The sequence below is a fragment of the Flavobacterium sp. NRK F10 genome (assembly GCF_024054235.1).
Taxonomy (GTDB): domain Bacteria; phylum Bacteroidota; class Bacteroidia; order Flavobacteriales; family Flavobacteriaceae; genus Flavobacterium; species Flavobacterium sediminis.
This window is the reverse complement of the sequence record NZ_JAMXLC010000001.1, coordinates 3,089,982-3,147,652: the sequence shown is the minus strand read 5'-3', so window position 1 is coordinate 3,147,652 and position 57,671 is coordinate 3,089,982. Positions and strand designations below refer to the sequence as shown.

At 35.0% G+C, this 57,671-nt stretch carries 48 protein-coding genes (1 of these 48 only partly in view); 26 read left to right on the top strand and 22 right to left on the bottom strand.

Going from position 1 to position 57,671, the window contains the following annotated elements; all coding sequences use genetic code 11:
• Window positions 1-225: 225 nt before the first annotated feature.
• Together NHF50_RS14335 and NHF50_RS14330 are read left to right on the top strand one after the other, a co-directional pair.
• Window positions 226-411 carry a hypothetical protein gene (locus NHF50_RS14335; protein ID WP_252777082.1) on the top strand — a complete coding sequence of 62 codons (186 nt, stop codon included), beginning with the start codon at window positions 226-228 and terminating at the stop codon, window positions 409-411.
• The gene (locus NHF50_RS14330; protein WP_308219330.1) at window positions 412-678 is read left to right on the top strand and encodes a GNAT family N-acetyltransferase; all 267 of its coding nucleotides are present in this window, start codon (window positions 412-414) and stop codon (window positions 676-678) included.
• Between the two features lie 39 nt (window positions 679-717).
• Here the strand turns inward: NHF50_RS14330 and NHF50_RS14325 are convergent, their stop codons facing one another.
• Window positions 718-1,383, bottom strand: coding sequence for a uracil-DNA glycosylase (locus NHF50_RS14325; protein WP_109570297.1), 666 nt, complete (start codon window positions 1,381-1,383; stop codon window positions 718-720).
• A 76-nt stretch (window positions 1,384-1,459) separates the two neighbouring features.
• Here NHF50_RS14325 and NHF50_RS14320 point away from each other — a divergent pair, with 76 nt between their 5' ends.
• From NHF50_RS14320 to NHF50_RS14310, 3 genes are all read left to right on the top strand, one after another.
• Window positions 1,460-3,628: a DNA mismatch repair protein MutS gene (locus tag NHF50_RS14320; protein WP_252777080.1), complete on the top strand. Its 2,169-nt coding sequence runs from the start codon at window positions 1,460-1,462 to the stop codon at window positions 3,626-3,628.
• A gap of 18 nt (window positions 3,629-3,646) precedes the next feature.
• Window positions 3,647-4,057 (top strand): thiol-disulfide oxidoreductase DCC family protein, encoded by a 411-nt coding sequence (locus NHF50_RS14315; protein ID WP_109570295.1) that lies wholly within the window; start codon window positions 3,647-3,649, stop codon window positions 4,055-4,057.
• 72 nt (window positions 4,058-4,129) lie between these two features.
• A complete protein-coding gene (locus NHF50_RS14310; protein WP_170108220.1) occupies window positions 4,130-4,273 on the top strand; it encodes a hypothetical protein in 144 nt (47 codons plus the stop codon).
• Between the two features lie 193 nt (window positions 4,274-4,466).
• Here the strand turns inward: NHF50_RS14310 and aroC are convergent, their stop codons facing one another.
• Entirely contained in the window at window positions 4,467-5,519 is a 1,053-nt protein-coding gene (gene aroC, locus NHF50_RS14305; protein WP_252777342.1) for a chorismate synthase, read from the bottom strand.
• A 157-nt stretch (window positions 5,520-5,676) separates the two neighbouring features.
• Between aroC and NHF50_RS14300 the strand changes: the two genes are divergently transcribed.
• The 3 genes from NHF50_RS14300 (at window position 5,677) to NHF50_RS14290 (ending at window position 7,928) form a co-directional block, all read left to right on the top strand.
• Window positions 5,677-6,510 carry a UDP-2,3-diacylglucosamine diphosphatase gene (locus tag NHF50_RS14300; protein ID WP_109570294.1) on the top strand — a complete coding sequence of 278 codons (834 nt, stop codon included), beginning with the start codon at window positions 5,677-5,679 and terminating at the stop codon, window positions 6,508-6,510.
• Between the two features lie 27 nt (window positions 6,511-6,537).
• Complete coding sequence (locus tag NHF50_RS14295) at window positions 6,538-7,332, top strand: hypothetical protein (RefSeq protein WP_109570293.1); 795 nt, start codon at window positions 6,538-6,540, stop codon at window positions 7,330-7,332.
• A 101-nt stretch (window positions 7,333-7,433) separates the two neighbouring features.
• Window positions 7,434-7,928: a hypothetical protein gene (locus NHF50_RS14290; protein ID WP_109570292.1), complete on the top strand. Its 495-nt coding sequence runs from the start codon at window positions 7,434-7,436 to the stop codon at window positions 7,926-7,928.
• A gap of 67 nt (window positions 7,929-7,995) precedes the next feature.
• Here NHF50_RS14290 and NHF50_RS14285 read toward each other — a convergent pair whose 3' ends face one another.
• Window positions 7,996-9,102: a lipopolysaccharide assembly protein LapB gene (locus NHF50_RS14285; protein ID WP_109570291.1), complete on the bottom strand. Its 1,107-nt coding sequence runs from the start codon at window positions 9,100-9,102 to the stop codon at window positions 7,996-7,998.
• A 77-nt stretch (window positions 9,103-9,179) separates the two neighbouring features.
• Window positions 9,180-11,717: a DNA gyrase subunit A gene (gene gyrA / locus NHF50_RS14280; protein ID WP_109570290.1), complete on the bottom strand. Its 2,538-nt coding sequence runs from the start codon at window positions 11,715-11,717 to the stop codon at window positions 9,180-9,182.
• A 254-nt stretch (window positions 11,718-11,971) separates the two neighbouring features.
• On the opposite strand from gyrA, the gene NHF50_RS14275 reads away from it, so the two are divergent.
• The 7 genes from NHF50_RS14275 (at window position 11,972) to NHF50_RS14245 (ending at window position 18,205) form a co-directional block, all read left to right on the top strand.
• Window positions 11,972-14,524: an ATP-dependent Clp protease ATP-binding subunit gene (locus tag NHF50_RS14275; RefSeq protein ID WP_109570289.1), complete on the top strand. Its 2,553-nt coding sequence runs from the start codon at window positions 11,972-11,974 to the stop codon at window positions 14,522-14,524.
• Between the two features lie 85 nt (window positions 14,525-14,609).
• On the top strand, window positions 14,610-15,977 hold the full coding sequence (gene rimK, locus NHF50_RS14270; RefSeq protein ID WP_109570288.1) for a 30S ribosomal protein S6--L-glutamate ligase: 1,368 nt from the start codon (window positions 14,610-14,612) through the stop codon (window positions 15,975-15,977).
• Entirely contained in the window at window positions 15,978-16,160 is a 183-nt protein-coding gene (locus tag NHF50_RS14265; RefSeq protein ID WP_252777079.1) for a hypothetical protein, read from the top strand.
• Between the two features lie 3 nt (window positions 16,161-16,163).
• A complete protein-coding gene (locus NHF50_RS14260) occupies window positions 16,164-16,526 on the top strand; it encodes a DUF1304 domain-containing protein (protein ID WP_109570286.1) in 363 nt (120 codons plus the stop codon).
• 16 nt (window positions 16,527-16,542) lie between these two features.
• Window positions 16,543-17,109, top strand: coding sequence for a Crp/Fnr family transcriptional regulator (locus NHF50_RS14255; protein ID WP_252777077.1), 567 nt, complete (start codon window positions 16,543-16,545; stop codon window positions 17,107-17,109).
• Window positions 17,110-17,197: 88 nt separating this feature from the next.
• On the top strand, window positions 17,198-17,599 hold the full coding sequence (locus NHF50_RS14250; RefSeq protein ID WP_109570284.1) for a DoxX family protein: 402 nt from the start codon (window positions 17,198-17,200) through the stop codon (window positions 17,597-17,599).
• Between the two features lie 75 nt (window positions 17,600-17,674).
• Entirely contained in the window at window positions 17,675-18,205 is a 531-nt protein-coding gene (locus NHF50_RS14245; RefSeq protein ID WP_252777075.1) for an ester cyclase, read from the top strand.
• Between the two features lie 70 nt (window positions 18,206-18,275).
• Here the strand turns inward: NHF50_RS14245 and hutH are convergent, their stop codons facing one another.
• Window positions 18,276-19,781, bottom strand: coding sequence for a histidine ammonia-lyase (hutH, locus tag NHF50_RS14240; protein ID WP_252777073.1), 1,506 nt, complete (start codon window positions 19,779-19,781; stop codon window positions 18,276-18,278).
• A gap of 391 nt (window positions 19,782-20,172) precedes the next feature.
• On the opposite strand from hutH, the gene thrA reads away from it, so the two are divergent.
• The 6 genes from thrA (at window position 20,173) to NHF50_RS14210 (ending at window position 29,113) form a co-directional block, all read left to right on the top strand.
• Complete coding sequence (gene thrA, locus NHF50_RS14235; protein WP_252777072.1) at window positions 20,173-22,620, top strand: bifunctional aspartate kinase/homoserine dehydrogenase I; 2,448 nt, start codon at window positions 20,173-20,175, stop codon at window positions 22,618-22,620.
• Between the two features lie 10 nt (window positions 22,621-22,630).
• A complete protein-coding gene (locus NHF50_RS14230) occupies window positions 22,631-23,551 on the top strand; it encodes a homoserine kinase (protein ID WP_252777070.1) in 921 nt (306 codons plus the stop codon).
• A gap of 15 nt (window positions 23,552-23,566) precedes the next feature.
• Window positions 23,567-24,859: a threonine synthase gene (gene thrC, locus NHF50_RS14225; RefSeq protein WP_109570279.1), complete on the top strand. Its 1,293-nt coding sequence runs from the start codon at window positions 23,567-23,569 to the stop codon at window positions 24,857-24,859.
• Between the two features lie 94 nt (window positions 24,860-24,953).
• On the top strand, window positions 24,954-26,036 hold the full coding sequence (gcvT, locus tag NHF50_RS14220; RefSeq protein ID WP_252777069.1) for a glycine cleavage system aminomethyltransferase GcvT: 1,083 nt from the start codon (window positions 24,954-24,956) through the stop codon (window positions 26,034-26,036).
• 93 nt (window positions 26,037-26,129) lie between these two features.
• A complete protein-coding gene (locus NHF50_RS14215) occupies window positions 26,130-28,070 on the top strand; it encodes a S41 family peptidase (RefSeq protein ID WP_170108219.1) in 1,941 nt (646 codons plus the stop codon).
• A gap of 2 nt (window positions 28,071-28,072) precedes the next feature.
• Window positions 28,073-29,113, top strand: a complete 1,041-nt coding sequence (locus NHF50_RS14210) for a hypothetical protein (protein WP_252777067.1) — start codon at window positions 28,073-28,075, stop codon at window positions 29,111-29,113.
• 198 nt (window positions 29,114-29,311) lie between these two features.
• Here the strand turns inward: NHF50_RS14210 and NHF50_RS14205 are convergent, their stop codons facing one another.
• The gene (locus tag NHF50_RS14205) at window positions 29,312-29,776 is read right to left on the bottom strand and encodes an outer membrane beta-barrel protein (protein ID WP_252777066.1); all 465 of its coding nucleotides are present in this window, start codon (window positions 29,774-29,776) and stop codon (window positions 29,312-29,314) included.
• 117 nt (window positions 29,777-29,893) lie between these two features.
• Here NHF50_RS14205 and NHF50_RS14200 point away from each other — a divergent pair, with 117 nt between their 5' ends.
• A complete protein-coding gene (locus tag NHF50_RS14200) occupies window positions 29,894-30,616 on the top strand; it encodes a YebC/PmpR family DNA-binding transcriptional regulator (protein ID WP_109570275.1) in 723 nt (240 codons plus the stop codon).
• Between the two features lie 201 nt (window positions 30,617-30,817).
• Here the strand turns inward: NHF50_RS14200 and NHF50_RS14195 are convergent, their stop codons facing one another.
• From NHF50_RS14195 to NHF50_RS14145, 11 genes are all read right to left on the bottom strand, one after another.
• Window positions 30,818-31,345: a transglycosylase domain-containing protein gene (locus NHF50_RS14195; protein ID WP_252777065.1), complete on the bottom strand. Its 528-nt coding sequence runs from the start codon at window positions 31,343-31,345 to the stop codon at window positions 30,818-30,820.
• 16 nt (window positions 31,346-31,361) lie between these two features.
• Complete coding sequence (locus NHF50_RS14190; protein WP_252777064.1) at window positions 31,362-31,793, bottom strand: protease complex subunit PrcB family protein; 432 nt, start codon at window positions 31,791-31,793, stop codon at window positions 31,362-31,364.
• Window positions 31,794-31,808: 15 nt separating this feature from the next.
• Window positions 31,809-32,948 (bottom strand): N-acetyl-alpha-D-glucosaminyl L-malate synthase BshA, encoded by a 1,140-nt coding sequence (gene bshA, locus NHF50_RS14185; protein ID WP_252777063.1) that lies wholly within the window; start codon window positions 32,946-32,948, stop codon window positions 31,809-31,811.
• A gap of 69 nt (window positions 32,949-33,017) precedes the next feature.
• Entirely contained in the window at window positions 33,018-33,473 is a 456-nt protein-coding gene (locus NHF50_RS14180) for a DUF1801 domain-containing protein (protein WP_252777062.1), read from the bottom strand.
• A gap of 3 nt (window positions 33,474-33,476) precedes the next feature.
• The gene (locus NHF50_RS14175; protein WP_252777061.1) at window positions 33,477-36,389 is read right to left on the bottom strand and encodes a glycoside hydrolase family 3 N-terminal domain-containing protein; all 2,913 of its coding nucleotides are present in this window, start codon (window positions 36,387-36,389) and stop codon (window positions 33,477-33,479) included.
• A gap of 137 nt (window positions 36,390-36,526) precedes the next feature.
• Window positions 36,527-37,750 (bottom strand): phosphoserine phosphatase SerB, encoded by a 1,224-nt coding sequence (gene serB / locus NHF50_RS14170; RefSeq protein WP_109570269.1) that lies wholly within the window; start codon window positions 37,748-37,750, stop codon window positions 36,527-36,529.
• A gap of 72 nt (window positions 37,751-37,822) precedes the next feature.
• Window positions 37,823-38,308 carry an ABC transporter ATPase gene (locus NHF50_RS14165; protein WP_252777060.1) on the bottom strand — a complete coding sequence of 162 codons (486 nt, stop codon included), beginning with the start codon at window positions 38,306-38,308 and terminating at the stop codon, window positions 37,823-37,825.
• 3 nt (window positions 38,309-38,311) lie between these two features.
• Window positions 38,312-39,103: a (Fe-S)-binding protein gene (locus NHF50_RS14160; RefSeq protein ID WP_252777058.1), complete on the bottom strand. Its 792-nt coding sequence runs from the start codon at window positions 39,101-39,103 to the stop codon at window positions 38,312-38,314.
• Between the two features lie 60 nt (window positions 39,104-39,163).
• A complete protein-coding gene (locus NHF50_RS14155; protein WP_109570266.1) occupies window positions 39,164-40,492 on the bottom strand; it encodes a (Fe-S)-binding protein in 1,329 nt (442 codons plus the stop codon).
• A gap of 6 nt (window positions 40,493-40,498) precedes the next feature.
• Complete coding sequence (locus NHF50_RS14150; protein ID WP_109570265.1) at window positions 40,499-41,467, bottom strand: MlaD family protein; 969 nt, start codon at window positions 41,465-41,467, stop codon at window positions 40,499-40,501.
• A 140-nt stretch (window positions 41,468-41,607) separates the two neighbouring features.
• Entirely contained in the window at window positions 41,608-42,705 is a 1,098-nt protein-coding gene (locus tag NHF50_RS14145) for an N-acetylmuramoyl-L-alanine amidase (protein ID WP_109570264.1), read from the bottom strand.
• Window positions 42,706-42,877: 172 nt separating this feature from the next.
• Here NHF50_RS14145 and NHF50_RS14140 point away from each other — a divergent pair, with 172 nt between their 5' ends.
• From NHF50_RS14140 to NHF50_RS14125, 4 genes are all read left to right on the top strand, one after another.
• Complete coding sequence (locus NHF50_RS14140) at window positions 42,878-45,508, top strand: putative LPS assembly protein LptD (RefSeq protein ID WP_245896432.1); 2,631 nt, start codon at window positions 42,878-42,880, stop codon at window positions 45,506-45,508.
• A 17-nt stretch (window positions 45,509-45,525) separates the two neighbouring features.
• Window positions 45,526-45,906 (top strand): RidA family protein, encoded by a 381-nt coding sequence (locus tag NHF50_RS14135; protein WP_109570263.1) that lies wholly within the window; start codon window positions 45,526-45,528, stop codon window positions 45,904-45,906.
• A 90-nt stretch (window positions 45,907-45,996) separates the two neighbouring features.
• On the top strand, window positions 45,997-47,898 hold the full coding sequence (locus tag NHF50_RS14130) for a transglutaminase family protein (protein ID WP_252777056.1): 1,902 nt from the start codon (window positions 45,997-45,999) through the stop codon (window positions 47,896-47,898).
• Between the two features lie 9 nt (window positions 47,899-47,907).
• Entirely contained in the window at window positions 47,908-50,070 is a 2,163-nt protein-coding gene (locus tag NHF50_RS14125) for a DUF3857 domain-containing protein (protein WP_109570261.1), read from the top strand.
• Between the two features lie 42 nt (window positions 50,071-50,112).
• Here the strand turns inward: NHF50_RS14125 and NHF50_RS14120 are convergent, their stop codons facing one another.
• The 5 genes from NHF50_RS14120 to NHF50_RS14100 form a co-directional block, all read right to left on the bottom strand.
• Complete coding sequence (locus tag NHF50_RS14120; RefSeq protein ID WP_109570260.1) at window positions 50,113-50,496, bottom strand: methylglyoxal synthase; 384 nt, start codon at window positions 50,494-50,496, stop codon at window positions 50,113-50,115.
• A 55-nt stretch (window positions 50,497-50,551) separates the two neighbouring features.
• Window positions 50,552-51,403, bottom strand: a complete 852-nt coding sequence (locus tag NHF50_RS14115) for a BadF/BadG/BcrA/BcrD ATPase family protein (RefSeq protein WP_252777055.1) — start codon at window positions 51,401-51,403, stop codon at window positions 50,552-50,554.
• A gap of 75 nt (window positions 51,404-51,478) precedes the next feature.
• Complete coding sequence (gene gap / locus NHF50_RS14110) at window positions 51,479-52,486, bottom strand: type I glyceraldehyde-3-phosphate dehydrogenase (RefSeq protein WP_109570258.1); 1,008 nt, start codon at window positions 52,484-52,486, stop codon at window positions 51,479-51,481.
• Window positions 52,487-52,516: 30 nt separating this feature from the next.
• Complete coding sequence (gene pfkA, locus NHF50_RS14105) at window positions 52,517-53,503, bottom strand: 6-phosphofructokinase (RefSeq protein WP_252777054.1); 987 nt, start codon at window positions 53,501-53,503, stop codon at window positions 52,517-52,519.
• A gap of 126 nt (window positions 53,504-53,629) precedes the next feature.
• A protein-coding gene (locus NHF50_RS14100; RefSeq protein WP_245896430.1) for a translocation/assembly module TamB domain-containing protein crosses the window boundary here: on the bottom strand, window positions 53,630-57,671 show its 3' portion. Its footprint extends 401 nt past the window's final position; 4,042 of the gene's 4,443 nt are visible here — the last part of the coding sequence; its start codon lies beyond the right edge, outside the window — the gene reads right to left on this strand; it ends in the stop codon at window positions 53,630-53,632.

Here is a 57,671-nt window from a genome sequence, read left to right as displayed (position 1 = left end):
TACAGAACTCTCTGTAAAATTACCAAACGGAGAGTTAATTAGTATAAAATAGCCTATACTGATAAGTTAATAGTGGCTCTAAAGACGGCAAAAAATAATTAACAGTAAGTACAGGTATTTTCCGTATTTTTATTTTTCAAACTAAATAAAGAAAATCTCTTAAAGAAATCTATTCTTTAAGAGATTTTTTAATATCCTGAATAATTAGAAAATATAGAATTAAATATGAAAAATATTGAACAAACATTTGGAGAATTTCTTATTACAACAAATAAAGCAAAGTTAGACATAGTTGCCATTCACGAGTTTTTATCCAAACATTCCGGTTGGAGTGCAAACATACCATTTGAAACAGTTCGAAAATCAATCGACAATTCTTTAAATTTCGGACTGTTCCACAACCATAAATAAATCGGGTTTGCACGAGTAATCTCTGATTTTTCTACAATTGCTTATTTAGGTGATATCTATGTTTTAGAAAATTACCGCGGACAAGGACTTTCAAAAAAACTCATGGAATTCGTAATGAAGCATCCTGATTTACAAAACCTGAGACGATGGATCTTACTGACATCAACTGCAGATTGGCTTTATGAAAAATACGGATTTACTAAATTGGCAAAACCGGAATTATATATGGAACTATTTAATCCGGACGTTTATAAAACTGAACAATAATATCAAGTTTTAACTGAAAAAAATACAATCGATATTTTATTACCAAATGATCTTTTCCTTCCCTATTTGTTCCAAATACGCATTCGTTTTACTAAAATGTTTATTTCCAAACCACAAACCTCTGTTGGCACTTAATGGCGACGGGTGTCCGGTTTCTAAAACAAAGTGCTTATTTCTGTCAATTCTAGCACCTTTCTTTTTAGCATAACCGCCCCAAAGTAAAAAGACAACTTTTTCATTATTTTGCGAAATAGCATCAATTACGGCATCTGTGAAGGCTTCCCAACCTTTATTCTGGTGGCTTCCGGCAGAAGCTTCCCGTACGGTCAGAGTAGCATTTAAAAGCAGAACTCCTTGTTTTGCCCAACGCTCTAAATTTCCGGTTTCAGGTATCGGCTTACCTAAATCTTGCTCAATTTCTTTAAAAATATTGATGAGTGACGGAGGAAAAGGAATACTGTCATTAACCGAAAAACACAAGCCGTTTGCCTGTCCGGCTCCGTGATACGGATCCTGCCCTATAATGACAACTTTCACGTCCTGAAAAGAGCAAGCATCAAAGGCTGCAAAAATCTGATTCCCTTTAGGATAACACTTATAGTTTGTATATTCCTCTTTTACAAATGCAACTAACGATTGAAAATACGATTTATTAAATTCATTTTGTAAGTACGGTTGCCAGGAAGAATTGATTTTTACTTGCATCTTTTAAAATTTTTTCAAAAATAGAAATTATTCGTCCAAATGCGTGTAAATTTGCATAAAAAGCTAACGAATTAGAATGATTTCAGTAACTGATAAAACTTTACAGGACTTAGAATTTAAAACCATTTTGCAAACCATTTCAGAATATTGTCACACTGAGATCGGCGAACAAAAAGCACAAGACATATTACCTTTTAAAAACAAAGGAAAACTACTAGATAATCTGAACCAAACTTCAGAATATCTGGCTTCGTTTACGAATAATAATGCCATTCCGAATCACGGCTTTGAAACTGTTTCAAATGAACTGAAATTTTTAGGAATTGAAGACAGTTTTTTAGAAGCGTCCGGTTTTAAAAAGATCATTCATTTAGCAGAAACAACGATAACTCTGGTTCTCTACTTCAAAAAGTTTGAGGAATATTATCCGAAACTACAGCTCAAAGCCTCTGAAATCACAATCGAGAAATTTATTGTAGCAGCTATTGAAAATGTATTTGATAAATACGGAGAGATCAAAGACAATGCCTCACCGGATCTGGTGAACATCAGGAGAAACATCCAATTGGTACGCGGAAAGATCAACCAAAGCTTCGGGGTTGCCCTTTCCCAATACAATTCGGCAGGATATTTAGACGATATCAAAGAAACAGTCGTAGACAACAGACGTGTTCTGGCGGTTTTAGCAATGCATCGTAAAAAAGTAAAAGGTTCGGTCATGGGAAGTTCTAAGACCGGAAGTATTGTTTACATTGAACCCGATGCCACATTGCGTTTTTCAAGAGAGCTGAACAGTTTGCTTCAGGACGAACGTGAAGAAATCATTCGCATTTTAAAAGAACTAACCAATCAGATCAGACCTTATAAAGACCTTTTAGCTGATTATCAGGAGTTCTTAAGTGATATTGATGTTATTGCCGCTAAAGCGAAGTATGCACACCGGATCAATGCTTTGTTGCCAAAGATCACGGATGAAAAACGCTTGTATTTCAGAGAAGCCTACCACCCTATTCTGTGGCTGACGAACAGTACTAAAAAGCAGCCGATTTACCCGCAAACCATCGAACTGCACAATGAAAGCCGAATCATCGTCATCTCAGGACCTAATGCCGGAGGTAAAAGTATTACCCTTAAAACCATTGGTTTATTACAACTGATGCTGCAAAGCGGTATTCTGATCCCGGTTCACGAGCGCAGCGAAACCTTTCTGTTTGACAGAATACTGACAGATATCGGAGATAATCAGTCCATTGAAAACCATTTAAGTACCTATAGCTATCGTTTGAAGAACATGAACTACTTTCTTAAAAAGTGCAATGCAAAGACCTTGTTCTTAATTGATGAGTTCGGTACCGGATCTGATCCTGAATTAGGAGGAGCCCTGGCGGAAACTTTTTTGGAAGAATTCTATGCCAGAGAAGCTTTCGGTATCATTACGACCCATTACACCAATTTAAAGATATTGGCCAATGAATTGCCTTTTGCTATTAATGCAAACATGATGTTCGATGAAAAATCATTAGAACCCATGTATAAATTGCATTTGGGACAACCCGGAAGTTCATTTACGTTTGAAGTGGCACAAAAGAACGGAATACCATACGGTTTGATCAATCGCGCTAAAAAGAAGATCGAACGCAGTAAAGTTCGTTTCGATAAAACCATTGCGACTTTACAAAAAGAGCGTTCTAAACTGGAAAAAACCTCTCAAAACTTAAAAGAGGAAGAATCAAAGGCTCGTGAGGAAAGCCAAAAAATGGAACAGATCAATGCTAAAATTCAGGACAAACTGGAGCGCTATCAGGAATTATATGATGCTAACCAACGCTTGATTTATTTAGGTCAGAAACTGGATGATATTTCTGAGAAATATTTCAATAATAAAGACAAGAAAACGTTGATCGGTGAATTTTTGAAAATGGTGGAAATTGAAAATTCAAAACGTAAAAAAATCACCAAAAAAGAAAAAGTCATCAAACAAAAGATTGAAAAACAAGTTATAGCAGAAGTAAAAGAAAAAGTAGAAGAAATTCGCGAGAAGAAAAAAGAAGAAAAGCAGAAGAAAAAAGAAGTTGAGCAAAACAAACCGAAAGTCGTTCTGAAAGTCGGTGACCGAGTGAGAATGATCGATGGAAAAGCGATCGGTACTATTGATGCCATTGAAAAAAATAAAGCAACTGTAAACTATGGAATTTTCACTTCTAAAGTCAGCGTAGATCAGTTAGAATATATTCAGCCTTTATAACTAATTGTCTCATTAAAAATGAATTTTCCGAAAGATAAAAAAATCATACTGTTTGACGGGGTTTGCAATTTATGCAACACTTCCGTTCAATTCATTATAAAGCATGACCCAAAAGATGTTTTCCGCTTTGTGGCAATTCAATCGGAAACCGGACAAGAACTGATCCGGTATTTAGGTATTGACACTTCTAAAACCGATTCCATTATTTTATACGAACCGGGCATGGCTTATTATTTTAAGGCAGAAGCGGCTCTGCGTATTGCAAAAGAGTTAAAAAGCGGATATTCCCTACTCTATTCCTTTATAGTCGTACCGGATAAGATCAAGAATTTCATCTATGATTACATAGCTAAAAACCGTTATAAATGGTATGGCAAAAAAGAATCCTGCATGATCCCTACACCGGAATTAAAAGCTAAATTTCTCTGATACAACTGATATTTGTCATTTTTTAATTATATTTATAACTCTATTTTTGACTAAATTTCTAACCTTATCATTATGAAAAGTCTTTTAATTTCTCTATTCAATTTTAATAACGGAGCGTTTATTATGGTTGTAGTCTTTGCACTGGTAATCTTAGGATTAGTCGGAGCAGTAATGTTTATGATGAATTCAGATAAAAAGAAAAAAGGGAACGACTAAGTAAAACTTAGTCGTTTTTTTAATGCTTAAACTTTAAACTTGTTAACCTGAATTCGGTTAATACAAATCCTTTTTTTAATATTTATTTTATTATCGGAATGATAATAGAAAAACTTAACAATAAGCAAGTAATCAAACTTTAATTGTAAAATAGCAATAGAAAAGGGACTTAAAAGTCCCTTTGTGTTTTCTTCTATTTGTTATATAAAAAATGATCGGTAATAACTAATGCCGCCATTGCTTCTACAATAGGAACCGCTCTGGGTACCACACACGGATCATGTCTCCCCTTTCCTTGCTGTTCGATGATCTCGCCAGTATTCGTTAACACATCTTGCTTTTGCAACAAAGTGGCTACCGGCTTAAAAGCTACCCTAAAATAAATATCCATACCATTACTGATCCCTCCTTGTATTCCTCCCGAAAGATTAGTTTTAGTAGTTCCGTCCGGATTAAAAGAATCATTGTGCTCACTTCCTTTCATTTTAGCGCCGCAAAATCCGCTACCGTATTCAAAACCTTTAACTGCATTAATAGAAAGCATGGCTTTTCCTAAATCGGCATGTAATTTATCAAAAACAGGTTCTCCCAAGCCTACAGGCACGTTCTGAATCACACAAGTAATTGTTCCCCCTACTGTATCACCTTGCTTTTTAATTTCTTTTATATAGGCTTCCATCCTCTCAGCAGACTTCTCATCCGGACATCTGACAGGATTACTTTCAATTTTAGAAAAATCTAAATCCTGATACGGTTTGTCGATAAAGATCTCGCCAACAGAAGATACAAAAGCTGTAATTTTAACATCAGAAATAACCTGTTTGGCAACAGCCCCTGCTACAACCCTGCTAACCGTTTCTCTGGCAGAACTTCTTCCTCCTCCTCTGTAATCTCTGATTCCGTATTTCTTTTCATACACATAATCAGCATGACTCGGTCTGTAGGTATCTTTTATATGCGAATAATCATGAGACTTTTGATTGGTATTCTGAATGACAAAACCTATAGGTGTTCCGGTTGTTTTTCCTTCAAAAATACCGGATAGAAACTGAACTTCGTCTTCTTCTTTTCTTTGCGTTACTATTGCTGATTGTCCGGGTTTTCTTCTTTGCATTTCAGTTCGAATTGCCTCAAGATCCAATTCAATACCAGCCGGACAGCCGTCAATAATACCTCCTAATGCTTCTCCATGTGACTCTCCGAATGTAGTTACTTTAAATAGCGTTCCAAATGTATTTCCTGCCATAAATACTATTCCATTTAAGTTTTTCACAAATGTAAGCATTATTAGCGGGTTTATAGAAACATTATTTTAACAAAACCAACAAACAACTAATCTACTGATAACTTTAACTTTAACTTTAGTTTAAACAAATATCGTTCTTTTGTTTAAACTCAGTATTTTGAAAAAGAGAAGTGTAGAATTAGTCGTAATTTCAGATGTACATCTTGGTACATTCGGTTGTCATGCCACAGAGTTATTAGAATATCTGAATTCTATTAAACCTAAAACCTTAATTTTAAATGGCGACATTATAGATATTTGGCAATTTAGAAAATCATATTTTCCTAAAAGTCACTTAAAGGTTGTCAAAAAATTAATAAATTTCTCCAGCAAAGGAACTCAGGTATACTACATTACCGGGAATCACGATGAAATGTTACGAAAGTTCAGTGACACACATTTGGGAAATTTTTCACTTGTTAACAAAGTTGTTTTAGAATTAAACGGGCAAAAGGCCTGGTTCTTTCACGGTGACGTTTTTGACAGTTCTGTGCATACTGCCAAATGGATCGCCAAATTAGGCGGATTAGGATACGATTACCTGATCTTACTGAACCGATTCATCAATTGGTGTCTGAACAAAATGGGAAAAGAGCCTTATTCCCTTTCCAAAAAAATTAAAGGAAGTGTCAAAAAAGCAGTAAAATTCATTTCTGATTTTGAAACAACAGCAACGGATATCGCTATTGATAATCAATATGATTTTGTGTGTTGCGGACATATACATGAACCTAAAATATTAAGAAAATCAAATAATAAAGGCTCTACCCTTTATTTGAATTCCGGCGACTGGATAGAGAACTTAACCGCACTGGAATACAACCGTAAAAAATGGAAACTATATACTCATACTCCTTTAAATCAAATCAGGGAAGATGATGATGAAAATATTGATATGGAAAATGAACTTTCACAACAGTTAATTGCTAATATTATTTTTCATAAAAAATAATTATTATATTAGTCGAAAAATAATCCTATGCGACTAAAAAGTTACCTGTTCATTGCATTAGCAGTGTCATCTATTTACTCTTGTTCTAACGATAATGATGATAATCCTGAGAATTCGTTTAGCATCACATTTCCTTTGAATGACGGAAACTACTGGAATTATGATATTGTAACTGACGGAGCAACTTCAAGAGATTCTGTCTTTATATCACATGACACCGTAATCAATTCAATTACCTATAAAAAAGTTGAAACTGAAGTAATCCCAACCGGATTTTATTCTTCTAGCCTTAAAGACAATGCTCTAAGAAACAATAATCAGAAACTATTGTTGACAGGAGACCTGAGCTTTTTGGCCGGTCAAAGTTTACCGGTAGGTGTTGACCTATCTGTAACAGACTTTACTATTCTGGACAATAACGCAAGTTCAGGAACTCAATTATCCAGTAAAAGCGGAAGTATTTCTCAAACTATAAACAGTGTTCCCGTTACGATGAACTATACATTAAAAACGGTAGCCGGAACAGATTATGAAAGCATAACAATCAATAATGTTACATATCAAAATGTAAAAACGACTAATGTAATATTAACAGCTTCAGCTTACACTACTATTATACCGGGATATGATCAAGACATTTTAAGTCCAAGTGACCAAAATGTTATGGTCTCTGAGATTTTATTTGCCGACGGAATTGGAGCCATAGCTATAACAACTGATATCAGCTTTACTTTAGATGCTTCAATTGCCAGTGGTTTAGGAATATCACAATCTCAGAGTCAACATCAGGAAGAAACATTAGATACATATCATATTAATTAATTTTAATTTCTTACATTTAATTTTGTAATTATTTCTGTAAATTATATAAAAAGATGTCCCAAAAGATTGTATAAATTTGTAACATTAAAACATGTAAAATTATGAAGAAAATTTTTATTAGCGCCATTATGCTATTAGGTTTAGCTTTCAATGCACAGGCTCAGGACATTTCAAAAAACGCTTTAGGTTTACGCTTAGGGGATAATGATGGTTTTGGTGGTGAGATCTCTTACCAAAGAGCACTTAGTTCTCCGAACAGATTAGAATTTGACTTAGGCTGGAGAAATAGTGATCACGTTGACGCTTTTAAACTTGTAGGTTTATACCAATGGGTTTGGAACATTGACGGAGGTTTCAACTGGTATGCCGGTGTAGGAGCTGGTGTAGGAAGCTGGAGTGTAGATAGTAAATATGGAGACGGAAGCGGTTCTTTTGTTTTATTAGGAGGAGATATAGGTATTGAATATAATTTTGATATTCCTCTACAATTATCTTTAGATTTCAGACCTGAATTTTATTTAGGTGGTGATTATGCTGATTACAAAGATAATTTCGGTCCGGATATCGCATTAGGGATTCGTTATAAATGGAATTAATCAAATATAAAATTCCTTTAAAAAAAACTCCGTGTAACACTCGGAGTTTTTTTTATATCTCTAATTTCTAATTGATCTTATTTGCTTTTTCATTCTGACCGGTAACCTGATAAGCCATTTTTAAAAGATTCTTAGTATTAACATCACTAGAATCTAAACTGTATGCTTTTTCAAATAACGGAATGGTTTTTTTGAAAATCTCTTTTCTTTTAGCCATCAATTCATCATATTTTGGTTTATCATCTCGGAAAGAATTAATTTCATCAACCAATTTCTGATCGTCTTTTAACAATTCATAAGCTTCATTGAAATAAATTCTGGCCTCAGCTTTTTTAAGATCCATATCAGCAGGATTCAATTCTACTGCTTTCTCATAATATTTTTTAGCCTTTTCCATATTTTTATTATGGTCTGCCAAAGAAGCTAACATTTTATAAGTATCCGGTAATTTAGTAGACACTTTTACATCTCTTGGTTTTTCATAAACTCCGGTTGCGATTGACTTTGTTCTTGTTTCTCGATTAGGAAGTTGTTCTTCTTGTCCGCTAGCTTTATTAACAGCATAGTAAATAACCCCGTTTTTCATGTAATCACTATTTACCAACTCTTCATATAACTTTTCAGCTGCTTTATAATCTTCTCCCTGAACAGCAGTGATTGCAGCATTTTCTAAAGAATTCCCTTCATTCTTTTCATCAAAAAGATACAGCGCATAGAAAAAAGAAGAAGCTTCTTTATATTTTTTACCAGTATACGCTGAATTAGCAATCATGCTCAACTGATTTTTAAAAGATTGCTTTTCCTGAACCAGATCATCCGTATATATTTTCTTCCCTACTTTAGCTTCATAAGCCATTGTTTCATCTATTACATTACCATATTCAGTAATAAACTGAGGGTTATACAGTTTGATCTGATCTTGTAATGTAGCCTTATCTCCTTTTGAATAAAGCTCTAATGTAGGATACATTACTTTATAAAACTTTGTATAAACTTTATCTCCCTCTTCTTTAGCCAAAGGTTCTAATGAATTTAAAGCTGCTTTATAAGCTTCTAGATCCTTTTGAGAGATCGTTTCCTTTCCATAAATCTTCTTTAGTGTTTTTAACTCATCTTTCTGAGCAAAAGTCGCTACCGAACAGAAAAATGCTGTAGCTAAAATTAATCTTTTCATAATTTGTTTACAGTTATTTTTAAAATTTTATTTGGTTTCATTTAAAAAGAAGCCCAATTAAAAATTGGGCTCTTTATTTATTCTTGAGTTTCGTTATTCTCATCAGTATTCATCCCTTCGGTATTCTCTTCTCCTTCAGGTAATTCTTCTTCCTCTTCTCGTAGAACTTTAGTAACAGCTGCAATAGAATCGTTTCCTTTTATATTAATTAAACGAACTCCTTGTGTAGCTCTACCCATTACCCTTAAGTCGTCCACTCGCATTCTGATTGTTAAACCGGATTTATTGATAATCATCAGATCATCTTCATCTGTAACTGCATTTACAGAGATCAATGCACCTGTTTTATCTGTAATATTTAAAGTTTTAACTCCTTTACCACCTCTGTTCGTGATACGATAAACCGGTTCTCCGTCTTCTTCTAATTTAGTACGTTTACCATACCCGTTTTCAGTAACTACTAAAATTTGAGAATCATTTATATCTTTCTCATCAATAGAAACCATTCCGATAACTTCATCTTTATCGTCTGCAAGAGTAATACCTCTTACACCGGAGGCCGTACGTCCCATAGGACGTGTTTTCTCTTCTTCAAAACGAACTAATTTACCGGATTTAACAGCGATTAGTACCTGACTATTACCGGTAGTTAATTTTGCTTCCAGTAATTCATCGTCCTCGCGAATAGTTATTGCATTGATACCGTTTTGACGAGGTCTAGAGTATTGCTCTAAAGGTGTCTTTTTCACAATCCCTTTTTTAGTAGCCATAATTACAAAACGACTATTGATGTATTCTTCATCCTTAAGGTCTTTTGTACAAATAAAGGCTTTTACTTTATCATCACTTTCGATATTGATTAAGTTTTGAATAGCTCTACCTTTACTTGCTTTCGTTCCTTCCGGAATTTCAAATACACGCATCCAGAAACATTTTCCTTTTTGCGTAAAGAACAATAGATATTGGTGATTTGTAGCTACAAAAAGATGTTCCAGAAAATCCTGATCTCTTGTTGCCGAACCTTTTTGCCCTACTCCTCCTCTGTTCTGTGTCTTATATTCAGACAACGAAGTACGTTTAATATAACCTGCATGAGAGATAGTTACCACAACTTGTTCGTCAGCAATCAAATCTTCAATACTTACATCTCCGCCGGCATATTCAATTACTGAACGTCTTTCGTCTCCGTATTTATCTTTTATTTCAACTAACTCGTCTTTGATTACCTGCATACGCATATCCTTGTTAGCAAGTAACTCTTTCAAGTACGCAATCAGTTTCATTACTTCATCGTATTCTGCACGAAGCTTATCTTGTTCCAGCCCTGTTAACTGGCGTAAGCGCATTTCTACGATAGCTCTGGCTTGAATTTCAGACAATTTGAATCGCTCGATCAATTTGTTACGAGCTTCTTCTCCATCTTTTGAAGAACGTATTAAAGCAATTACTTCATCAATATTATCAGAAGCAATAATTAAACCTTCTAAAATATGGGCTCTTTCTTCTGCTTTTCTTAAATCAAATTGTGCTCTGCGAACAACAACATCGTGACGGTGTTCTACGAAATGATGAATTAAATCTTTAAGATTTAGCATTTCCGGTCTTCCTTTTACCAATGCAATGTTATTCACACTGAACGAAGATTGTAATTGAGTATACTTGAATAATGTATTCAAAACTACATTAGGAACTGCATCTCTTTTCAGTTCGTATACAATACGCATCCCTTTTCTATCCGACTCATCACGAATAGTAGAAATTCCTTCGATCTTTTTTTCGTTAACCAGATCCGCTGTTTTTTTGATCATTTCAGCCTTGTTAACTTGATACGGAATTTCTGTTACAACAATGGCTTCTTTACCGTTAGACTCTTCAAAGTTAGCTTTAGCACGCATAACCACACGACCTCTACCGGTTTTAAAGGCCTCTCTAACACCTTCATATCCATAAATAACACCACCGGTTGGAAAATCCGGCGCTTTGATATGATTCATCAATTCATCGATCTCAATATCATTATTATCGATGTAAGCCAGTGTTCCGTCAATAACTTCAGACAAGTTATGTGGCGGCATATTTGTTGCCATACCTACTGCAATCCCAGAAGCTCCGTTAATTAACAAGTTGGGCACACGAGTCGGTAAAACTTTTGGTTCCTCCAAAGAGTCATCAAAGTTCAATTGAAAATCTACTGTTTCTTTTTCGATATCAGCTAACATCTCCTCTGATATCTTTTTCATTCTGGCCTCAGTATAACGCATTGCTGCCGGACTATCACCATCAACTGAACCAAAGTTACCTTGTCCGTCAACCATTAAATAACGTAAACTCCAATCCTGAGCCATACGCACCATAGCATCATAAACCGAAGAATCTCCATGCGGGTGGTACTTACCTAAAACCTCTCCTACAATTCTGGCTGATTTTTTATACGCACTGTTGGAACGTATTCCTAATTCGTGCATTCCAAATAATACTCTACGGTGTACAGGCTTTAACCCATCTCTAACATCAGGAAGAGCTCTGGAAACGATTACCGACATTGAATAATCAATGTAGGCTGATTTCATTTCTTCTTCTATGTTAATAGGTATTAACTTTTCTCCTTCAGACATAAGTATTTAAATAAATTTTATCATTAATTCTTAAACGTGCCAATATACGCTTTTTTATTAATTCTATAGATTTTTTATCTTATAAATTTACATGATTTATTAACAATTCTGTTTAAAAAATGATAATAACTAAAGCTTTCTAAATTTTTATAATTAAATATTTTTTTGTCATTTAGTCATACAATAGCATTAAAGGCACATTTTTTGTTATTTTACCTATATCTTAGTATATTTACGAATAGATTTAAAATGTTATGGACGATAATTTTTCACCAAGAGTAAAAGATGTAATCTCATATAGTAAAGAAGAAGCTTTGCGCTTGGGGCACGACTTCATTGGCACAGAGCACCTTATGCTGGGGTTACTGCGAGAAGGTCAAGGCAAAGCCATGGTCATTCTGAACAATCTTGCGGTAGATTTTGATCATTTAAGACGAAAAGTTGAAATATTGAGTCCTGCCAATTCTTCAGGTTCTCAAAGTAATGACAAAAAAAATCTACACCTGACAAGACAAGCGGAAAGGGCTCTGAAAACAACTTTTTTAGAAGCAAAATTATACAATAGTTCTATCATAAGTACTGCGCATTTGTTACTTTGCATTTTAAGAAATGAAAATGACCCTACCACAAAACTATTGAACAAGTTAAAAATTGATTACGAAACAGTAAAGGAACAATATACAGCTATGTTAACAAACGAAAATGACTTTATAGACAACCTTCCGAAAGCTGAATCTTTTAATGATGATGCCGAAAATGATGATCTTTCTGCAAGAGGAGAAAGTTTCAATTCTCCATCATCCGGAAGCAAAGCCAATAAAAAGTCTAAAACCCCGGTTTTAGATAACTTTGGACGCGATTTAACAGAATTGGCTGAAGAAGGGAAATTAGACCCTGTAGTTGGCAGAGAAAAAGAAATTGAACGTGTTTCTCAAATATTAAGCAGAAGAAAGAAAAACAACCCTTTGCTTATAGGAGAACCGGGTGTGGGTAAATCAGCCATTGCTGAAGGCTTAGCGCTGCGAATCGTAAAGAAAAAAGTTTCCCGCATTCTATTCAATAAAAGAGTAGTGACTCTGGATTTAGCCAGTTTAGTTGCCGGAACCAAATACAGAGGACAGTTTGAAGAACGCATGAAAGCGGTCATGAACGAACTGGAAAAAAATGATGACATCATCCTTTTCATTGATGAGATCCACACGATCGTCGGTGCTGGTGGCGCCACTGGTTCACTTGATGCTTCAAACATGTTCAAACCTGCTTTAGCAAGAGGAGAAATTCAATGTGTGGGAGCAACAACATTAGACGAATACCGCCAATATATTGAGAAGGACGGTGCTCTGGAAAGACGTTTTCAAAAAGTAATCATTGAACCGACTTCTGTTGAAGAGACTATTACTATTTTGAACAACATCAAGGCTAAATATGAAGATCACCACAATGTTATCTATACACCGGAAGCTATTGAAGCCTGTGTTAAATTAACGAATCGTTATATGACCGACCGCTTCCTTCCGGACAAAGCTATTGATGCCTTAGACGAGGCCGGATCTCGTGTACATATAACCAATATTGATGTTCCGAAACAAATTCTGGAATTGGAACGCCAATTAGAAGAAGTTCGCGAAAATAAAAACAGTGTCGTCAAAAAGCAGAAATATGAAGAAGCCGCAAAATTACGTGACGACGAGAAAAAAATCGAAAAAGAATTAGCTATCGCTCAGGAAAAATGGGAAGAAGATTCTAAAAACAACAAAGTTGTTGTAACCGAAGACAATGTTGCCGACGTAGTTTCTATGATGACCGGTATTCCTGTTAATAGAATCGCTCAAACAGAAAGCAATAAATTAGCTAAACTTCCGGAATTGATTAAAGGAAAAGTTATCGGTCAGGATAATGCTGTTGAAAAAATTGCAAAAGCGATCCAGCGTAATCGTGCCGGATTAAAAGACCCGAACAAACCTATCGGTTCTTTTATATTCTTAGGATCAACCGGTGTCGGTAAAACACAATTAGCTAAAGTTTTAGCAAAAGAGTTATTTGACTCTGAAGATGCCTTGATACGAATTGACATGAGTGAATACATGGAAAAATTTGCCATTTCAAGATTAGTAGGTGCGCCTCCGGGATACGTCGGTTATGAAGAAGGCGGGCAATTGACCGAAAAAGTGAGAAGAAAACCTTATTGTGTTGTTCTGTTAGACGAAATTGAAAAAGCACATCCGGATGTATTCAACATGATGCTTCAGGTTCTAGATGACGGTCACTTAACCGACAGTTTAGGTCGTAAAATCGATTTTAGAAATACGATCATTATCATGACCTCTAATGTAGGAGCCCGTCAATTAAAAGACTTCGGACAAGGTGTCGGATTCGGAACATCTGCAAAAACAGCACAAGCAGACGAGCATTCAAAAGGAATCATTGAAAATGCCTTAAAAAAAGCATTTGCTCCGGAATTCCTAAACCGTATTGATGATGTTATTGTATTCAACTCTTTAGAAAAAGAAGATATCGACAAAATAATTGATATCGAAATGGCTAAGCTTTATGACCGCATAAAAGATTTAGGTTATAACTTAAAATTGTCTGAAAAAGCAAAAGACTATATTGCCGATAAAGGCTTTGACAAACAATTCGGAGCCAGACCTTTAAAAAGAGCGATCCAAAAATATGTAGAAGATGCTTTAGCAGAAGAGATCATAACCTCAAAAATTCACGAAGGAGATGAGATCTTTATGGATCTGGACGAAAAAAATAACGAACTGAATATTTCAATTAAGAAAAAAGAAAAACCTGCTGAATAAGCAGGTTTTCTTTTTTATAACAACTTCTTTTAAAATCAAAAAAAAGTAGTACTTTAGAAATATTTTTAATTCTATTTTCTATTCCATGTTAGACAAAGTTATTGTGGGTAGTGAAGAATGGTGCTCCTTCCCTACTTTAGGAATTCCAACTATTAAAGCTCGGGTAGACTCCGGAGCTAAAACTTCTGCTTTGCACGCTGTTAATATCAGACCTTTTCAGAAAGATAATGAAGAATGGGTAAAATTTGATATCAATCCTATTCAAAACAATGTTAAAACCGTTATCCATTGCGAAGCTCCTTTAATAGACCAACGCATTGTAAAAAGCTCAAGTGGTTTTCGGGAAAAGCGTTACGTTATCAGAACACAATTGGAGATCGGGGGCAAACACTGGGAAGTGGAAGTTACACTAACCAATCGCGATTCCATGGGATTCCGTATGTTGTTAGGTCGTGAAGCAATGTCCGGAAGAATTTTAGTAGATCCTGAAAAAAAATACGTTTTAGGTCAACCGACAAATGAAAAGCTCAAAGAATATTACTATTCTGACATCATCAACAAAAAAGGCTTACGAATAGGGCTTTTAGCCAGCAATCCCGAACTATACAGCAATAAACGCATCATAGAAGCCGGAGAACTGAGAGGGCACGAAATGCACTTTTTAAACATCAAATACTGCTACATGAAACTAGATGCCGAAACTCCTGAAATTCATTACAGAGGTGGTAAAGTTTTAAATGATTTTGATGCTATCATTCCCAGAATTCGTCCAAGTATGACTTATTACGGTTGTGCTTTAACCCGTCAATTTGAGGCCTTAAAAGTATTTACATTAAACAATGCAGCAGCTATTAGTCAATCCAGAGATAAATTATTTTCATTGCAACTGTTATTAAACAACGGAGTTGACATCCCTACCACAGGTTTTGCAAATTCACCTCTGGACACTGATGATTTGATTAAAATGGTTGGTGGCTCGCCGTTGATTGTAAAACTATTAGAAGGAACACAAGGGAAAGGCGTCGTTTTAGCAGAAACCAAAAAAGCAGCTGAATCCGTTATCAATGCATTTAAAAGTTTAAATGCTAATATTTTAGTTCAAGAATTCATCAAGGAAGCTAACGGTAAAGATCTACGCTTATTTGTAGTAGACGGAAAAGTAGTAGCTGCCATGCAACGCGAAGCAGCACCCGGCGAATTCAGAGCCAATATTCACATGGGAGGAACAGCTTCTATCGTTAAAGTTACTCCGGAAGAAAAGAAAATAGCCATTCGGGCTGCTAAAGCCATGAATCTGAAGGTGGCAGGAGTTGACATCATTCGTTCTACCAAAGGCCCTTTACTCTTAGAAGTGAATTCTTCTCCGGGCTTAGAAGGAATTGAAGGCGCTACACAGAAAGATATTGCCGGAGAAATGATCAAAGCCATTGAGAAAAATTTTAAATGGAAGTAAATGAAGAAAGAATACGGAATACCTTTAGTTTTACTTATTCTCGGAATGGTACTTACCATAATCGGTGCTTTATTTAAGCTAATGCACTGGCCGGGTGCAAAAATTATGCTTACAACCGGAATGCTCACGGAAGCCGGCGGTTTAATTTTCCTTATCGTAAGCATCATCAAAAACATGAAATAGCCTATGGAAATCTTAGTTAAAATTCTGATCGGATGCATTGCCCTGCTACACCTCTACATTCTTGTACTGGAAATGTTTCTGTGGACTACCCGTGGTCCTAAAGTTTTCAGAAGTTTCCCAAAAGACTTATTTGCCCCGACAAAAGCAATGGCAGCTAATCAAGGGCTGTATAATGGTTTCTTGGCAGCAGGATTACTTTGGTCCTTGCTTGTTTCTGATATTTTCTGGAGCAAAAATATAGCATTGTTTTTTCTGGGGTGTATAGCAATCGCGGGAATTTACGGCGCTTATTCAGCTTCAAAAAAAATATTATTTATACAAACATTACCGGCTTTAATTGCTATCATAGCTGTATTAGCAATTTAAAAACAATAACACTTTAATGAAAGACCATCTCTTAAAATACAGTGACTTTACTGAAAATGAGATCAATTACATTCTGAATCTGACAGAAGAGAAAGAATTTAAAAAGAAAGAACACATTCTTACATCAGGGGATAAAGAACTGTATCAATATTTCATTCTTAGCGGATGTATCAGAGGGTATATTATTGACTTTAACGGAAAAGAACACAATATCGAATTTGGTTTTCAAAATTATTGGTTCGGCGATATGGAAAGTTTTGCACACGGAACTGACGCTACTTACAATTATCAAGCATTGGAAGATCTGACCATTCTGGCAATCTCTAAAAGGAATTGGGATAAATTATCCGAAGAAATACCTGCTTTTATCAAATATACCAGTGAATTGTATCGCAATGCTATGATATTTCAACAAAAAAGAATCGCCGAACATTTTATACTAACTGCTGAACAACGCTACTTTAACCTTATCGCTAATCATCCGGATATTCTTCAACGAATTTCTTTAAAGAATATCGCCAGTTATCTAGGGATTACTGCCGAATTTATCAGTATTCTGAGAAAAAAATCAATCCAGAGATAATTTCTTAAACTACTTCAATTTTTTTTATTGTTATATAACGGAACTTTGTAGTGTAATTAAAAACAAAGTAATATAACATTTAAACAAAATGAAAAAGAATACAGATACAGGATTACTTATCCTAAGAATTTTGTTAGCCGTATTAATGATATTACACGGTATCGGTAAATTAAATGGCGGACTGGAATTTGTTAAAGGACTTCTCACCGAAAAAGGCTTACCTGCTTTTATAGCTTATGGTGCTTTAGTAGGTGAATTATTAGCTCCTATAGCTATATTAATCGGATTCAGAACCCGAATTGCAGCAGCAATTTATGCTATAAACTGTTTGGTCGCTATTTTCATGGTTCATAGCTCAATTCTTTTTACTCTAAGCGAAACCGGAGGTTGGGCTGTAGAACTTTTAGGCTTATACTTTTTCACTTCAGTAGCCTTATTCTTTACCGGAGCCGGAAAATATGCCATTTCAACAACGAATAACTGGGATTAATTAAAACTAGATATAAAATGAAAGCGTTAAAATCAATTAAACTACAATTTAGCAGTTATAATTACCGCTGTCAGCATGGTCAGTTGTTCAGATAACAAACAGATCGAAGAAAAATACCAAACTGAGATACAGACTTTAACATCTCAATTAGAGAAATTAGCAAAAGAAAACGAAGAAGTTGCGAAAAATCTAAAAACTTTCGACATGCTTGACTTTGTAGTCTACTCTACCCAAGAATGGAAAAGACTACACGAGAGTCACGCTAATGATATTTTAGTCCACTACCCTGACGGACACACAACTGTGGGTATTGAAGATCATATTAAAGAATTGGCACCCATGTTTGTCTTTGCTCCGGATACACGTATTGAGCAACATCCTATAAAATTAGGTTCAGGTACCATGACTGCTGTTGTAGGTGAACTTCTAGGAACGTTCACAGAACCTATGCCTATCGGAAATGGTAAATTCATCCCGCCTACAGGAAAAGCTTTTAAATTACCTATGTGTACTGTAGGACTTTGGAATGACAAAGGTGTTATGTATGAAGAATATCTTTTTTGGGACAATCAGGCCTTCTTAAAACAAATTGGTCTTGCTGAATAATAATAACAACTGACCAAAGCTCCAAAACAAACTTTAAACTAAAAAGCTCCGAAATTCGGAGCTTTTTATATTATAACATATTTTCATCGAGCTGTAAACTTTGCAGAAAAGCAACTGATTTTTCAATATCATAATGTAAAATCCTGTCTTCTTCCACAAAAGAAACTTCTTCTCTGTATGATTTCAGGAATGATTCAATGAACTCACTGGATTTTAACGGACGTCTGAATTCAATAGCTTGTGAAGCATTTAACAATTCAATAGCTAAAATTCGTTCCACATTTTCTACGATACGTAACGTTTTTGTTGCCGCATTGGCTCCCATACTCACATGATCTTCCTGACCGTTACTCGATACAATGCTATCAATACTTGCCGGTGTAGCCAATTGCTTATTTTGGCTTACAATACTTGCAGCAGTATATTGAGGAATCATAAAACCTGAATTCAATCCAGGATCATTCACTAGGAATGCCGGTAAATCACGTAATCCCGAGATCAATTGATATGTTCTTCTTTCAGATATATTTCCTAATTCTGCCAACGCTATCCCCATAAAATCCAATGCCAAAGCCAAAGGTTGTCCGTGAAAATTTCCTCCGGATATTATAACATCTTCGGCTGCAAAAATATTCGGGTTATCCGTTACAGAATTAATCTCTGTTCGAAATGCTTTTTTCGCGTAGTCAATAGCATCCTTACTTGCACCGTGAACTTGAGGAATACAACGGAACGAATACGGATCCTGAACATGCTTTTTAGATTGGGCTATAATTTCACTATCTTCTAGCAATTCCCTCATTCTTTCGGCAGTTTGAACCTGACCTTTATGCGGACGAACCAAATGAATTAATTCATTGAAGGGCTCTATTCTACCATCAAATGCTTCTAAAGAAATAGCACCGATCACGTCTGCCAGATAACATATCTTATTGGCTTTAATCAAACAAAATACACCAAAAGCACTCATGAACTGTGTACCGTTTAACAAAGCCAAGCCTTCTTTTGATTCCAGATGAATGGGATTCCATCCCATCTTTTCCAAAACTTTTTTCGTCGGTTGTCTGAAACCATCCGCATACACTTCGCCCTCACCTATTAAAGGCAAAGACAAATGTGCCAATGGAGCCAGATCTCCTGAAGCACCTAACGAACCTAACTCATAAACAACAGGTAAAACATTATTGTTATAAAAATCTATCAAACGCTGAACGGTAACCAACTGTACTCCGGAATGTCCGTAACTTAACGATTGGATTTTCAGCAACAACATGATCTTCACAATTTCCTGAGGTACTTCCGCGCCGGTACCGCAAGCATGTGATTTTACCAAATTGTTTTGTAATTGTGATAAGTTTTCTCCTGATATTTTTACATTACACAACGAACCGAAACCGGTATTGATACCATAGATAGGCGTTGCGTTATCTTTCATTTTCTGATCCAGATAAGCTCTGCATTTTTCGATATTTACAATAGCCTCCTCAGAAAGTGCCAACTGATAGTCACAAGAAATGATTTCGTTAATCCTATCTATCGACAATAAATCTGAACTTATATAATGAACATTTTCCATTCTAAAAATTTAAAGTCCAAAATTCAAAAAACCGCAACTAAAAAACAAATATTCCGGATACATTTATTGACACATCAACAAAAATTAACACTTAAATAATCCATTTTGAAATTTTATTGCATTTTTCATTACTATTTATTAAAACATCCGTAAAAATAATATTAAAAGTCAGAATTTCATAAATTTTATTAAATTTGCTATATGATTCAAAACCAGTCGAAATACAATTTCATTTCTATACCGCAAGTAATTACTTCATGCGGCATTTCGACTATTGTAACGATTACGGTTACAACTACTACCCCATTCGGGGTTTAATTTTCACATATCATCCACAGCCTGTATTGCTATTTTTTAGCAAGAAAATTTTCTATAATTTATTTATCGTATTATGTTAGTATTAAAGTTTGGAGGCACTTCTGTAGCCAATGCTCAAAATATAGGACTCGTTGCTGCTATCGTTCAGCAAAAAAAAGAGCTACAAAAGACACTCATTGTGGTATCGGCTTGTAGCGGGGTAACTGATCAACTGGTCCAATTGACCGTCTTAGTTGCTAATAAAGACAAAGAATACAAAACCAGATTACTAGCTCTGAAGCAGCAACATGAAAACCTGATTCACGAATTAGTTTTAGAATCAGATGATGCATTACAAAAAACAATTCGTAAACATTTTAAACACTTAGAAACACTACTGGAAGGCTGCTATCTTTTAGGAGATGTACAACCTAAAATTCACGATGCGATCATTGGTTACGGTGAATTACTCTCTTCAACCATTATTGCTGCTTTTTTTGCACAGCGATTCAACATTGAAAATCCGTTTGTAGACAGTCGTACTCTGATCGTAACTGATGAAAATTTTGGCAATGCCAATGTTTTCTACCCGGAAACCTATCAGCATATAGAAGATTATTTCTTTACTAATGATAAAACTTTATTTGTTTTACCCGGATTCATTGCCAGCTCCCGAAACGGAAGCAATACAACATTAGGACGTGGCGGTTCTGATTATACTGCAGCCATCTTAGCTAATGGTGTTTCAGCAACTGCTCTTGAGATCTGGACAGATGTCAGCGGAATGTATGCTGCCAATCCTAAGATCGTAAAACAAGCCCAGCCAATTCCTGCTATTTCATATCAGGAAGCCATGGAATTATCACATTTCGGGGCTAAAGTTTTATATCCGCCAACTATACAACCGGCTCTTAAAAAAGAAATACCGATCTGGATCAAAAATACATTTGCTCCTAACGAACACGGAACGCTTATTTCGAATCAGGAGAAAGATCTACAACAATCCGTAAAAGGAATCAGTAACATTGATAAGATCGCTTTATTAACGCTTGAAGGAGGCGGAATGGTTGGTGTCTCAGGCATAGCACGAAAATTATTCGAAACGCTTTCGTTACATCATATTAATGTTATCTTCATTACTCAGGCATCCTCAGAGCATTCGATCTGCATCGGAATTCTGGAAAATCAGGCCGAAAAAGCTAAAAAGTATGTCGATGAAGTTTTCAGTAAAGAAATAGCACACGGACAGCTCAACGCTTGTCAGTTAGAAAAAGAATTGAGCATTATTGCCCTTGTGGGAGACAACATGAAGAATCATCAAGGATTAAGCGGAAAAATGTTCAGTACATTGGGTCGAAACAACGTAAATGTCCGCGCTATTGCTCAAGGGGCTTCCGAACGAAATATTTCGGCTGTGATCAACTCAAAAGATGTTGTTAAAGCACTAAATGCTTTACATGAAGTATTTTTTGAATCTGTAACTAAACAATTGAACCTTTTTGTAGTCGGTGCTGGTAATGTAGGAAGTAAATTCATTGAACAAATAGCAAATCAGCAAGAGTTTTTAAAGCAAAACTTAAACATTTCTGTCCGCATTTTGGGCTTATCAAACAGCCGTAAAATGTATTTTAACAAAGAAGGAATTGACCTGAACAATTGGAAAAAGACTTTAGAAAACGGCAAAAAAGCTTCACTTTCAGAGTTTGTGTCACAGATCAAAGAAATCAATGTTCGCAACAGTATATTTGTTGATAATACTGCTGATGCCGAAGTTTCAACCTGGTACAACACTTGTTTAAAAAGCAGTATTGCAGTGGTAACTTGTAACAAAATTGCCTGTTCGTCTCCGCTTGATAATTACAGAGAACTGAAAGAATTAGTACGTCAATATAAAGTTCCTTTTTTATACGAAACCAATGTGGGAGCCGGTTTACCAATCATTGACACCCTGAAAAACTGTATTGCCAGTGGCGATAGAATTCATAAAATCCAAGCGGTTCTATCAGGAAGTTTAAACTTTATTTTTAATAATTTCACTGAAAGTAACACTTTTACTAATGTAGTCAAACAAGCTCAAATTGAAGGGTATACTGAGCCTGATCCTAAAATTGATTTAAGTGGTGTTGATGTAATGCGTAAACTACTAATTCTAATTCGGGAAAGTGGTTATGCTTATGAAATGAGCGATATTGCTAACGAAAGCTTCTTACCTGAAGAATGTTTAAAAACAACTTCAGTAAATGACTTTTTACACAGCTTAGAAACCCATAAAGAGCATTTTAACACTTTATTAAAAGAAGCGAAGGAAAAAGAATGTCGCTTAAAATATGTCGCGCAATTTGATAACGGAAAAGCTTCAGTAGGCTTACAGTTCATTGCTAAGGATCATCCTTTTTATCATTTAGACGGAAAAGATAATATTGTATTATTCTACACTGATCGCTACAAAGAACAACCTTTACTCATCAAAGGTGCAGGTGCAGGTGCTGAAGTAACAGCTTCCGGAATTTTTGCAGATGTAATACGTGTAGGTAACTTTTAAAAAATTGATTATGAATGAAGTAAAAGTATTTTGTCCGGCAACAGTAGCCAATCTTTCTTGTGGTTTCGATATCATCGGACTATGTTTAGAAGGCATTGGCGACGAAATGGTTTTTCGCAAAAAAGAATTGCCGGGAGTTACAATCACTCAAATTACCGGAGCTGATTTACCCTACGAAACTGCAAAGAACGTTGCCGGAGTAGCCGCACAAGCTTTAGTCGATCACTTACAGCTCGATTATGGTTTTGAAATTGAAATTCACAAAAAAATAAAAGTCGGAAGCGGTATCGGAAGTAGTGCTGCCAGTGCTGCCGGAGCAGTTTACGGCATTAACCTTTTAGCAGGCAGTCCATTAACAAAAAAAGAATTAGTTCCATTTGCCATGATAGGTGAAGCCATAGCTAGTGGCTCCCTACATGCTGATAATGTGGCTCCGGCTCTTTTAGGAGGCTTTTCCTTAATCAGAGGATACGAACCTTTAGATCTGATCAATATCGAAAGTCCGAGTGAACTATATGTTGTCGTTATTCATCCGCATATTGAAGTTAAAACTTCTGAAGCCAGAGCTGTTTTACCTGAAAAAGTACCGCTAAAAAGTGCTATTACCCAGTGGGGCAATGTAGCCGGATTAATAGCCGGATTGTACACCGAAAATTATGAACTCATCGGTCGTTCAGTAGTAGATGTCATTGTAGAGCCAGCACGTAAAAATCTGATTCCTCATTTTGAAGAATTAAAACAAAGTGCTCTACAAAACGGCGCCTTAAATTCCGGGATATCCGGTTCTGGTCCTTCAATTTTTGCTTTATGTAAAGGAAGTCAAATAGCTAATATCGTTAGAAATACATTCAATGAATTAGGAAAAGAATTTTACACTTCTTTTGATGTTCATTGTTCCAAAGTAAATAATACCGGTGTAATAATTATATAATTCGTAAATTTAAAAATGAAATATTTCAGTACCAATAATCACAATATAAAAGTTCGTTTTAAAGACGCTGTAATACACGGATTAGCGCCTGATAAAGGTTTGTATTTTCCAGAGGAAATTCCGCAATTACCACAAAGTTTTTTTGATACTATCGAAAATCTTTCCGATACCGAAATTGCTTATACCGTTTTACAGCCTTTCATTGGCGACGAAATTCCGGAATATGCCTTAAAAGAAATTATCAGTGAAACCCTGACTTTTGATTTTCCGGTTGTCAAAGTGACTGACCATTTGTATTCATTAGAACTCTTCCACGGACCTACACTGGCTTTCAAAGATGTCGGCGCCCGATTCATGTCGCGCTGTTTGGGCTATTTTAATAGAAATTCCAATGAAAATGTAACAGTTTTAGTAGCTACTTCCGGTGATACGGGTGGTGCGGTTGCCAATGGATTTTTAGGCGTTAAAGGTGTTAAAGTGGTTATCCTCTACCCTTCTAAACGCGTAAGTGATATTCAGGAGAAACAATTGACCACTTTAGGCGGTAATATTTTTGCTTTAGAAGTAAAAGACACTTTTGATACATGTCAAAACATGGTAAAAAAAGCCTTTTTAGATAATTCTTTAAAAAAATACAATCTGACTTCTGCTAATTCTATCAATGTAGCACGTTGGTTACCCCAAATGATCTACTATTTTGTAGCCTACAAAAAACTGAAAAAACTACAACAAAAAGTAGTTATTTCTTGCCCAAGTGGAAACTTCGGCAACATTTGTGCCGGCTTATTAGCTTACAAAATGGGATTACCTATTGAACAATTTATCGCGGCAACGAATGCTAACAATACGGTTCCCCGCTTTTTAGAAACCGAAGAATATTTACCGTCGCAAACGGTTGCCACATTATCAAATGCTATGGATGTGAGCAATCCGAGTAATTTTGTGCGTATTCTGGAATTATTCCATCAGAATGTTCCGGAATTGAAATCTGTCTTTTCTTCTTATTCGTTCAACGATTCACAAACGAAAAAAGCGATACAAGAATTATATTCTGAATATGAATATGTTGCCGATCCACATGGTGCTGTTGGTTATTTAGGAACACAGAAAGCAACGATTCCAAATAGCGTGAAGGTATTTTTGGAAACTGCACATCCCATCAAATTTAAAGATGCTGTAGAACAAGTTATTGGTAAAGAATTGCCGTTACCCGATGATATTTCGGCTATTATTGATAAAGAGAAAAAATCGATTGTAATTGAGAATTACGAAGAACTCAAAGAAAGTTTGGCTTTAATTTACAAATAACGCAATAGAAAACACTAAAAACTTTGTATTTCATAAACTTGTACACATTGGATAAAAAGAATACTTTAGCACCTTAAAATAAACGAACTACTAAATGAAAAATACAGCTTTAACTCATGTTCATGAAAAATTAGGCGCTAAAATGGTTCCCTTTGCAGGCTTTAATATGCCGGTACAATACGAAGGGGTAAACGCAGAACACGAAATCGTTCGCAATGGTGTGGGGGTGTTTGATGTTTCACACATGGGAGAATTCTTCCTAAAAGGAGAAAATGCATTGGCATTAATTCAAAAAGTAACGTCAAATGACGCTTCTAAATTGGTTGACGGAAAAGCACAATATTCTTGTTTGCCTAATGCCGAAGGTGGAATTGTTGACGATCTGATTGTGTATAAAATTGCCGACAATGATTATATGTTAGTGGTAAACGCTTCTAACATTGAAAAAGACTGGAACTGGATCTCTAAGCACAATGATCTTGGGGTTGAAATGACAAATGCTTCTGACGAATATTCGTTATTAGCCATTCAAGGACCTAAAGCGGCTGAAGCTATGCAAAGCTTAACGGCTATTGATTTGCTTAATATGGGCTATTACACGTTCCAAATCGGTGAATTTGCCGGGATAAAAGACGTAATTGTTTCCGCTACAGGATACACAGGTTCGGGCGGATTTGAAATCTATTTCAAAAATGAAGACGCAGAACAAATCTGGAATAAAGTTTTTGAAGCCGGAGCTTCTTTTGGCATAAAACCTATCGGTTTAGCCGCACGTGATACATTGCGTTTAGAAATGGGCTTCTGTTTATACGGAAATGATATTGATGACACTACCTCTCCGATCGAAGCCGGATTGGGTTGGATCACAAAATTTGATAAAGAATTCACTAATTCTGAAAACCTGAAAAAGCAAAAAGAAGAAGGTGTATCCAGAAAATTAGTCGGATTTGAATTAGTGGAAAGAGGAATTCCCCGCCACGATTACGAAATTGTTGATGCTAATGGCACAGTTATTGGAAAAGTAACATCAGGAACACAATCACCTTCTTTAGGTAAAGCTATTGGTTTAGGGTACGTTCCTACAGCTTTATCAAGCGTGGATTCTGAAATTTTTATCCGAATCCGAAACAAGGACATTAAAGCAAAAGTGGTTAAACTTCCGTTTTACAAGAAATAAATGAAAAGAATTTTACTAGTTGGACTTTTTTTACACTCTCTTTTAAGTTTTACACAAGAAAATTTTTGTAAAAAAGTTACGGCTATTAAAAATTTGATTCAAACGCAACATTATCAGCCTAAACCGATAGATGACAGTCTATCGGTTTATGTTTTTAATACTGTCATCAATAACTTTGACACTCCCCGATTTGTTTTAACAAAAAGTGAATACGATCGTTTAAGTCGGCACCGACTCAAGATTGACGATTACATTTTAGAAGGGAACTGTAACTTTATCAAAGATTTTGAACAAATATTGCAAAACGGTATCAGCCGAAAAATAGCAATGATCAAAGCCATTGAAAAAGAAATTTCCAGTGTTAATGTCACTCAAACTATTGAATTTTCCAATAAAAAGTTTGAATATCTTACAACCGAAAATGAAATCAAGAATCTTTTAAAGAAAAAGATCATTTTTGATATTCTTTACGAAATTGCACAAACTTCCAAAAACAAAGATTCTATTGTTTTAAACTTTGCTCAGCTACAAAAGCAATACAAAAAACAAACTTTTGAAGAATATTATTGCTTAGGCGAACACAAAATGGCAACTCCTGATACTTTTTCAACGGAAATTGAAGATTTGTTCTTAAAAGCTTTCAGTCAGTACTTTGATCCGCATACGACTTATCTGTCTCAAAATGACAGAACCACTTTTTTAAATGGCGTAAGCGAGGACAATGCTTCATTCGGATTGCACTTTGCTATTAACAACAGTAATGAGTTCTATGTTGCGGAAATTATTCCCGGAAGCTCTGCCTTTGACAGTGATGCCATTGAACCATTTGATAAATTGGTAAAAGTAAAAACGATGAATGGTGATGAAGTTTTCGCCAACTGCTCTACTTTTGATATCATTCAGAATTATTTACAATCTCAAGAATTTAAAAATTTACTTTTTTCATTTGAAAAAAAGGATGGCACTACCTACGAAGTCCAATTGGTTAAAAAAAATATCAAATCCATTCAAAACAAATGCTACAGCTATGTTATGGATTATGAAGGCAAAAAATTAGGCTACCTTAATATCCCTAGTTTCTATACAGATGAGAATGGTAGTAATACAATGACTAACGACGTAGCTATAGAACTTTTAAACCTGAAAAAAGATAACATACAAGGATTGATCATCGATCTGAAAAATAATGGCGGAGGTGATATCAATGAAGCCATAAAATTAAGCGGAATGTTTATAGACATTGGTCCGGTTGCTGTCATGACCCAAAAGAACGGTAACAATATGCTGCTCAGAGACGTTAACAGAGGCTCTTTTTACAGAGGACCTATGATCGTATTGGTAAACGGAAATTCGGCTTCAGGAAGCGAATTTTTTGCCAATGCCATGCAGGATTACAAAAGGGCTTTACTTGTGGGTAGTAAAACTTTCGGCAAAGCAACCATGCAGCAAATTTTCCCACTGGATTCTACTTCAACTGTAACAGATTATGTTAAGATCACTACTGAAAAATTCTATAGAGTAACCGGAAAAAGCAATCAAAAAACAGGATTATTACCCGATGTCGAAATTCCTGATATCTTCGATACTTTCAGTAAGAAAGAGGACAAACTGGACAATGCTTTACCAAACGATTCTATTGAAAATAAAACCCGTTTTCAGCCGTTACATACCAACTTTTCTAAAATCGCTGCGAACAGTCAAAAAAGAGTAACTGCCAGTCAATACTATCAAACGGTCACTAATTATCAAGATTATTTCAATACCATTTTCAAAAAAAACACCTCTGAGAAGATCACATTGACTATTGACGGAGTATTCAATTATGTGCACAAGCACGATGCCGTTTTTGATTCTTTTAAAGGTATAGCAAGCCAAACTTACGTTTCAACCATCACTCCTACTTCTACTGATCTCGAAAAATTAAAGTTCGATACCGTATTGAATGAAATTTCAAACAAAAGAATTGAACAACTTAAACGAAATTTTGATATCTTAGAATCAGCTAAAATTTTAGTTGAACTAAATACCAAATAAACATGAAAATAGTTCTATTCTTTGTGTCATTGATCAGTATGACACAGCTTCTTTCAGCTCAGGAATTTAAAGATGCCGGAGAATATCTGACGTACGTCAGTAAAATTGAAAAACCGATTTCCAAAGAAATGTGGAAATATACTAAAACCGTTGCCCATTCTAAAAGTGCCAAACGCATTGATAACGTCAGAAAAAATCTCATCAAAACCATTCAAACGGCAAAAGCTACTTTAGAAAAGAATACAAATGGTTTTAATGGCGATCTTGAGTTTCGAGATCAGGTTATTGACTATTTTAGTTTTTCTGAGTTAATGATCAAAGAAGAATACGCTAAGATCATTGATTTACAGGAAATAGCGGAACAGTCGTATGATTACATGGAAGCTTACATTACAACTCGGGAATTAGTTAACGACAAGATCGATGCGGAACATGAAAAATTAGATGCTGCCCAACAGGCTTTTGCTGCTAAATATAAAGTTAATCTGCTTGAATCTGCAGAAGATACTGATATTGAAAAGAAGATGAAGATCTCCGGAGATGTCTTTAAGTACCACAGCAATCTATACCTGATTTTCTTTAAGTGTAATTACACCGATGTTTTATTAGACAGCTCTATAAAAAACAAAGACATTGCTGCCATTCAGCAAAATGCTAATGCCTTGCAACAATATGCAGAAGAAGGCATAGCTAAAATAACTGAGTTTGCACCTATAGAAGGCGACAAAACATTAGCTAACGAAACCATAAAATGTATGGAAATGTATCAAAAAATAGCTTCCGAATACGCTCCTAAAATGATTGATTTTTATACGTTCAATGCTAAGTTTGAAGATGTAAAAGTATCCTTGGAACGAAAATCAGAAAAGGAAAGAACTAAAGAAGAACTAGACAACTATAACCAAATGGTCAAAGAGATCAATCATAAAATAAATGATTACAACAAAGCCAACTCTGATGTGACCAACATGCGGAATACCTATATCAATAAATGGAATGTAACCGGAGAGCAATACATTTCCAAACACGTTCCGAGTGAATAAAAGTCATAAAAAAGCGTTTTAGAAATCTAAAACGCTTTTTTTATCTATTTTTTACAAGATTATAACTTAAGAACAGCACCTACATTAAATGTGCTGTATGTGTTTTTCAATGTATAAGGAGCATCTTTAGGAACTTCCGTTAAACCTGTCATTCCCTGATAATCGATCAGAATGCTAAAACTTTCATTAACTTCAATTTTATATCCGATTCCGTAGTTTAATCCTAATTGGGAATGAATTAACCTGATCTTTTACATCAAAATCATTGATCCCTGCAGCTGTTAAGAAACCGAAACTAGGACCAAAATTCAAGTTCCACTTACGAGTACTTCCGAAATGCCAGTTTGCATTTACAGGAATTGTCAGGTAATGCAATTTCTCTTTTATCGTTCCTACACTATTCCCCATGTACCCTCTATACTTACTTCCCATAGTTTGGTAAAACAAGCCTGAACGTATACTCCAACGGTTATTAAAAAAGAAATCTGCGTCTGCTCCTATATTAACGCTTGACAATGCTGAATTACTGATGTCTTCATCGCTGTAATAATTTGATGAAGCATAACCGATCTTCGGCGTTAATTCTATAGCACCTTTCTCTCTCTTTTGTGCATAGAATGCAGCACTAAACAATACTAAACCTGTTACAAGTAGTTTTCTCATAATGTATTTTTTACGGCAGTAAATATATTACAAAAACTTAGAGCACAAAAAAAGATAAACATTTTTTTATTTTTTTAAGGAATTACTAAATTTGCCTGACAAAATAAAACATTAGAAATGGGAAGAGCCTTTGAATTTAGAAAAGCACGTAAAATGAAACGTTGGTCGGCAATGGCTAAAACGTTTACAAGAATTGGTAAAGATATCGTTATTGCTGTTAAAGAAGGTGGACCAAATCCTGAAACAAATTCCAGATTAAGAGCTGTTATTCAAAATGCCAAGGCGGCTAACATGCCTAAAGACAATGTTGAAAGAGCTATTAAAAAAGCATCTGATAAAGATACTGCTAATTATAAAGAAGTTTTGTTTGAAGGTTATGCACCGCACGGTATTGCCATTTTGATTGAAACGGCTACTGACAATAACAACAGAACGGTTGCTAACATCAGAAGTTATTTCAATAAATGTAACGGTACTTTAGGTACTCAAGGATCGGTTGAATTTATGTTTGACCATACTTGTAACTTCAGAATTCCGGCAGAAGGTCAGGATGTAGAGGAATTAGAATTAGAAATGATCGATTTCGGTGTAGAAGAGATCTTTGCTGATGAAGACGGAATTGTAATGTATGCTCCTTTTGAAAGTTTCGGTGCCATTCAAAAAGAATTAGAGCACAGAGGTCTTGAAATTCTTTCTTCCGGATTTGACCGAATTCCGCAAGTTACTAAAGAGCTTAGCCCTGAAGAAGTAGCTGATGTGGAAAAATTATTAGAAAAGATTGAAGAAGATGACGATGTGATGAATGTATACCACACGATGCAGGAATCTTCAGAAGAGTAATTTTCTTTTAAAATACAACATAAAAAATACCGGCTTGATTAAGACCGGTATTTTTTTATTCAAATTTTAGAAATATACTTGCTATAAAATAAACTGAGGTATTACTTGTAACCAGTGCTAACTTTAGATGTTTTTTTCAAAATCAAGTTTGCTCTTATTTCCACTTTTTCAGGACGTTTTTTTGGATTATAAAATGCTGGATTATTCGTCATTACAATTAAGAGATGCTATTTCAAAATCATTTAGTTCAGATATTTCTTTTTCAAAATAGTATTTAGAAGCATTTCGTACACCTATTTGACCATTCAAAAAACCTATATTATTTAGAACATAATTTAAACGTTCTTTTGAAGTAGTATTTTTTTCAATTTTCTGTGCAAGTGATAATTTAATATTCATTATTTTAGGAAATGTTCTTTTTTCCATTTTAGGAATATATTTCAACCGAGCTATCCAAATGCTTATTGGTTGATGAGTCTGAATTTTTACAAAAGAATTAAATAAAAACTCCCAAACAGATCGATCTAAAGAATTACCAGAATCAACATTATAAAATTGGTGAAATTTGTTTGGTAGATTCTCAGAATCTTTTATTTCTGAAACAAATGCTTTAACTTCATTTTCTGTAAAATCTACTTTCCAAACATTCATTAAGTAAATATAACAAGATAACATTCCAATAGAAATCAAAATTGTTAGAATCAGAATTATCTTTTTTACATATTTCATGCTTAACTAAACAACATCACTCAATAACCACCTCTTTTTTAGGAATCAGAACAATGGTAAATGGATTGGTTAGTGCCATAGTTACCATATCCCCTTTTCCGGGTTTTATTTCTTTTGTTTTAATGTATAAAATATTCTTTTTCTCATACATTTTCTCAATTTCAATTCCATACCCACCGGAGTTTCTTTGCCCTAAATGCAGAACAAGAACATTGTTTTGTTCTAAATCCACATTCAATAAAGCCTCACTAATGGCATCCGAAATGTTTAATTTATCCACTTCATTGATCAGGTCATTATAATTATCAATGATTGCTACCGAAGCTTTTTCGTTTCCTCCGGTACTGTTCTTGATAATATATGTATAATCTGTACCTTCTGTAAATTGCTTGGTTGTATTACAGGAAACCAAAGTCATAAAAGCGATCAAAAATAAAATCTTCTTCATAGCAATTGATATTTTTTAAACAGAATACGTCTGGTTCAATGCCTCGTAGTAGATCTTTTCATACAAAGGCAATATATTTTTTATGTCAAACTTCTTGGCAGTTTCCAGTGCGTTGTGTTTGAACTGCTCTAAAACCGAGTCTTCTTTTAAAATCTTTATGGCATTTTTACTCATTTCCTCAATATTGCCTACATCGCTCAAATACCCAGAGAAGCCTTCTTCATTTACCTCCGGCAATCCTCCGGAATTACTCGAAATCACGGGAACTCCGCAAGACATTGCTTCTAAAGCCGCTAAACCGAAACTTTCTGTTTCAGATGGTAAAAGGAACAGATCGGAATAACCTAATATTTTTTCAATTTCGTGGCTGTTTCCAAAGAAAATAACCTTTTTATGAATTCCTAGATCCTCGCATAACATTTCGGCTTTCTCTTTCTCGGGTCCGTCTCCAACCATCATCAACTTTGCTGGAATCTCTTTCTGGATCTTATAAAAAATCCTTACAATATCTTCAATTCGTTTTACCTTTCTGAAGTTAGAGATATGCGTAATAATTCGCTCTTCTTTAGCCGCCAGAACCGAACGGTAGCAAGGTACAGAATCAATAATAGGCTCTTTATCCAACTCAATAAAATTCGGTACCACCTGAATGTCTTTTTTAATATCAAATAAACGATAAGTATCGTCTCGTAAGCTTTTGGAAACACTGGTTACAACATCCGATTGATTGATACTGAAAGTCACTGCAGGTTTATAGAAAGGATGCTTCCCTACCAGAGTGATATCAGTCCCGTGTAAGGTTGTGATCATCGGTATTTTAATTCCTTCTTCTGCCAGCATTTGCTTAGCCATATAACCCGCATAAGCATGAGGAATTGCATAGTGCACATGCAATAATTCTATATCGTACAATTTAATGGTATCGACTAATTTACTGGATAAGGCTAATTCGTAAGGCTGGTAATGAAATAAAGGATATTCGGGAACGTGAACTTCGTGATAGAACACATTTTGGTTTAACAAAGCCAAACGAACGGGCTGACTGTATGTTATAAAATGTATCTCGTGTCCTCTTTTGGCTAATTCTAAACCTAATTCAGTGGCTACAACTCCACTTCCGCCAAATGTAGGATAACAAACTATAGCAATTTTCATTCTTTTTAAATCAATTTTTCTTATAAAAGTAAACCAAATATCAATTTCCGGGTTTAAAAATACGTTAAATTATTTTTTAAATGCGGCCTCATACGTGGTAATCCATTGTTGTGCAGAGACTTTACGGACTAATTTTCCGATCAGTTCAAACGGAATGTCTTCAGCTTTCTTAAACCGCATACAGCTTTTTCCCATGTCTAACTTCTTAGCGGAAAATTTTGCATATTCCTTTAAAAACCAATCTGATAATTCCTTATCAGCATAAATTCCCATGTGATAAAAATTGATACTGTTCTTTTGCGAAGCAAAGCTCATAAACGGTAGCGGTAGTTTAGGGTTACAATGATACCCGTTAGGATATACTTCGTGAGGCACTACATAACCTACCATTCCATAAGAGATCTCTTCTTTGAAATTTTCGGGTAAATTATCCAGAATGACCTGACGTAACATTGCCAAAGTTTCCTTTCTGTCAGCCGGAGCCTTTTCTAAATATTCTTCAACAGATTGAGCAGGTATGTTCATTTTTTATTGCTCTATTGATTGGTAAATTACTTCTTGAATATTCTCTCTGATATTTTCTCTGGAAAGCGTATTTACTTTAGCTTCCGGATAGGTTCTGTTAGACAGGAATACATAAACGATCTCCTGTTCCGGATCGGCCCAAGCCATAGTTCCCGTAAATCCGGTATGCCCGAAACTGGTCATGGAAACACAGCCACAGGTAGGTCCGGATTGCCCTAATTGCGGTTTGTCGAATCCTACTCCTCTCCTGTTCTCATCTTTACAATAATAACAGGTATTGAATTTATTGAACGTAGCTTCGGTAAAGAATTGATGTCCCCCGTATTTTCCTTTTTGAAGATACATCTGCATCATTTTGGCTACATCCATACTATTTGCAAAAATACCGGCATGACCACCTATTCCTCCTTGCATTGCTGCGCCCATGTCGTGTACATAACCTTGTAATGTAGTATAGCGGTAATAGTTATCTTTTTCCGTCGGAACAATTTCACTTACATCAAATTTGTGTAAAGGGTTATAGGTCATTCTGTAAGCTCCTAAAATAGAATAAAAGTTATCTTTAGCCAACTTGTCTAATTTTTTTCCGGTTGTTCTTTCTAAATATTCTTTCATTAAGATAAATGAAAAGTCACTGTACTTATACTGCACTCTGGGTAATAATTCACTGTCTGCAATGATCTTAACGATGGAATCCTGATAATCTTTTCGTAAAAATAAATTTTCACTGACCTGAATAGAAAATTCTTTAGAATATGTTTTTCTGTAATATTTATCACTAGGTTGCCCCAAAGAATCTAAAGTGGCTTTATAAAAAGGGATCCACGCCTGAAATCGGGCTTGATGTGTTAGCATATCAACCAGTTTTACATTCGCTTTATTGGAATTTTTAAAGGATGGCAACATTGTACTCAACTTTGTGTCCAGTTTCAATTTTCCTTTGTCGAACTGAACCATCACATTAGGCAAAGTAGCTAAGATCTTAGTCAAAGAAGCCACATCATACAGATCTGTATTCTTTACAGGAACTAAATCTTCATAGGTATGATAACCATACGATTTTTGAAATATCACTTTCCCTTTTCGGGCTATCAATACTTGAATTCCCGGCGTCATTTCATGAGCTATGGCATAGGCAGCAATGGAATCTATTTTTTGTAAGGTTTTGGAATTCATTCCTACATTCTCAGGGCTTGCAAAGGACAAACGGTTCATTTCTGTGGTAGTTAAACCATCATTAGTATAAAAAATATCATTTATAGAAACCGGGATTTTTCCTTTACAGCCAATACCTCCGAAAATTGCTTCTGCTGCAACAGTTTGTCCGAAATAATTATTCTGGTACGCTAAAAGAACTGCTTCAATATTTTCAAAATTACTGATCTTTAATAAAGAATAAGGTTTCGTAAAAAAGGTCAGGATAACTTTATTTTGCTTTGCTATCTTACTGATCCACATTTGCTCTTTAAAGCTTAGATTATGATTTTTCCAGGCTCCGTCAGCTTTGTGGAACCCAATAATCACTTTAGTATAATTCTTTAGATCCACTAAAACAGAATCTAAGTTTGTTCCTTTAATTTCAGTTACTTCTGTATAGTCATTCAACTTTTTGAAAAAATCTGAAGCCTCGGCATCGCCTAGTTTAACATACGCTACTCTTTCTTTCTCCAGTTGTTTAACCGGTATTATCTTGTCTTTATTCTTTAATAAAGTCAGAGCATTTTCATACAACAAATAGTTTAAAGCATCGTTTTCGGGAGCATTCAGGTCATTATACAGATTTTCCAGTTCAATAGGTTTATATTTATTCAATCCGGCTTTGTATTTATAAGCCAGAATCTTTTTTACCGATTCGGCTAATCTTGCTTCAGTAAGACTTCCGTCGGCTTGTGCTTGTTTAAATTTTTCAATAGCCACCGGAACATTTTCAGCAAAAAGCAATACATCATTACCGGCCAAAAAAGCCTCCAAATCAATAGCTCCGGGTTCTTTGAAATTGCTGGCGCCTTTCATATTTAAGGCATCTGTAAATATTAATCCGTTGAATTTCAACTCTTTTTTAAGCAATTTAGTCACCACATCATACGAAATAGATGTGGGGTACCCTTCTCTCGGCTCTAAACTCGGCACATTCAAATGCGCCACCATAATGCTGGCTAATCCGTTTTTAATCAATTCTTTATAAGGATACAATTCTACATTATCCAATCTTTCTCTGTCAAAATTTACCAAAGGTAATGTTTGATGAGAATCAGTTTCGGTATCACCATGTCCTGGAAAATGTTTTGCCGTAGCAAAAACACCTTCGCTTTGCAAACCTAACATTAAAGCTTCAGCCGCATTGGTCACATTGACCTTATCTTCTCCGAAAGAACGATTGCCGATGATCGGGTTTTTAGGATTGGTATTTATATCGACAACCGGAGCAAAATTAAAATGGATTCCCATTCGTTTGGACTGCCGCCCCATTTGTTTTCCCATTTCCCGGATTAAATTATAATCCTGAATGGCTCCTAATGTCATGTTCCATGGATAACGGTATGTAGAATCCAAACGCATGCTTAATCCCCATTCGGCATCGATGCCGATGAACAAAGGAACTTTGGATTTTTGTTGGTAACGATTTGTTAATTGCGCCTGACGAATCGGACCGCCCTGAAAAAAGATCAGTCCTCCCACTTTATAGTTTTCGATTAAATCATCAATATCTTTGTAATGGCTTTCATTTTTATTGGAATAGGCCGCAACCATAAACAACTGCCCTACTTTTTCTTCAAAGGACATTGTATTGTAAATACTATCTACCCATTTCTTTTGCAGATCAGATGTGTTGGGTAACGAAATATTGGTTCTGGTTTGAGAATAAGATATATGTATTGAAACTACCAGTAAAAGTAGTGTTGAAAATTGTCGCATAAATAAAAATTTGATTCTTTTTAATGAGAACTAAATCTATGCCAAATTACTATTTATCTTTTTTAAAATAAAGTGTTTTACGTTTATTTTATAAAGAAAGTTGTTAACGACTACGGAAATTATCCCTTATTTGACTTTTAATCTACCAGGTCTATATGTCTGTCGTGGTACCCCAATAAGTACAATACACCGTCTAACCCGATACTTGATATGGAGCTTTGTGCATTGTCTTTTACTTTCGGTTTAGCATGAAAAGCAATTCCTAATCCGGCTAAATTTATCATTGGCAAATCATTAGCACCATCACCAACTGCTATGGTTTGGTTAATATCTATACCTTCTAATTGTGCTAATTCTTTCAGGTACTGGGCTTTTCTTTCCCCGTCAACTATTTCACCGATATAACCGCCTGTTAAAACTCCGTCTTTTATTTCCAGTTCATTTGCAAAAACATAATCTATTCCTAATTCCTTTTGCAAATAATGACCGAAATATGTAAATCCTCCTGAAAGTATTGCTGTTTTAAAGCCATTAGCCTTTAAAGTTCCAATCAACCTTCTGGCTCCTTTTGTTATAGGTAAATTAACGGCAACTTCTTTCAAAACTTCTTCACTTAAGCCTTTTAAGAGTTTCATACGCTGTTTAAAGCTTTCTTTAAAATCTATTTCGCCTTGCATGGCAGATTCTGTAATAGCTTTTACTTGTTTGCCCACACCTGCCAGTTCTGCCAGTTCATCAATTACCTCTGCCTGTATCAAAGTGGAATCCATATCGAAACAAACCAAACGTCTGTTCCTACGGAAAATATTATCTTCCTGAAAAGCGATATCTACATCCAGTTCTCTGGATATCTGCATGAATCTTTCTGTAAATTCGGCTTTGTTGTGAATTGCTCCGCGAATGGATAATTGTATGGATGCTCTGGGATATTCATCTTCTTTTATCAGAGAAGCTCTTCCTGTTAAACGCTTGATCGCATCAATATTCAGATTCTTTTCTGAAATAACTTTGGTTACTTCTGATATTTGTTCTGCTGTTAATTTTTCGCCTAAAAGCGTTATGATATAGCGATCTTTACCTTGTAGTTTTACCCAATTTTCATAATCTTCAAGTGAGATAGGCTTAAACTTAGCTTTGATACCAAGCTCATACGATTTAAACAACAAGTCTTTTAAAACTGCTGCTGACTTTTTTCCTGACTTAATCTGAAAAAGGATCCCTAAAGATAGTGTATTGTGAATATTAGCTTGCCCGATATCTAAAATCTTGGCGCCGTAAGAGGCTAAAACGGCTGTTAAAGAAGATGTCAGCCCCGGTTTATCCTGACCCGAAATATTTAACAAAAAGATCTCACTATCCATAGTACTTATGTCAGTTTATATAAAGAGAGAGTTTAAAAAAATAAAGTAATTTGCTCTTTTTCGATTATAGTTTTACTTAAAAAACCGGCTATGCCAACTTTCCCCGGCCGGCACTTCCCAAAAATCCTGCCACTCCTCAATAGTATTCACCAGATTATTAAATACTATAGTATTAGCAGATACTGCTTTTTCTTTTGCCATTTTTTTAAATTCAATCAAAGGCTTATGAGCAATATGTTCTCCTAATTTAAAAGTGACGTTCATTTTGTCTAAAAGGTCGATTTGATACTTTTGTTCCAAACTTTGAATAAAAGCGACTGAAGCATCTATAGAACAACCCGTTGCCGACTGTACTTCCTGATTAACAGCAATAATGATGAATCGGTTGTATTTGATCAGAAAAGAAGCTTCTAAGCCTTTTCCGTGAGCTGACCAGTTTTCGATAAATTCCTGAGTTGCCGAAGCTATTTCAGCTACTTCCTCATCGGTTAATTTTCTATTGGATTGATAGATCCAAATGCGGGAATGTTGCGGTAAAGATTCGAAAGGTACATACATGACTTATAAATCTTGGGCATTAGCAATTATTTCGGCTATATCTAAAACCTTTACTTCACTTTCTTTTTCGCTGAACTTCACACCGTCTGTCATCATCGTATTGCAATAAGGACATCCGGTAGCAATGATACTTGGCTTTGTTTCAAGTGCATCCTGAGTTCTAAGCACATTAATGTCCATATCTCCTTTTTCTGGTTCCTTAAACATTTGGCCTCCTCCTGCTCCGCAGCATAGAGCAGTACTTTTACTGCGCTTCATTTCTACGATCTCAGCATTGGTCTGAGACAGTACTTCTCTTGGCGCTTCGTATTCTTGGTTTGCTCTTCCCAAATAACACGGATCGTGGAACGTGATACGGCTTCCTTTATACGTTTCCTTGTTGAAATCTATGCGACCTTCCTTCAATAACTGCTGAAGGAACTGTGTGTGGTGAATTACTTCGTATTTACCGCCTAAGCTCGGATATTCGTTTTTTAAACAATTGAATGAATGAGGATCACAGGTTACGATCTTTTTTACTTCGTAAGCGTTGAGTAATTCAATATTCATCAAAGCTTGCATTTGAAATAAAAATTCATTTCCTGCTCTTTTCGCTACATCTCCGGTACAACTTTCCTCAGTTCCTAAAACAGCAAAATTCACATTTGCTTTATTCAATATTTTTACAAAAGCTCTGGTAATTTTCTTTGCTCTGTCATCGTAACTACCTGCAGAACCAACCCAAAATAAAATCTCAGGTTGTTTCCCTTCAGCCATCATTTCGGCCATTGTAGGCACAATTAAATTTTCTGACATACTTTTACTATTTTGAATCGATAGTTGCTATCTTAACTTATCTATTTGGTTATTCTTTACTTATTCATTTTTCCAGTTCAAACGATCCATTTGGCTATAAGGCCATGGTGCACCGTTATTCTCAATATTGGTCATCATATTATTTAATTCCATCGGAGCAGCACTTTGCTCCATAACTAAATAACGACGCATTTCAACAATGATCGACAATGGGCTAATATTTACAGGACATTCTTCTACACAGGCATTACATGTCGTACAAGCCCAAAGTTCTTCCGGTGTGATATAATCGTTTAACAAAGACTTTCCGTCATCTACAAATTTACCGCCATTAGCATCAATATTTTTCCCTACTTCTTCCAGCCTGTCTCTTGTATCCATCATAATTTTACGCGGAGATAATTTTTTACCGGTTAAATTAGCCGGACAAGAGGATGTACAACGTCCACATTCCGTACAGGTGTAAGCGTTAAGCAATTGCACCCAATTCAGATCCTGAACATCAGAAGCACCGAACTTGGCAGGAACGGCATCCGGATCAGCTGGAGCGGCAAACGGATCAGCATTCGGATCCATCATCATTTTTACTTCGTTTGTTACACTCTCCAGATTATCAAACTGTCCGTAAGGATTCAGGTTTGCAAAATACGTATTCGGGAATGCTAATAAGATATGTAAGTGTTTTGAATAGTATAAATAGTTCAGGAATACCAAAATACCACAGATATGCAACCACCAGGCAGCTCTTTCGATCATAAAAACAGCGCTATTATCCATTCCGTCAAAAATAGGAGCGATAATTTGGGAAACAGGAAAACTTCCTGCTTCATGGTAATGTCCGAAACCTCCGGCTACATGTTGCAAATGGAAATCAGCAGCATTCATCAATAAAAACAAGGACATCAATACTACTTCAAAATACAGGATATAATTAGCATCATTCTTAGGCCAACCTTTCATTTCCGGTTTCCAAAAACGCTGGATCTTAATTATATTCCTTCTGATCCAGAAAGTTACTACTGCTACGACAACCAGCAATGCTAAAATTTCAAAAGAACCGATCAGAAAATTATATACCCCTCCTAAAACGGAAAATACTCTGTGCGTTCCGAATAATCCGTCTATAATAATTTCTAAAACTTCAATATTGATGATCACAAAACCCACATATACTAAAATATGCAGAAAACCGGCTACCGGACGTTTCACCATCTTTGATTGGCCAAGAGCGATCATTGCCATATTCTTCCATCTGGCAGAACTATTATCAGTTCGGTCAATATCCTGACCTAATTTGATATTACGAATTAGCTTTTTGACATTTTTTACAAAAAAACCGATTCCCAAAAAGAGAATAATTGCAAAAAGAATGTTAGGTAAAAAACTCATAGGTGTTTACTTATTATTGATTTGTTCATTATTTTCGTTTACTTCCGGCGCTTCATAAGGTTTGTTCTTTTTTCCGAAAACAGACACATTGATATAGCGTGTAGGATGAAGTCTTAAGTCTTGTAGTAACAATTCCAGTTCTTTAGAAGTTTTGGTGAAATTAGTATACAAAGTTTCGTCTTTCATTAATTTTCCCATTGTACCTTTACCCTGCTCCATATCATTCATCAACTTATCTACGTTTGCTAAGGTTTTCTCTAAGTTCTTAACGGTTTCTCCTAAATGAGCTTTTGATAACGAATCAGATAACACGGCAAAATTTGCAGTTGTTTTATCTAAATTGCTTACTGTACTGTTTAATTTCATTTTATTCTCTGCCAACAATTGATTCAAGCTTTTAGAAGCCGAACTAAACTGAGTCATCGTTTTATTTAACTCAGCAATACTATTTTTCAGATTACTTTTAGTTTTATCGTCTAAAACTTCATTAAAGTTAGCAAAAAGTACATTAGCATTATCCAGTAATCTTTCGATTTTATCTTTTAGCGGTTCAATTTGTTTAGCTAAAGCATCTGTTAAACCCAGTTTAGAAGATGCTTTTAAATAATCCCCTGATTCGGCCAACTCCGGATCCTGATCATTTGCTACAATAATTATTTCTTTGCCTCCCAATGGTGAAGTACCTCTGAGTTCTGCAACACTTGATTTAGAAATCGGATAATTTGAAGTAATAGACATTTCAACTACTACTTTTCTGTTTTCAAGAAATTCATACGAATTAACTCTACCCACGGTTACTCCTTTTAAACGTATAGATGAAGAAGGCTCTAAGCCTTCTACCGAATCATACACTACATATAATTTTTTACTGGTGTCAAATAAGTTTTTACCTTTTAAAAAGTTATACCCCCAAATAAACAATAAAATGGCAGAAATGACTAAAATAGCCGTTTTAATTTCTCTTGATAGTTTCATCCAATTTGATTTTCATATTTCTGAAAGAAGAAACAATTCTAATTTCAGGTATTCAGGACTGCTCATTTCTATATAAAAGCCGACCGAGACGAGCTCTAATTGCAAAGCTCTTCATTTTTTAACAAAAATAAAACTTTATTTTATTTAATAGCATCCGACATATTAATTTTTACTCCGTCTTTATAAGCTACTATAAAAGCGGTGCTATAGCCTTTTGCTTTCGCCTCTTTTAAACGATCCTGAGCCTCATCGTAACTATCTTCGCTGCCGTAAAAGTATTTATATAAAGATCCGCTTTGCTCTCTCGAAATATTTTTCAGCCCTTTAAAATTAGACGATCTCGTTTCTAATTTTCTTCCGCTGGCTGCTATTTGTACTTTAAACGTAATTCCTTTCTTTGATACAGTTGTTGTTTTTACAGTGTCATTCGCTTCTTGTACCGTATTGCTCTTTTCAGAAGAAGACGAATCAAAATATTCTTTTTTATATTCCAGTACTGCATCAACAATTGCCTGAGCCATTTCTTCTTTTCCTTTAGTCGAATTCAGATAAGACCCTTCAGTTTTATTTGACAAAAAACCTAATTCGATTAATACACTCGGCATATAAGAAGCATCCAGTACCCACAACGGCGATTGTTTAACTCCCCGGCTGTTTCTTTTTAACTTCTTAGTAAACTTTGTTTCGATTATTGATGCTAAAGCAATACTTTGATCTAAATATTCTTCCTGAAGTATTTTTAATCCGATCAAGGTTTCCGGTTTATTAGGATCAAATCCGTTATATTTTTCTTTATAGTCCTTCTCTAATAAGATTACAGAGTTTTCCTGTTTAGCCACTTCTAAATTGGTTGAACTCCTATTCAGTCCCATTACGAAAGTCTCCGTTCCGAAAGGTGCCAGATTTTTAACTGAATTACAGTGAATAGAAACAAATAAGTCAGCATTATTTTCATTGGCTAACTTGGGTCTGTCCTTGAGCTCAATGAAAACATCCGTCTTACGGGTATATAGGATTTCAATATCCGGATATTTATCCAAATACTTTCCTACGAGTAAGGTTGTGGCTAATGCTATATTTTTTTCTACATAGCCATGATAAGAGTTTCCGGGATCTTTTCCGCCGTGCCCGGCATCTAAAACAATTTTAAATTTATTTTTGTATTGTGCGTTTGTAAATTGAAACATGCTGGTTACCAACATTAAAATCAACACTTTTACTCCAATATTTCGTTTCATACGCCCTAAGGTTTTTTCTAGCTTCGTTATAATTTTATTAAAAGCTTATTTTTGCAAAAAAATATATGTAAGTTTGACACGGCAAAAAGCAAGCCAATTTTTTACAAAAATACTATTTATAGGATTGCATAACAAGTTATTTAATATCGTTTTATTAGCATATTTTCTAACAATGGGAAACCAGGCTCTTTTTTCGCAAGAAATCAAAGCAGCTGATTCCATTCATGTTTCCGAAGATTTTTTTGCTAATGTAAAAGATACGGTCGAGACCGTTCAGGATAGTATAAAAAAAGATAGTGTAAAACCTAAGAAACCTACTTTAGAGGGTATTGTAAAACGTGTCGCTAAAGATTACGAAAAATTCGATCAGAAGAACAAACAACTTACCTTATATAATGAAGCTGAATTATACTACACCGATATTGAATTAAAATCCGGTATCATTGTTTTGGATTATAATAAAAGTGAAGTATATGCCGGAAGAATAAAAGACAGTGCCGGAAATTATTCGCAGTATCCTGTATTTAAACAAGGGAACAATGTCATAGAACCCGATTCTATTCGCTTTAATTTCAAGACAAAGAAAGCCTTGGTTTGGAATTCACGTACCAAACAAGGAGAAATGAACATAAAGGCAGAAATCTCTAAGCGTGAAAACGATTCTGTTTATTTCATGAGAAATGCCAGAGTTACCACTTCAAAGAACATAGACGATCCGGAATATTATTTTTTGATCCGAAAAGTAAAATTTGTACCGAAAAAGAAAGTAGTTGCCGGTTTAACCAATATGGTCATTGCTGATGTGCCTACCCCTATCGGGTTACCTTTTGCTTATTTCCCGATGACTGATGAAAGTACTTCCGGGTTTATCCTTCCTACTCCGGGACAATCTAACCAACAAGGATATTTCCTTCAGAACGGCGGGTATTATTTTGCGTTAAGTGATTATTATGATCTAGCCGTATTAGGTGATTATTATACGAACGGTAGTTATGGACTACGTTTTGAAAGTAGTTATGCCAAGCGTTATAAATTTAACGGAAGAATGAATTTCAGATTTGAGAACAACATTCAGAGTGAAAGAGGACTTCCTGATTATGCCGTTTCCAAACAATATAACATTCAATGGAGTCATAGTCAAGACTCTAAAGCTGCTGCAAATTCGAGATTCTCAGCTTCTGTGAACTTAGGAAGTAGTCAATATTACAGGCAGTCCGTAAACATGGTCAATGTCGGTTCCAGTCTGAACAACAACTTGAGTTCCTCTATTTCTTATTCCAAGACATTTCAGACCGTTCCTCAGGTCAACCTATCTCTTACAGCTACTCACAATCAAAATACAAACACCGAACAAATCAATATGACATTACCGACACTTCAATTAAGTGTTGACAGAGTTTATCCTTTTGCTCCGAAAGACGGAACTAAAAAAGGTTTCATAAAAAATATCAATTTACAATATAATCTAAGAGGCGAAAACAGGATTACTACTTACGATTCGTTGTTTTTTAAACCTCAGATGTTCAGAGATGCTAAAACAGGGTTCCAACATACTATTCCTATAAGTACAAACTTTAAAGTTTTCAGGTATTTTAGTGTCTCTACAACAGCTAATTACAATGAAGTTTGGACATTAAACACGATCAAAAAGAGTTTCAGCCCGACAGAAAATGCTGTTGTTACTGAAGATATCAAAGGTTTTGAAGCGTATAGAACCTACAATTTCAGCGCCGGAATAGGAACTTCTATCTATGGTACGTTTACTTTTGGTGAAGATAAGAAGATCCAGGCTATACGACATGTTATGCGTCCTAATGTTTCATGGGGCTATACCCCTAGTTTTGAAAAATACTATGACACCTATGCTATTGATGCTACAGGCAATAACTATTTGGAATATACCAAATTTGAAAACAGCATCTTCGGTGCTCCAGGCAGAACTTATGCTAATAGCTTAGGTTTTTCCTTGAACAATACTTTTGAAGCAAAAGTAAGAGATGATGAAAGCAAAACCGGCGAGCCTAAAAAAGTTATGCTTTTAAATAACTTAAATTTCTCTACCAGTTACAATTTAGCTGCAGATTCTTTAGCTTGGTCACCTTTACGAGTTTCAGGGGGAACACAATTCTTCAAACAAAAAATGAATGTTAATTTTGCAACGACTTTAGATCCTTATGCTATTGATAATTCAGGAACCAGAATCAATACTTTTAACATCGATAACGGCGGAAGTCTGTTTAGAATGACAAGCGCTAATATGACATTGAACTATTCCTTCTCCAGTAAAGATTTAGAAGGCGGTGATAAAAAAAGTGATGATACTAAGAACAATCAAACAGCCTTAAACGGAGGAAGAACAGATGATTTGTTCGGAACAGGATCTGATTTAAGTGATAACAGGCAGAGTCTATTCAATAAAGATGAGGAAGAAGAAGGAAGCAGCGGTGATTATGAATGGTACAACACAAAACTTCCTTGGGATCTGAGGGTTGCTTACTCTGTTACTTATAGCAACAACAACCGTCAAAACGAAATATCTTCCAACTCCTTAATGGCTTCCGGTAATGTTGAACTGGCCCCCAGATGGAAAGTAGGTTTTTCATCCGGTTATGACTTTAAGCAAAAAGGTGTTACTTTTACCCAACTAAGGTTTGAACGCGATCTTGAAAGCTGGAGAATGAGCTTTAACTGGGTTCCTTTCGGCACTAATACTTATTGGGGCTTCTTTATCGGGATCAGTTCTTCAATGTTAAGCGACATCAAATGGGAAAAACGTCAGCTACCGGATAGAGTTTTTAGATAATAATTTACTTCAAAAATATGAAAAAGATCATTTACACTGAAAAAGCTCCAGCTCCTATCGGACCTTATAATCAAGCAGTATTAGTAGGTAACACGTTATACACTTCAGGTCAAATTGCCATAAATCCGTCTAACGGAGAGTTAGTTTTAGATTCTATTGAAATAGAAACGGAACAGGTTATGCAAAATTTAAAAGCTATCTTAGAAGAAGTGGGCATGTCATTTGAAAACGTTATTAAATCCACTATATTCATTAGCGATATGGGAAATTTTGCAAAAATAAACGGTGTTTACGGTCAGTATTTTGATGAAAAAACCGCTCCGGCAAGAGAAACAGTACAAGTAGCTTGTTTACCTAAAAATGTGAATATCGAAATCTCTGTAATCGCTGTTCAATAGTCTAGTCTTTTCATTTAAAAGATAAATTTTACCTTTTAAAGTGTTTTTTGGAAGTATTTTTTTCATTACTATTGCAAAAATGATTGTTAAATGAAAAAAATTACTTCTTTGCTCCTATTAACCGGTCTCTTTACTTGGGGACAAGGAGTTAACCCTTCACCTACTGAAATAAAAAAAGCTCAGGAATTAAGAGCAATCTATGACAAATCTGATGTAGCTATCCTTAAAAGTACAGAAAAAGTAACTTTTGCTACCAGCAGAAACGATGAAAAAGTAGAAGTCAACCATTCCGTATCGGAAAGATTACTGAACATCAACAGCAGAGCTGATATTCATAAATATGAATTCTACGACAGTGAATCTGAGATCAATACTTTCTCAATTAAATTTAAGAACAGTAGAAAAGCAAATTTTTTTCCTGTGGATGAATTTTATAAGAGCAATGATCTTTTTTATAATGATGCACGCGTGAAATATTATCAGTTGGATTTTCCGGTTCAAGGCTATACTTACCTTTACGATATGGAAAAGAAAACAAATGATATAAAATACTTTACCACACTATATTTCAATGATGAATATCCGGTAATCGACAAAGAAGTTGTTATAACGGTTCCTAAATGGTTGAACTTAGAGATCAAAGAATTCAATTTTGAAGGACATGATATTACCAAAACCGTTAATTCGACTGCTGAAAGTACTACTTACAAATACGTAATAAAGAACCTGAAACCGGGAGCAAAAGAAGAAAACAAACCCGGACCAAGTTATTTATACCCTCACCTACTGTTCCTTGCCAAATCATTTACGCACGGGAAAGAAACCACAACTCTGTTTAATGAAACAGCTGACTTATATAAATGGTATAAATCATTGATCGATTCTATGGAAGATGATCCTACTGTTTATGCTGAAAAAGTTAAAGAATTGACTAAAGATGCTAAGACCGATGAAGAGAAAGTAAAAAATATCTATTATTGGGTACAAGACAACATCCGCTACATTGCATTTGAAGACGGTATAGCCGGTTTTAAACCTGACGAATCCAATAATGTTTTTACTAAACGCTACGGTGATTGTAAGGGTATGGCAAATTTAATTAAGCAAATGCTTAAACAAGCCGGTTTTGATGCCCGGCTTTGCTGGATAGGAACCAATCACATTGCCTATAGCTATGATCTGCCTTCACTTTCTGTAGACAATCACATGATTTGTGCATGGTTTAAAGACGGAAAGCACTATTTTCTGGATGGTACAGAGAAATACAATTCATTAGGCGAATATGCTAATCGCATACAAGGTAAACAGGTTTTAATAGAAGACGGAGAACAGTATATTCTTGACAGAATTCCTACCCAACCTTCTGCTTTTAACAAAGAGACTAAAACAATCACTTATACGATCGCTGATGAAGACCTTGTAGGGCATGTACATCAGGAATTAGCAGGCGAATCTAAAGCCTCTTTCTTATATGCTTACAACCACATTAAAAACGATAAAAAGGAAGATGCACTTAACTGGTATTTGTCCGGAGGTGACAAAAACAACGCTATTACAACTATTAAAACATCTGATCTAAGTAACCGGGACATTAAATTGATCATTGATTATGATTGCACCCTAAAAAATCAGGTATCTTCTTTTGATAATGAGATCTATGTCGATTTTGATTACAGTAAAGAATATAAAGGCTATGATTTTGAAACCCGGGAGGAAGATTTTGTATTCAGCTTTAAACCTTTTGATGACATTACCACTATTTTTAATATTCCTGACGGATATAAAGTAACAAAATTACCGGAAAACAGATCTTTTAAAAGTGATGATTATACCATTTCAATGACTTTTGAGACCAAAGGAAATCAAATTATCTATCGCAAAATATTTGACTTTAGTTCCGGAAAAATCAGAAAAGCTGATTTTGAGAACTGGAATAAAAATTTTAAAGAGTTCTCAAGTCTTTACTCAGAACAAATCGTACTATCAAAATAATTTTACTACATGAAAAAATACCTTTTATTATGTTTTAGCCTGATGAGCATTATGCTAAATGCTCAAAAAGCCGATGAGATCAAAGAATTGTATTGGGGAGCAGATGATCCGTACAAAAATGTAACCTCAGTACCCGACAAATACAAAAATGAATCGGCCGTTATCATTTATAAAAATGAGAATTATGACTTTCATAAGTTCATGGCTAAAGTAACTTATACTTCTTCTGTCAGAAAAAGAATAAAATTACTCGATCAGGCAGCTGTTAAACGATTTTCTGAATTTTCTTTTGAATCCAACTTTATCTCTAATCGCGGAGCCTATTATTACAACAGAAAAAGCAGTGAAGTGACTGTAGGGGTTAAAATCATCAAACCGGATGGAAAAGAAATTGAAATTGATGTAAATAAAGAGGCTGTAAAACAAGACGGCTCTACAAAAGTTGCTATATCCAACCTTGAGGTGGGTGATATTATTGATTATTATTTTCATACTGTTGAGCCTTTTGTTTCCGTATTAGAATACGGATTTGCACCGGTGGAAACCACTTTAGGCGAAAACTATCCGGTTTTAAACCTGAAAATTCTTTTTAAAACAGAGAATGACTTTTTTGTAAACTTCAATTCGTATAACGGAGCTCCTCCTTTAAAAAAAGTAGAAACTAAAAAAGGTAATGACCGAATCTATGAATTAGTGGCTCAGGATATTGAAAAAAATGATTTCCCCAGATGGTTCTTACCTTTGGTAGAAATGCCATGCTATAAATTTCAGGTGTTTTTTGCCCGTTCCGGAAAATTTGAAAAAAGAGCAGATGCCTTCTTACCGGAAAAAGAAAACATTATAAAAAGTGTTGTTACAAAAGAAGACATTTTTAATTATTATGATTCAAAATTTTCTCCTAACGGGGAATTAAAACCGGTAAACGAATTTTTGAAAGGAAAAACATTTGCTTCAGAAGAAGAAAAGATAATGGCTGTTTATTACTTTATCAGACATGAGTACTTCACCCGTTATATTGAGGCTTTTGTAGTTGATGAAGCTAAAATTATATCGTATCCTTATAATTTGTATGACTACCCTATTTTCTTTAGAACTGAGGAAAATTTTATTAACTATTTCATGGAATATCTAAAGAAAAGTAAAATTGATTATGAGATCATCATTGCTACTGGAAGAGAAAATGGTCCCATCAAGGATATTTTAATTCAGCAAAATGCGAAAGTCCTTTTAAAAATAAATACACCTAATCCGATCTATCTGAGCTCACTAGACTCTTTCAGTGTACCGAATCAATTTGATTCAGAAATTGAAGGTACACAAGCTTATGCGCTTAAAGTCGCTAAAAGTAAAAAAGTAACGGATATAGAAGAAATTACTCTTCCTCATTCCACAAATACTGATAATCATTCTGCTACAGTGACTAATGTTAAATTAACTGACAATTTCAGCAGTCTTCAGATTGAAAAGCAAACAGACCTTTACGGTCATAATAAAGAATTTGAACAAAAAAGTAAAATCAATTTTTACGACTATGTTAACGAAGATTATGAAAAATACGGCACAACACCTTTGTTAGACTTAGTAAAAAACAAAAAAAGAAAAGAACAGTATAAAAAAGAATACGACGCTTTATTAACTAAGTTAAAGGATAAGCAAACTGAAAAATTTAAGGAGGAACTTGAAAAAGAGTTTGAGACTAAAATAGAAGATTTGAGTTTTAAAATCATCAATACCGGAAGATTCGGAAAAGACACTCCTCTTTCTTTCAGTGAAAGCTTCAAGATCAAAGACAACTTTATTAAAAAAGCGGGGTCTAATTATATTATTGAGTTGGGAAAATTAATTGATTCGCAAGTAGATATTAAAGACAAAGAAAAAGACAGGACCAATAATATTTACATGAGTTTTCCAAGAGCTTTTGATTATACGATCAACTTAACAATACCTGACGGTTATACTGTTTCCGGAATTGACAAGTTCAACAAAAATGTAAGTAATGCTACCGGTTCTTTTATCAGTACTGCTGAAATAAAAGAAAATGTATTAACCATACATGCAACGAAGAAATACAATCACAATTATGAACCTGTTACCAACTGGTCTCAAATGATCGACTTCCTTGACACTGCTTACCAGTTCACTCAGGAAAAGATTTTACTTAAAAAGTTATAAGAAATAAAAAAAAAGGGAAGTTTAAAACTTCCCTTTTATATTTTAATCGATAGTTAAAGCATTCAATAAAAGTTGTGCAGTAGCTTCATTAGTTGCCAAAGGAACATTGTGAACATCACAAATCCTGATCAACATATTGATATCCGGTTCGTGCGGATGACTGGAATTAGGATCTTTAAAGAACAGAACCATATCCGTTTTTCCTTCAGCGACTCTTGCCGCTATTTGGGCATCACCTCCTTGCGGTCCCGAAAGCATTTTCTTTACTTTAATTCCAATACTTTCTACTTTACCTCCGGTTGTACCGGTAGCAATGATCCTTATTTTCTCGCGTATTAATATTTCTTTGTTTTTATTAATAAACTGTACCATATCAGCCTTTTTTCCATCGTGTGCAATAACGGCTATCTCATAAGGTTTCTTCATAAACAAATAATTTTAGTAAATATAAAAAAACCACGTTAAAAACGTGGTTTCTATTTTATTTATTCAATACATGGTATTCGATTAATCCGTCTATAGGCCTTCTTAAAACATTGCCTAAGACAATTCCGTGTTTATCCAGTATTTCTTTTAATTCGTCTTTCAGGTAAAAACCGATAGACCCTACAAAATGAACAGGAACTTCTTTATAATTTTCAAACTGTTTGATATAGTTGTCTACAAAAGCTTCCATTTCTTCAAAGATATAGGCTCTGCAAAATTCTGAATCCTTGTGTCTGATCAAAAATTTAGCAAAAGTCGCTAAATAAGCATTAGGGTTAGGTTCTTTGTATAATTTATTCTTAACAAAATCGGCATCTACATTAAATTCCTTTTCAAATTCTTTAGCCAGATCTTCCGGCATTTTATTAAAAAAATAACCTCTTAACAAATGACGTCCGAATCTGTTCCCGCTACAATCATCCATGGCTATATAACCTAACGACTGTACTTTTTGGTGCAATTCCTCACCGTCAAAATAACTACAGTTTGAACCGGTTCCTAAAATGCTGATAATGGCTTGCTGTCCTTTAGGAGCCGTAGCATAAGCTGCAGCATAAGTATCTTCATGAACATTTACATCAGCATTGACAAAATAACCTTTAAAAACTTCGGCTAAAAAGTTTTTCATTCTGTCTGTTCCACAACCTGCACCGTAAAAATACAAGTGCGTTGCTTTTTGTTTGTTATGCGAAATATCAAACTTGTCGTTCAGTCGTTTTACAACTTCTTCTTTAGACAAAACCTCAGGATTTAAGCCAAGTGTTTGGGTAGTAAACAATACTTTCCCACTCTCATCTATAGCAATCCAGTCGGCCTTAGTTGATCCGCTATCTACTATTAATTTCATTTTGTTAGGCGTTAGATAAATTAAAAATCCTTTGCCTTGAAAATCAAGAACAAAGGATTAAAACTACTACTCTTTTTACAAAGAAGCAATGTGTACAGATAAATCTAACAACTTACTCGAATATCCATACTCATTATCGTACCAAGAAACCAGTTTAAAGAATGTTGAATTCAAACCGATTCCTGCTTTAGAATCTACAATTGACGTACGAGAATCTGAAATAAAATCCTGAGAAACCACATCATCTTCAGTAAAACCTAAAATACCTTTCATTGACGTTTCTGAAGCATTTTTTAGAACTTTCATGATCTCTTCGTACGAAGTTTCTTTTGCCAATTTTACAGTTAAATCTACAACTGAAACATCAGCAGTAGGAACACGCATTGACATACCTGTTAGTTTTCCGTTCAATTCAGGAATTACTTTTCCAACAGCTTTTGCTGCTCCTGTTGAAGCCGGAATAATATTTAATAAAGCAGCTCTACCTCCACGGAAATCTTTTCTTGAAGGTCCGTCTACTGTTAACTGAGTTGCTGTTGTAGCGTGAACTGTAGTCATTAAACCTTCTACAATTCCGAAGTTATCATTGATTACTTTGGCTAACGGAGCCAAACAGTTAGTTGTACAAGACGCATTAGACACGATCACGTCTGCAGCAGTTGCTTTTTCATGATTTACTCCCATTACAAACATTGGAGCATCAGCAGAAGGAGCTGAAATCACTACTTTTTTAGCACCTCCTTTAATATGAGCCTGAGCTTTATCTAATGTGGTAAAAATACCGGTACATTCTGCAACAACGTCAACATCTACTTTTTCATCGTCCCACTTGATTAAAGTCGGATCTTTTTCGGCAGTAACTCGGATGAATTTATCGTTTACATAAAGTTGACCGTCTTTTACTTCAACTTTTCCGTTAAACTTTCCGTGAACTGAATCATATTTCAATAAGTAAGCTAAGTGATCTACGTCTAATAAATCATTAATCGCCACTACTTCTATATTATCTCTGTTCATTGATTCTCTGAAAACAATTCGACCGATTCTTCCGAATCCGTTAATACCTAATTTAACTTTTGACATTTTTATTGTTTTTAATTATTATCTTTTATTTTAAATTGACATGATGTCGGAAACTCTCAACAATTCTCTATCAATTTCATAATGACCTTTGATAGCTTGTTCTAACGGAGTCAGTTCCACTTTATCACTGATAAGTCCGACCATAAAGTTAGATTTTCCTTCTAACAAAGACTCTACGGCTTTCACTCCTAATCTTGAAGCTAATACCCGGTCAAAACATGAAGGAGCTCCCCCGCGTTGCATGTGTCCTAAAACAGAAACCCGAACATCATATTCCGGCAGGTTCTCTTCTACATAATCTTTTAATTCAAAAACATTTTTACCGATCTTATCCCCTTCTGCAACGACTACGATACTTGATGATTTTCCGGAACTTTTACTTCTTTCCAATGACTCTAATAAACGTTCCAACCCCATATCTTCCTCCGGGATCAAAATTTCTTCTGCTCCTGCACCGATTCCGGCATTTAATGCTATATGACCGGCATCTCTTCCCATCACTTCCACAAAGAACAAACGATTATGAGAACTGGCTGTATCTCTGATCTTATCGATAGCTTCCACAACGGTATTAAGAGCTGTATCGTAACCTAATGTATGACTGGTTCCGTAAATGTCATTATCAATTGTTCCGGGAATTCCCATTACCGGAAAACCGTATTCCTTATTAAATACTTCCGCACCGGTAAACGATCCGTCTCCGCCTATAACTACCAAAGCATCAACTCCGACAGCTTTTAAATGTTCATAAGCTTTTTTGCGACCTTCTGCGGTCATGAACTCTTTAGAACGAGCTGATTTTAAAACCGTTCCGCCTTTGTTTACAATATTATTAACAGTACGAGGTCCCATTTCCTTGAAGTCACCTTCAATCATTCCCTGGTAGCCTCTGTACACACCGATACATTCCACTTGATGAAAAGCACAAGTTCTAACAACCGAACGAATAGCAGCATTCATTCCCGGAGCATCTCCTCCTGAAGTTAAAACAGCAATTTTCTTAATGTTTAATGACATATTTTTCATTTTGTAGTGTAAATTTAGAAAAGGAAATTAATAAAAAATAATTAATAGGCTCTATTTTTATCGTTTCAGCAAAATTCAAACGTTTTCGTTGATAACTTTTTAATAAATAACGTATTTCTACTCTATTTCCGGCACTTTCTGCACATCGTCAGAATCTTTAGAATCTGATTTTCTTTGTTTTCTGTCATTGACAAAATTTAAAAAGTCCGGTGGCAAATCAGAATCCGGTAAATCATTAGAAGAATCACTTGAAGATTCTTCTTCTTTTTTCGCTTTGAATATTTTTTTGATCAGTTCCCGGAAGTTATCAAAATCCACGCTATAGGTCAAACCGATACCCTGTGTATAACCAATACCTTCCCCTATATAATTGATATCATTTTCCTTATTGAAAACTCTTGCTTTAAACGAACCGTCCTTACTCAACTGCATTTGAGCTTCAACGTTTCCGACTAAAACTGATTCGGTCACACCTCCTACAGGAACTCCTAATTTACCGTTAATAGTAATCTTATCATTAATCTGAGTGTTTAAAGTAACCCCAACTCTATCGGAAACCTGATTAACTCTGTCTCCCTGACTATAATCAACTCCTAAGCGAAGCTTGCTGTCTTCATCGGCAAAAATATCGTTGAACAAGGAACTGGCTCTTTCAAACAAAGGTCCGTAAGCGGCATTTCCTGCTGTTTCTGCTGTTACAAAAGAACCGGTTGACAATAAAGCAAAAGCCTGATTCTGACGTGTATCTTTATCTTGTAAACGGTATTCGATCTCACTTTTCAGTACTGAGCTAACCGTTGGAAAATTAATATTGAAATCGGGCTGCGGATTGCTTAAATTACCGTTAATCAGAATAGAAACATCTGTATCCACTTTTCTGTTAAATGAAGCGCTCTCTAATAAAACTCCCGGATTAGCCTGTGTGTGGTAAACCGCTTCTAAATTCAGAATCGCATTCATAGGCTCTCCTTCCCAACGAATGGTTCCTCCTCTCTTTACTGAGAATTTCTTATCTATTAATCCCGCATATTTGAAACGGTACTCACCTTCTTCAACTAAAAAGTCACCATACATTAAAAACTTCCCGAGCGTATTGATCTCCATTTTCATGGAACCATATCCTCTCCCTTTCATAGCATGACCGGACTCCCGATCCAGAATTACTTCGATCTCTGCATCAGTATCAATATCAAAATCAAAACTTAACTCAATTCCCTGATATTTATTTTTAATAATTGTGTATCCGTATTTTGCATTTAATTTTTCTTCCCGCGTAATAAAATTCAGGAATGAATTATCTCCGATTTCCTCTGAATCATTTACCGGAATTTTAATGGATGTTCCTTTTTCCGATTCCCCTACTACATTAATAAACAAAGCATCTGTAGGTCCGGTTATGGTTGCATAACCATTCATAAAAGCTGTCCCGTAATAATAAACATCATCATCGTCTTTTGTATCAAGAGCTAAGATATTATGAGATTTAAGTTCCAAATCCATTTCCCAATTATCAAACGCTTCATGCTTTACACTACCGTTTAAAATTCCTGAAGTATTATACTTGGTATCAGTTATTCTGATATTTCGGAATAAGAATTGGTGTTCCGTAACGTCAACTATAGCGTTCTTCTCAAATTCATAATCTACATTTAAGTACGGAATCCGTAGACCTGAATCATTCAGGTAAAGTCTACCGTCTACTTCCGGTCTATTAATGGTTCCGGCAATAGTTGCTTTTCCCGTTGCATTTCCTCTGACATCTGAAACGATTGAACTTAGTAAAGGACCGAATGGTGTAAGTGAAAATTTATCGAATGAAGCTTCCAGATTCAGGTTTGAACTATCATTGTCATTTGTAATATCACCGTACAATTCAAATGTACGTTCTCCGTTTTGTTTGATCGCTGATTTTACATCGAAACGATTAAAATCATCATTTCCCTCAACATTGAACACTAAGTCTCCAACCGGATAATTATTAATACTCAGGCTGTCAATCTTGATACGGGAAGACGGTTTGTAAATTTTTTTATTTTGCTTAAGCGTACTGAATCCGTTCAGTTTCCCTTTAAAAGACAAGCTATCAATTGAAGGCGTTAATTTTTCCAGATCTACATCATGAAAAACAAGATTAAGATCCTTTTCAGTAGAATCTTTCATTGTCCCGAAAAAACTCATGTATTGTTCATTATGAGAAAGACTGATCTTCTCAAAATTAAAATCTGTTAACTTTTTATCAAAAACTATTTTGTTGTCATTCGTTTCTTTCTCGTTGATAAACCATAAATAATCTTTCAATCTTATCTCAGATCTTTTGAAACCTACAACTGATTTTTTATCTTCATCAATAGTGTGGTATAAATTCAATGAAAACTGATCCTGATCTTTATTTCCACCGTTAAACTCTGTTCTCACAAACAACGTATCATTCATGGTAATATTGATCAGGTTAAAATCGGAAACCCTATATTTCCCCACCCGCATACTGTCCATTACGACATAAGTGTTGTACAATGGGTTCTTATTGTCCACATCTATTTTGATATTACTAAAGGTTCCCTTAAAGGCTAAGACTTCCGGTGAAGTAAAATCCAGTTCAAACTTACCGCTATCTCCGTTGATTTTTCCTTTGAGCTTTGTATTTTGTGAAATGGAAACTTCCGGAACAAAAACTTCCACAATCTTATTATAGATCGTAAAATTAAAGTCTAAGAATTGTTCTTTATCTAATTTATTCGGAACATAATTAGCATACAAACTTCCTACCGCATTTTCAAGCATTTTCACTACTTGATTTATTTTATATTTACCAACAACCTTCCCTTGAATAATATCTGTTGAATTTACTGATATAGTTCTCACTTTTTCCTCATCAAAGGAAGAAGTAATCTGAAAATCGTTAAAGAAATACGATTTTTTAATGTTTTGATACGACACATTTTCAAGAACTAATTTCCCGTCCAGATCATCAAAACCATTTCCTTTTGCATCGAAACTGACTTTTCCTTTAAAAATGGAGATCGTATCCTTTTTGTTGAAATGCAAAGCATAGAGATCAGCATAATCAATTTGAGAAACAAAATTGTAATTTTTAATTTTTGAACTCATATCGATCACACCGTCAAAATCCATTCGCAAATTAGGATCGTTACTATTGAAATATCCTTTAAAATAAGGCATTTTCATAGTTCCGTCAACTGTAACATTATGGTAATTGTAATTGTTATAATAAAAGGATTCTATTTTCCCTTTTATTGAAGTATTGAGATATTCCTGCGTAAATCCTTGTCCATCTACTTTAGCACTACCGGATACGGTTCCGATCGTAGCATCGTTTAAAAGAATTCCGACATTAAACTTATTCAACGTTAAATCCCCTTGATATTTTGCGTTATCGATATTATCAATATCCTGAATATTCAGGTCGGCATCTACTATTCCTATTGAAGATACCAGATAAACATCCGAATTGATGTATTTATTAGTAAGCTCAACATCTCCTGAAATATTCACACTCCCCAGTTTCGCTAAAGAACTAGGCAAATTTTCACCTAAAATACGAGGCAAAATATTCCCTAAATTACCATAATTAGAACTGATCCTTGTAAAGTTTCCTTTTATCTTAAAAGAGTCCTCTTTGGCAAACAAATTCTGAAACGTAACATTACCTACTATTTCTGATTGGTTCTTATCCAGAAGCTTTAAATTCCGGGTCGTAAAATTATTTAATGTTCCTACCAAATGTGTATCCAGATAAAAAACATTATCCTTCCCGAATTCATTATAAAAGTAATTCAGATCATTTGAAGCTATTGAAACTTTATCAAACTCAGCATCAAAGACAACTTTATTGTTAAAATCTGCAAAATCTTCTCGTTTATAACGCAATTCAACTTTCCCGACAACATGAGATTCTTCTGAATTCATATCTAAATTATCCAAAAGGATATTCTTCTTCGTATAGGTAAAGTCTGAAGTCAGTTTTTCTACTTTTAAACCTCTATAATCTTGCAATGTCAGTTCCTTTATAAAAGTAGTTACATCCGGACCTTTTATATAAAAATCTTCTAACCTCCCTCCCAGATCCGTAAAATCTAAAAGTTTAGGATTATTCAGGTTCTGATTGATATATCTAAAACGGCTTTCGTAAACATTAAAG

Bases quoted from the DNA above. Each gene is read 5' to 3' on its own strand.
- NHF50_RS14285 (WP_109570291.1), bottom strand. From the start codon at position 9,102: ATGAAAAGATTAATTTTAGCTACAGCATTTTTCTGTTCGGTAGCGACT.
- thrA (WP_252777072.1), top strand. From the start codon at position 20,173: ATGTTAGTATTAAAGTTTGGAGGCACTTCTGTAGCCAATGCTCAAAAT.
- NHF50_RS14165 (WP_252777060.1), bottom strand. From the start codon at position 38,308: ATGTATGTACCTTTCGAATCTTTACCGCAACATTCCCGCATTTGGATC.
- NHF50_RS14205 (WP_252777066.1), bottom strand. From the start codon at position 29,776: ATGAGAAAACTACTTGTAACAGGTTTAGTATTGTTTAGTGCTGCATTC.
- NHF50_RS14260 (WP_109570286.1), top strand. From the start codon at position 16,164: ATGGAAATCTTAGTTAAAATTCTGATCGGATGCATTGCCCTGCTACAC.
- NHF50_RS14310 (WP_170108220.1), top strand. From the start codon at position 4,130: ATGAAAAGTCTTTTAATTTCTCTATTCAATTTTAATAACGGAGCGTTT.
- NHF50_RS14125 (WP_109570261.1), top strand. From the start codon at position 47,908: ATGAAAAAATACCTTTTATTATGTTTTAGCCTGATGAGCATTATGCTA.
- rimK (WP_109570288.1), top strand. From the start codon at position 14,610: ATGTTAGACAAAGTTATTGTGGGTAGTGAAGAATGGTGCTCCTTCCCT.
- NHF50_RS14295 (WP_109570293.1), top strand. From the start codon at position 6,538: ATGCGACTAAAAAGTTACCTGTTCATTGCATTAGCAGTGTCATCTATT.
- NHF50_RS14335 (WP_252777082.1), top strand. From the start codon at position 226: ATGAAAAATATTGAACAAACATTTGGAGAATTTCTTATTACAACAAAT.
- NHF50_RS14180 (WP_252777062.1), bottom strand. From the start codon at position 33,473: ATGAACATACCTGCTCAATCTGTTGAAGAATATTTAGAAAAGGCTCCG.
- NHF50_RS14325 (WP_109570297.1), bottom strand. From the start codon at position 1,383: ATGCAAGTAAAAATCAATTCTTCCTGGCAACCGTACTTACAAAATGAA.
- NHF50_RS14230 (WP_252777070.1), top strand. From the start codon at position 22,631: ATGAATGAAGTAAAAGTATTTTGTCCGGCAACAGTAGCCAATCTTTCT.
- bshA (WP_252777063.1), bottom strand. From the start codon at position 32,948: ATGAAAATTGCTATAGTTTGTTATCCTACATTTGGCGGAAGTGGAGTT.
- NHF50_RS14265 (WP_252777079.1), top strand. From the start codon at position 15,978: ATGAAGAAAGAATACGGAATACCTTTAGTTTTACTTATTCTCGGAATG.
- NHF50_RS14115 (WP_252777055.1), bottom strand. From the start codon at position 51,403: ATGAAATTAATAGTAGATAGCGGATCAACTAAGGCCGACTGGATTGCT.
- aroC (WP_252777342.1), bottom strand. From the start codon at position 5,519: ATGGCAGGAAATACATTTGGAACGCTATTTAAAGTAACTACATTCGGA.
- gyrA (WP_109570290.1), bottom strand. From the start codon at position 11,717: ATGTCTGAAGGAGAAAAGTTAATACCTATTAACATAGAAGAAGAAATG.
- gap (WP_109570258.1), bottom strand. From the start codon at position 52,486: ATGTCAAAAGTTAAATTAGGTATTAACGGATTCGGAAGAATCGGTCGA.
- NHF50_RS14135 (WP_109570263.1), top strand. From the start codon at position 45,526: ATGAAAAAGATCATTTACACTGAAAAAGCTCCAGCTCCTATCGGACCT.
- NHF50_RS14190 (WP_252777064.1), bottom strand. From the start codon at position 31,793: ATGAAGAAGATTTTATTTTTGATCGCTTTTATGACTTTGGTTTCCTGT.
- NHF50_RS14120 (WP_109570260.1), bottom strand. From the start codon at position 50,496: ATGAAGAAACCTTATGAGATAGCCGTTATTGCACACGATGGAAAAAAG.
- NHF50_RS14150 (WP_109570265.1), bottom strand. From the start codon at position 41,467: ATGAAACTATCAAGAGAAATTAAAACGGCTATTTTAGTCATTTCTGCC.
- hutH (WP_252777073.1), bottom strand. From the start codon at position 19,781: ATGGAAAATGTTCATTATATAAGTTCAGATTTATTGTCGATAGATAGG.
- pfkA (WP_252777054.1), bottom strand. From the start codon at position 53,503: ATGTCATTAAACATTAAGAAAATTGCTGTTTTAACTTCAGGAGGAGAT.
- NHF50_RS14315 (WP_109570295.1), top strand. From the start codon at position 3,647: ATGAATTTTCCGAAAGATAAAAAAATCATACTGTTTGACGGGGTTTGC.
- NHF50_RS14210 (WP_252777067.1), top strand. From the start codon at position 28,073: ATGAAAATAGTTCTATTCTTTGTGTCATTGATCAGTATGACACAGCTT.
- NHF50_RS14255 (WP_252777077.1), top strand. From the start codon at position 16,543: ATGAAAGACCATCTCTTAAAATACAGTGACTTTACTGAAAATGAGATC.
- NHF50_RS14290 (WP_109570292.1), top strand. From the start codon at position 7,434: ATGAAGAAAATTTTTATTAGCGCCATTATGCTATTAGGTTTAGCTTTC.
- NHF50_RS14145 (WP_109570264.1), bottom strand. From the start codon at position 42,705: ATGAAACGAAATATTGGAGTAAAAGTGTTGATTTTAATGTTGGTAACC.
- thrC (WP_109570279.1), top strand. From the start codon at position 23,567: ATGAAATATTTCAGTACCAATAATCACAATATAAAAGTTCGTTTTAAA.
- NHF50_RS14250 (WP_109570284.1), top strand. From the start codon at position 17,198: ATGAAAAAGAATACAGATACAGGATTACTTATCCTAAGAATTTTGTTA.
- gcvT (WP_252777069.1), top strand. From the start codon at position 24,954: ATGAAAAATACAGCTTTAACTCATGTTCATGAAAAATTAGGCGCTAAA.
- NHF50_RS14245 (WP_252777075.1), top strand. From the start codon at position 17,675: ATGGTCAGTTGTTCAGATAACAAACAGATCGAAGAAAAATACCAAACT.
- NHF50_RS14160 (WP_252777058.1), bottom strand. From the start codon at position 39,103: ATGTCAGAAAATTTAATTGTGCCTACAATGGCCGAAATGATGGCTGAA.
- NHF50_RS14275 (WP_109570289.1), top strand. From the start codon at position 11,972: ATGGACGATAATTTTTCACCAAGAGTAAAAGATGTAATCTCATATAGT.
- NHF50_RS14130 (WP_252777056.1), top strand. From the start codon at position 45,997: ATGAAAAAAATTACTTCTTTGCTCCTATTAACCGGTCTCTTTACTTGG.
- NHF50_RS14155 (WP_109570266.1), bottom strand. From the start codon at position 40,492: ATGAGTTTTTTACCTAACATTCTTTTTGCAATTATTCTCTTTTTGGGA.
- NHF50_RS14320 (WP_252777080.1), top strand. From the start codon at position 1,460: ATGATTTCAGTAACTGATAAAACTTTACAGGACTTAGAATTTAAAACC.
- serB (WP_109570269.1), bottom strand. From the start codon at position 37,750: ATGGATAGTGAGATCTTTTTGTTAAATATTTCGGGTCAGGATAAACCG.
- NHF50_RS14195 (WP_252777065.1), bottom strand. From the start codon at position 31,345: ATGAAATATGTAAAAAAGATAATTCTGATTCTAACAATTTTGATTTCT.
- NHF50_RS14140 (WP_245896432.1), top strand. From the start codon at position 42,878: ATGGGAAACCAGGCTCTTTTTTCGCAAGAAATCAAAGCAGCTGATTCC.
- NHF50_RS14175 (WP_252777061.1), bottom strand. From the start codon at position 36,389: ATGCGACAATTTTCAACACTACTTTTACTGGTAGTTTCAATACATATA.
- NHF50_RS14200 (WP_109570275.1), top strand. From the start codon at position 29,894: ATGGGAAGAGCCTTTGAATTTAGAAAAGCACGTAAAATGAAACGTTGG.